The sequence below is a fragment of the Croceicoccus gelatinilyticus genome (assembly GCF_018398395.1).
Classification (GTDB): domain Bacteria; phylum Pseudomonadota; class Alphaproteobacteria; order Sphingomonadales; family Sphingomonadaceae; genus Croceicoccus; species Croceicoccus gelatinilyticus.
In genome coordinates, this window is sequence record NZ_JAHCBF010000003.1 from 172,501 (window position 1) to 228,519 (window position 56,019).

The window sequence follows — 56,019 nt, forward strand, 5'->3', positions numbered from 1 at the left end:
CGGCGCTGGCGCGTGCCTCCGGTCTCGTCGGACCGTAACATGCTCAAAAGTGGCGCTGACATTCTACGCTAACCGTCCAAACACCCGTCTTGTAGGCGACAACAGGGTCCGCCTCTGTCCGGCACAATCGCTGCGGCGTCAATCGGCTTGCCGCCCGATCAAGCCGCTTAGTGCGCCTCACCCCACGACTTGCCCGTGCCGATATCGATGCCCAGCGGCACGTCGAGCGTGACGGACGGCAGCGCGGCTTCGGCCATGACGCGTTCGATGATCGGGCTGGCGGCGGCAACGTCGCCTTCGGGCAGTTCGAAGACGAGTTCGTCGTGCACCTGCAGCAGCATCCGCACGTCCTTCAGCCCCGCATCGCGCAGCGCGGGCATCATGCGGGCCATGGCGCGCTTGATGATGTCGGCGCTGGTGCCCTGGATCGGCGCGTTGATCGCGGCGCGTTCGGCGCCCTGACGCTCGGCCTGGTTCTTGGAGTTGATGTTGCGGAAGTGTGTCTTTCGCCCGAACAGCGTTTCGGAATACCCGCACTCGCGCACTTTCTCGAGCGTGGCGACGATGTAGCGCTGGATGCCGGGAAACCGCTCGAAATAGCGGTCGATCATGCCCTGCGCCTCGTCTGCGTCGGTGCCCAGCCGTCCGGCAAGGCCCCAGCGCGAAATGCCATAGAGGATCGCGAAGTTGATCGTCTTGGCCTGCGCGCGGGTGTCGCGGGTAACCTCACCATACATTTCGAGAGCGGTGCGCGCGTGAATGTCCTCGCCGTTGGCGAATGCCTCTTTCAGCGGCGGAACATCGGCCATGTGCGCAGCCAGCCGCAGTTCGATCTGGCTGTAGTCGGCGGCGAGCAGGACATTGCCTTCCTCGGCCACGAAAGCCTCGCGGATGCGGCGGCCCGTCTCGGTGCGGATCGGGATGTTCTGCAAGTTCGGATCGGTCGACGAAAGCCGCCCCGTCTGCGCGCCGACAAGGCTGTAGCTCGTGTGCACGCGGCCCGTGCGCGGGTTGATCGCTTCCTGCAGCGCGTCGGTGTAAGTCGAACGCAGCTTCGACAGCTGGCGCCAGTCGAGCACGCGCGCGGCCATGTCCACGCCTTGCGAGGCCAGCCCTTCGAGTACCGACTGGTCGGTCGAATACTGCCCGCTCTTGCCCTTCTTGCCACCCTTGTAGCCCATCTTGTCGAACAGGATTTCGCCAAGTTGCTTGGGGCTGCCGACGGTGAACGGCTCTCCGGCCATTTCGTGAATCTGTTTTTCCAGCGCGTCGATCTGGCCGCCGAATTCAGACGAAAGCCCCGACAGGAACTCGCGGTCGACCTTGATGCCTTCGCGCTCCATCCCCGCGACGACAGGGATCAGCGGGCGGTCGACCTGTTCGTAGATACGCGTCGCGCCTTCGTCGGCGACGCGCTGGCGCAGGACCTTCCAGAGCCGCCAGGTCACGTCCGCGTCCTCGGCCGCATAGCGCGTCGCCTTGTCGAGCGTGACGGCGCTGAACGGGATCTGTTTCTTGCCGGTGCCGCAGATGTCCTTGAAGGTCAGGGTGGTGTGACCAAGGTGCGTTTCAGCCAGTGAGTCCATGCCATGCGCCTGCCCGATACCGCCCCCGCCGCGCCCTGCGTCGAGGTCGAAGGACAGGATCATCGTGTCCTCCACCGGCCCCATCGCGATGTCGTGACGGGAAAGCACGTTGATGTCGTACTTGATATTCTGCCCGACCTTCAGGACGGCATCGCTTTCTAGCAGCGGCTTCAGCTTTGCCAGCGCCACGTCCAGCGCGATCTGCTCGGGCTTTTCGGCGAACATGTCGTCGCTGCCGTGGCCGAGCGGGATATAGCAGGCGTCATTGGGGCCCAGCGCAAGACTGACACCTGCCAGTTCGGCACGCATCGCGTCGAGCGAGCTGGTCTCGGTATCGATGGCGACCGCGTGGGCCGCAAAGGCGCGTTCGATCCACGCGTCGAGCCGGTCGGCGCTCTGCACGCATTCATAGCTGTCGAGGTCGATCTTCGGCCATTCGGGCAGCGGCTGGCGCGTCGCGCCCTCGACCTTGTCGGCAGCCGCGTTCTCGGCTTTGGCTGGATTGAGGTCGGTGGGCCGCGCAGGGCTGCCAGCACCAGTGCCCAGGCGCTTCAACAGCGAGGTGAAGCCGTGCTTCGACAGGAACGCCGCCAGCGGATCGGGCGGAATGCCGTCGAGCGCGAAGTCCTCCAGCTCCATCGGAAGATCGCAATCCTCCTTCAGCTGCACGAGCTCGCGGGACAGGCGCGCCATCTCCGCATGCTCGATGAGGTTTTCCTTCATCTTGGACTTCTTCATGTCAGGCGCGGCGGTCAGCACGGCCTCAAGCGTGCCGTATTCGTTGATCAGCTTCGATGCCGTTTTCGGCCCGATACCGCGAACGCCCGGCACATTGTCGACGCTGTCGCCCATGAGCGCGAGGACGTCGCCAAGCTGTTCGGGCAGGACGCCGAACTTTTCCTGCACTTCGGGAATGTCGATCCGCGCGTTCTTCATCGTGTCGAGCATGTCGACGCAGCCGCCCTCGACCCCGTCGTCGGCATCGCCGCACTTGCCGACAAGCTGCATCAGGTCCTTGTCCGAGGACACGATCGTCACGTCCCAGCCCTTGCGCGTCGCAGCACGGGCATAGCTGGCGATAAGATCGTCGGCTTCCAGCAGGTCTTCCTCGATACAGGGCAGGCTGAAGGCGCGGGTGGCATCGCGGATCAGCGGGAACTGCGGCACCAGGTCCTCGGGCGGCGGCGGGCGGTTCGCCTTGTATTCGGGGAACAGGTCATGCCGGAACGAACGCGATGCCTTGTCCAGAATCACCGCAAGGTGTGTCGGCCCATCCGCATCGTCGAGGTCCTGCGCCAGCTTCCACAGCATCGTCGTATAGCCATAGACCGCGCCAACGGGCGTACCCTCGGGATCGGTCAGCGGCGGCAGGCGGTGATAGGCGCGGAAGATATAGGCCGACCCGTCGACGAGGTAGAGGTGCGGCTTGCGATTCGCAGCGTCGGACGGTTTTTCGGCGGAGGGTTTCGTGTCGGCATCGCTCATGGCCATGGGGATTAGCAGGGGGTCGCGGGAAGGTCAGCCGCTGATTTGGCGAAAGATGTCGGCAAATGTGCGTTCGATCAGGCGCAATCCTCGTGCGACAAAATGACGTTTGCCCCAATTCCGCCTCATTACGCCGCATTGTTGCCTAGATAAGGTGCCATACGGACAGTGGCGCGTTGTGCGAGAACGCTTGCATCCAGATTCGGAAGAGTTTATTCCTGCTCTCATGGTTCGATCTATGAGGGTCGGATCGCATGTGTCTGAGGGGTCTCGGCACATACTATTCGAAAGAAGGATGCATATTCATGCGCAAGATCATTCTCGCTGCTGCCGCTGCTGGCGCTGCTCTCTCGCTCACGGCTTGCTCGGAAGGCACCGAAGAGTCGGCTGAAGCCACCGTTGATTCGGCTGTTGCCGACACCGAAGAAAACATGGACGAAGCCGGCGCAGCCGTCGACGAAGCCATGGACGAAGCTGCTGCTGACGCTGACGAAGCTGCTGCTGAAGTCGAAGCTGAAGTCGAGAACGAATCGGTTGAAGAAGCTCAGGCTGACTAAGCCAAAGCTCTCAGCTTTTCGAAAAGGGCGTGGGAACTTCGGTTCCCGCGCCTTTTTTGTTGCCTCCGGTCCGGATGACGGAAACCGATCAGGCTCGACTTGAACAGCGCCGTCCGCAAAGGCATCTGCGACAGGTCCAACCTGCAGGAGACCGCCACCGATGGCCAGCCTTTACGACCGTTTCGCCCGCAGCTTCGCCGAATATGGCGAAAGGACCGCGATCGAAACGGATGCGAGAAACTGGACTTACGCCGATCTGGAAGAAGCGGCGGGGCGCCTTGCCAGTCGGCTGAAGGCGCGCGGCGTTCGCGCGGGCGAGCGTGTGCTGGTCCAGACCGAGAAATCGGTCGAAACGGTGGCCCTTTACCTCGCCACCTTGCGTTGCGGCGCGATCTACCTGCCGCTCAACAACGACTACACCGAAAGCGAGCTGGCCTATTTCGTGGGTGATGCGACGCCCGTGATCGCGGTCTGCCGCGAAGCCTCGCGCAAGTTGTTCGCCCGCATCGGCGGCAGCGACCTTGCCGTGACGACGCTGGAAGAGCTGTTCGACAACTTGCCGCAGGACGCGATCGACGCTGTTTCGCGCGATGACGACGATATCGCGGCGATCCTCTATACCTCGGGCACGACGGGCAAACCAAAGGGCGCGATGCTGACGCACCGCAATCTTGTCTCGAACGGAGAGATGCTGGTCGATTTCTGGCAGTTTACGGAACGGGACCGCCTGATCCACGCACTGCCGATCTTTCACGTCCACGGCCTCTTCGTGGCCCTGCACTGCGCGCTGTTCTCGGGCGCGACGGTAATCTTCCAGACTAAGTTCGACGCCAAGGCCGCCTTGGCCGCCATGCCCGATGCGACGGTGATGATGGGCGTGCCCACGTTCTACATCCGCCTGCTGGCCGAGGATGGCTTTAACGCAGACGCCGCGCGCAACATGCGGCTTTTCATCTCCGGCTCCGCGCCATTGTCCGCCGACATTCACCGCGCATTCGAAGCGCGATCGGGGCACCGCGTGCTCGAACGGTATGGCATGACCGAAACGGGCATGCTCTGCTCCAACCCCTATGAGGGCGAACGCAAGGCAGGCTTCGTCGGCCCGCCGCTTCCGGGCGTGGACTTGCGCATTGCCGATGGCGAGGGACAGGCACTGCCGCAGGGCGAGGTCGGCATCGTCGAGGTGAAAGGCCCCAACGTCTTTGCCGGATACTGGCAAATGCCCGAAAAGACCGAGTCGGAATTCCGCGCCGACGGGTTCTTCATCACGGGCGACATGGGGCTGATCGACGCGGACGGCTATGTGCAACTGGTCGGGCGCGAGAAGGATCTCATCATCACCGGCGGGCTGAACGTCTATCCGGCAGAGGTAGAGGCGCTACTGGACGACCGCGAAGACGTGGCCGAAGCCGCCGTGATCGGCGTGCCGCATCCCGATTTCGGCGAGGCGGTCGTCGCGGTTCTGCGCGCCTATGGCGAGATTGATGCCGATGCCGTGCGCGAAGAGATGAAGCGCGACCTGGCCGGCTTCAAGGTGCCCAAGGCGGTCATCGTCATCGACGAGATGCCGCGCAACACCATGGGCAAGATACAGAAAAAGGCGCTGCGCGAACGCTACGCCTCTCTCTTCGAATAATTCGGGCCCCTCTCTTCGAGAGACTAGACGTTAGCGCACCCGCGTGTTGTCGTTCGACGCACTCGCCGCAAAGCGCGGATTGGCAAAGCCTGCATAGAGCGTGCGGGTAATTTCCGCGATACGGGCGTCACGCTGCGGGCGGCCGCCCTGTCCGGTGACGTAGATCGCCATCACGACGACGCGGCCATCGGGCATTTCGACAAAGCCGACATCGCTTGCCGTATTGTTGAGCGTGCCGGTCTTGTGACCGAAATCAATTCCGCGCGGCAGGCCGGCCTTCATGCGGCGGCTGCCGGTGACGGTACGGGTCATCGCGCCGATCACGACATCGGTGCTGGAACCTGACAGCCATTCGCCCTTGTAGAGGCCCGCGATCAGGCGAACCATCTCGTTCGGCGGGGTCGAATCGCGCTGGTCCGCACCCGTGGCCGGATCGAATTCGCCATCGTCGCGCACCAGCGTCGCGATGTCGCGGTCGATGCGAAACCGTTCAAAGCCCTTGTCGCGCATCCACTTGGTGACTTCCGCCGGGCCGCCCACGGCCTTCAGCATCGCGTCTGTCGCGGTATTGTCGCTGCGCGTGATCATCAGTTCGATGAGGCTGCGTGCGGTCAGCTCCATGCCGGGCTTTACCGGGGCAATGCTGCTCGAAAACGGGCGCGATGCGACCGGGATCATCAGCGGATACTTGTCATCAAGGCGGTAACGTCCCGCGTCCACGCCTGCGAGGAAAGTCGCGGCAATCGCGATTTTCGACGTGCTGGCCATCGGGAAAGCCTGGTCGCCGAGGATCGAGACGGTCTGTCCCGTCGAAAGATCCATCGCGGCAACGCCGATGCGGCCCTTGTCGGGGCGGGCGACGGCAAAGAGGTTCTGACGAAGGCCGGTACCGACCGGATCAGCCTCGCGCCCGTCGAGCACTGCGCCGTTCGGACCGTTTATAAACTCGTCGAACGTCTGCGCAGGCGCGTTATCGGCGCTTGCCGGATTGGCGGAGAAAAGCAGCGCGGAGGCCGAAAAGGCCGCCACCGCCGCGCGGCGAAATTTGCGTGTAGCCAGTCCCATCATGTTCCCGCGTATAGCATGGATCGGATTGTTACAGAATTAACCGATTCGGCCTTGACGCAAAAGCGTTCCGCGACGGGATGTGCAAAAGCGGGGCGTGACGCGTTTTTCAGTCGTCTTGGCGTACGGTTTTATCGCCAGCCGGCTTCATCGCACGGGCCTGTGCCTTGCGCCGCTTCAGGTTCTCACGAAGCTGCCGCGCCAGCCGTTCTTCGCGGGTTTCCGCGGGTATCGCCCCTGACTTTTCCTGCTTTTCGCTCATCGGACTGCGATGGCACCGTCCCCGTCGAACCGCAAGTCGCCGCATGAGGCATACGCTGTGCTTGACAAGGCGCCATGCCCCCGCCAATAGCGCGCCCCTGCGATGCGGTCCCATCAGACCGGCGGGCACTTGCCCTGCGAATCGCCTTGCGATGGTCTTGCTGCTGTAGCTCAGTGGTAGAGCGCACCCTTGGTAAGGGTGAGGTCGGGAGTTCAATCCTCCCCAGCAGCACCATCCGCCCACCCCGCAAATCGTTACCGGAACGGCCCGCAACCTTGGTTTGCGGCCTCTTAACCTTTGCCGCCTAGTCTCCAGACCGCGCACGTGCGTGTCCGTTAAGTCGATGAAGAGTTCTGTCATGGAAATGACCAAGCTTCTTCGCCGGTCCGGGCACGCGTATCTGTAGAACATCGGGCGTTCCGTGGTGCTTCCCCCCAACCAGCACTGCGGGGCGTTCGACTAACAGGGATTACGGACGATGTTGAAGCGGTTCTGGAAAGACGAAAACGGTGGGTCGGCGGCCGAATACGCGCTGATACTGGCCGTTGTCGGCCCGGGACTTGGCGCGGCCGCGCTGGTTCTTGGTGCGAATGTCGGCGCTTCGGGAAGTTCGCTGGAAAGCGATCTGGATGCGACGAACGCTTATGCCTCGGCATCGACTTCGAACGGCAATGGCGGGGGCCAGGTCGAATCGGGTAGCACCACTGGTGGCGGATCCAACAGCGGCGGCGGCAGCACCGATACTGGCGGCGGCACCGGCACAGGTGGCGGAACGGACACAGGCGGCGGTACCACGCCGACGAACCCGGGCGGGCAGCCCTGCCGGGGCAATTCGAAGAACTGCAACTGACGTAGTTCGCAACAGCATTTCGCGCGCGTCCCCAAACACCGCGCACGAAAAGGGGCGAGGTGGCAGCGAACACCTCGCCCCGCTTTCGTTACGGCACCGCTTTGTTTCTAATGGGCGGGCCCGGAAGCCCGCCCCGTCAGATCAGCACTTGGGGTGCTGGCCGATGTCGCGGATGTCGTAGACGCGGCCATCAGCAACTGTCACTTGCAGGCACTGACGCGACGCAGGGCGTGACCAGATCGTGTAGGCCGTGTTGCCCGATTTGAAGCCATCAACGTTGCGGAAACCGCGGCTTTCCAGTTCGCTACCGAAGTTACGGGCGCGAATGCCCTGAAGGTCGGAGAATTTCGCCTTTTCGCGATAGCCGCCGCTGCCGTGGTGATAGCTGGTGTTGTGCCGGCGCTGGTCGACACCGGCCGAATAGCCTGACGAATAGGCATCGGTCTTGTCGTAGTTGTGATAGGCAACATTGTGCAGACCGTCGTTATAGCCGCGGTCGTACTGACGCTCCGCCTCGGCATCGTCGTAGTGTTCGCCATCATCGTGATGCTTCGACTTGTGCGACAGCAGCGCGCCCAGAAGGGCCGCACCCGCAACGGCGGCAACCGCCGCACCCGCGCCGGAATGACCTTTCTCGGTATGACCGCAATCCTGCGGAACCACGTCGTTGATGGTCATGACCCGGCCGTCCATCACCTCGACCGTCACGCAGTCGCGGTCACCCTTGTGCCACCAGTTGGAATAGCTGGCGCCGTAACCGCCCTTGTGCCCGTCGATATACTTGAAGCCGCGATCCTGAAGCTCGCTCTCCGCACTCGATGCGTGCATGCCGTTGATGTCGGTCAGCGTGCTTGCCTTGCGCGCCATGGCCGGCGTCGCCGCCAGACCGGCGGCCGCGACCAGCGCGAGAATCGAACCCGTATTTCGTACAAATGCCATTTACCTGTCTCCCCACATCCGGACAGTTCAAAGGCGGACCGGCGCGACTCGTCGGCCCGGTAGCCAGAAGGCTAAGGCCGGTATTCGGGACGTAAAGATGACAAATGTCAATTGTCTGGGCGGAAAAGGAAACTCCGCCATGCGCCGGTCAGGCCTCGACGTCGTCCCAGTCCGGATTGCGCCGGAACGCGGCGACGACATAACTGCACACCGGCCTGATCTTGAAACCTTCCTCGCGCGCATCGGCGACAAGGGCGTCGACCAGCTTGCCGGCAATCCCTTTGCCGCGCAGATCATTCGGCACAAAAGTGTGGTCGGCGACGAGGACCTTGCCGCCGTCGTCCTTGCGATAGGTCAGTTCGGCCTGCGTCTGCTGGCCGTCGACAGTTGCATGATAGGCGCCGCGGCCTTCGCCGTCGTTACGCGTGATCGTGACATTGCTCATGAAAACTCCTTTGCCCCTTCAACCGGCAGGGGCGGCAGGCAGTTCCCCCGCGTTGTCAGTCGCGCGCGCCGAACAGCGCGGTGCCGATGCGCACGTGCGTCGCGCCCAGCATGATCGCGGTCTCGAAATCGCCGCTCATCCCCATCGACAGCCCCGAAAGGCCGTGTTCCGCCGCCAGCTTGGCGAGCAAAGCGAAATAGGGCGCGGCCTCGACGTCGGCGGGGGGCACGCACATCAGGCCTTCGACCGGAATACCCGCCTCGCGAGCTTCGGCGAGGAGCGCAGGCAGGTCGGCAATCGCGCAGCCGCCCTTCTGGTCCTCGTCCCCGATGTTGACCTGTACGAAGCACGGCACGGTGCGCCCGGCCTTTTCGAACGCCTTGGCCAGCGCCTTCACGAGGCTCGACCGGTCGAGCGAGTGGATCGCGTCGAACAATGCGACCGCATCATCGGCCTTGTTCGACTGGAGCTGGCCGACAAGATGCAGCTTCACGTCGGGATAGCGCGCTTTCAGGTCCGGCCACTTAGCCTGCGCTTCCTGCACGCGGTTTTCGCCGAAGACGCGGTGGCATTCTTCCAAAAGAGGCTCGATCTCGTCTGCCGTTTTCGTCTTGGAAATGGCGATCAGGGTCACGTCCTCGGGCTTGCGGCGAGCAATCCGGGCGTTGCGAGCGATATCGTCTGCGATCTGGTTCAGTGCTGTTCCGGCCATGGCGCGCTGCTATAGCGAGTGCGTGCCGCCAATCCATACCCAACCTTGCCCTTCTTCATTCTGGCCTGCGATCTGGCTTATCAGCGACGCGCGCAACGACGCTTCGCTGGAGGACATTCTGATGCGCCTGCCAATGGGCAGCGGGTTCGTGTTCCGGCACTACCACCTCGACGCAGCCGCGCGGCGCAAGCGGTTCGAGCAGGTCAAACGCGTGGCGCGGCGGCGCGGGCACACCGTCGCGCTGGCCGATACGCCTGCGAAAGCGCGGCGCTGGGGCGCGGACGCAGTTTACGGAGCGCCTGCCGCCGTTGCGGGCGGGCACGGCTTGCTGCGCATCGCGACGGTCCATTCCCTGCGCGAACTGGGAGAAGCGCATCGGGCAGAGGCGGATCTGGCGATGATCTCGCCGGTCTACCCAACCCGGTCGCATCCCGGCGCGGGTGTGCTGGGCGTGGTGCGGGCAAGGTTGCTGGCGCAGCACGCCCTGGTGCCTGCCGTCATGCTCGGCGGGATGGATGCGTACCGCGCGCTTCAGGTCGAGCCGCATGGCTGGGCGGCCATCGACGGGCTTGCCTGAAATCAGGGGCTTTTGACGATACCCACAGGCTCCCTCGCGCTGATTGACCCCCTTCGCCCGCGCAGAGCATAATTCGCGGCTGTTCGAACAGGGATTTTGAGGCAATGGCGACACGAGCCGCAAGAGGCGCGCCCGACTGGCGTGCCGCGCTGAAGCGCAGTGTGAACCGCACCGGCGAACTGCTGGGCGCGGGCGCACTGCTGTTGTTCGCGCTGTTCCTCGCGCTTGCCATGGTCAGCTACGAGCAGACCGACGCCTCGTTCTCGACCGCGGCGGGCGGTGGCCCTGCCAACTGGATGGGCGCGCCCGGCGCCTATGCCGCCGATGCGCTGTTCCTGGCTTTCGGCCCCGTCGCCGTCCTGATCCTGCCGATGCTGTGGGTCTTCGCCCGCCGCTTGTGGCAGCTTGCCGACGAGGAACAGGTCGAGGCCCGCCCCCACTGGTGGCGGCCGCTTGCCTTGCTGGCTCTTGCCATGATCCTGCTGGCCACCGTCATGGCGCTGCTGGTCGAAGGGCCGGTCTGGGGCCTTCCTGCCGGTATGGGCGGGGTTGCGGGGCTTGCCGGATCGAAGCTGATCTATTCGCTGTCGAACTTTGCGCCCGCAGCCTACTCGGGCTGGGTCATCCTTGGCCTTGCCGTCGTGTTCCTGCTGGGCGGTGCCTATATCGCAGGCCGCGTCTTCGCGATCGACTGGGCAGGCCTGCTGACGCTCCCGCTTGCCCTGCGCCGCGACCGCGCAGACGAAGATGACTACGACGTGGTCGAAACCCCGCGCACCGCGAAAAAGGCGAAGAAGGCGAAGCGCGAGACGATCGTCGACGATGAGCCAGACATGGTCGAGACCGCCGCCCCGCGCCGCGCGCCGGAGATCAGCGACCCGACCGCGCCGCCCAAGCCCGCCACCAAGGCGAAGACCAAGCCCAAACAGGGCGACTTCTTCAACGCCGACTATACCCTGCCCAGCCCCGACCTGCTGGCCGAAGTGCCGGACCAGAGCGGGCAAAAGCTCGACAAGCTGGCGCTGGAACGCAACGCCCGCCTGCTCGAAAACGTGCTGGAAGATTTCAACGTGAAGGGCGAGATCACCGCCGTTCGCACCGGCCCCGTCGTCACGATGTACGAACTGGAACCCGCACCCGGCATCAAGGCCGCGCGCGTCATGGGCCTTGCCGACGACATCGCAAGGAACATGAGCGCGATTTCCGCCCGGGTTTCCGCCATTCCGGGCAAGACCGTCATGGGCATCGAACTGCCCAATGCGGACCGGCAGATGGTGTCATTCCGCGAACTGATCGAAAGTGCCGCGTTCGGCGATCACAAGGGCATGCTGCCGATCATCCTGGGCAAGGACATCGCGGGCGAGCCGATCGTCGCCGACCTTGCCGCCATGCCACACCTGCTGGTTGCCGGTACGACGGGTTCGGGCAAGTCGGTAGGTCTGAACGCGATCCTGCTGTCGCTGCTCTACCGCCTGACCCCTGCCGAGTGCCGCTTGATCCTGATCGATCCCAAGGTGCTGGAACTCAAGACTTACGACGACATCCCGCACCTGCTCTCGCCCGTGGTGACAGAGCCGCAGAAGTCGGTCCGCGCGCTGAAGTGGGCGGTCGAGGAGATGGAGCGTCGTTACCGGATGATGAGCTCGATCGGCTCGCGCAATCTTGCCGGGTTCAACGAGAAGGTGAAAGTCGCCAAGGCCAAGGGCAAGCCGCTGGGCCGCCGCGTCCAGACCGGGTTCGACCCCGAAACGGGCGAGGAGATCTTCGAGGAAGAGCAGCTCGACTACGAAGTCCTGCCCCAGATCGTGCTGATCGTGGACGAGCTTGCCGACCTCATGATCACGGTGGGCAAAGAGATCGAGGTCCTCATCCAGCGCCTGTCCCAGAAATCGCGCGCGGCGGGCATTCACCTCATCATGGCGACGCAGCGCCCGTCGGTCGACGTCATCACCGGCGTCATCAAGGCGAACATGCCGACCCGCATTTCCTTCCACGTCACCAGCCGCATCGACAGCCGCACGATCCTTGGCGAACAGGGTGCGGAACAGCTGCTGGGCAAGGGCGACATGCTCTACAAGGCAAGTTCGAAGCCCCTCACCCGTGTCCACGGGCCTTTCGTGTCGGACGAGGAAGTGGAGGAAGTGGCGAACTTCTGGCGCGGCCAGGGATCGCCCGAATATGTCGATTCGGTCACCGAGGAACCCGAGGACGGCGGCTTCTCCTTCGACGATCTCGACGGGGCGTCGGACGATCCCGAACAGCGCAAGTACATGCAGGTCTGCCAGATGGTTTTCGAGAACCAGAAGGCCTCGGCCAGCTGGATCCAGCGGCAGATGGGCGTGGGTTACAACACCGCGTCCAAGTGGATCGAACGCATGGAAAAGGACGGCCTTGTCGGCCCCGCGAACCACGTCGGGCGGCGCGAGATCTACCGCGACCGCGATGGAAATCCGCTCTGACCCTCGCCAAAGAACCAATGGCATTGCGGCATTGTACCTTTTACCCTCATGATGTGTTTACGGGGTCTGAGGTAACGTCCCCGAATTCGATTCGCGTCTTGGCCGGTCATCGGTTGGCTATGCGAACAGCATAACGGATGCCGGGCCGCTGGCCCGGGCAAGGCGCCACCATTACCCCCAATGATGGTGGAGCGGAGGGATGATGCAATTGGCTGCCGGCGGGGGCCTGCCCTTGCCGACGAGCGTTTTAGTCGTGAAGCGTGCGCTGCTGGTGCTGGTGGCGTTGTTCAGCATATTCGTGCTCGTCTTCGGATGGGGCGCGGGCATGGAACACTTTGTGCGGCTGGGCTCCGACCGCCCCGGTATCATGCCGACCACCGCTTTCGGTCTCTACGCCATTGCCACAGTCCATTTCCTCGCCGCCATGTGGCCGGTGAAGAACAACATCCTCGCGCTGAAGGTCGTATCTGGCCTTGTCGCCTTGTTCGCGCTGCTCAATTTCGTCGTTCTGGCGACGGGCGTCATGCCCAACGGCATCGATGGGGACGTCTGGCCGCGCACGCTGGGCAGGCCGCACGACGCGATGTCACTTCCCACGTCGCTTTGCTTCTTCCTGCTGGGTGTCGCAGGCCTTGTAATGGCGGGCGACATGGCGCGTTATCGCCCGTTGTTTCATGGCCTTCTCACGCTGGGCATGATCGTGGCGACCTCGGTGCTGCTGACATACCTGCTGGATCCCAACTCTTTCACCAGGGTGAAGCCGATGGCGGCAATGTCGGTGCAGACGGCGGGCGCCTTCACGCTGTTGTTCCCCGCCGTCATGCTGCGCGATGCGCACGGCGGCTGGGTCGAACTGATGCGCGGACCGCTGGGCGGCAGCCAGTCTGCGCGCATGCTGCTGCCGTTCTTCTTCTTCATGCCTCTGGTCCTCGCGCTGATCGGCCTGCTCGCATCGGATAACGGCATGATCACCCAGTCATTCCGCCTCGCACTGATGGCCAATGCGATGATCGTGCTGGGCTGTGCCGCCGTCCTGGGTGCAGCCGCGCGCCTCAACCGGGCCGAGGCGGAGCAGGCGGCGATGCTGGAACAACTGCGCCGCACCGCGGACGAGAAAGAGACGCTGCTGCGCGAGATTTATCACCGCGTGAAGAACAACCTGCAGCGTATCGACGCTTTGCTCGCGTTTGAAAAATCGCGCCTGCCCGACGGATATGCGCACCACGCGCTTGACGCCATGTCCGCCCGCGTCCGCGCATTGGCAACGGTGCACCAGATGCTGCTGGCGTCCAATTCGTTCTCGCGGATCAGCCTTTCCGACTATCTCGGCCGGTTGACCGACAATATCGCACAGGCCCACGGGCTTGAGGAAAGCGACGTCAATCTGGAATGCCGGTCGGCCACGATGGTCGTCGATTTCGAAGCGGCGAATGCCATCGGACTGCTGGTGAACGAGCTTTTGATCAACGCGATCGTCCATGCCTTCCCGATTGGTGTTTCGGGAACGATCCGCGTAGACTGCCGCGAACTGGATGAAGAGTGGTGCCGCCTGACCGTGGCCGATGACGGATCGACGGTTTCCGGCTTTGACCCTAACCGCCTGGACAAGGGCGGCGTGGGATCGCGCATCGTGAGGGCGCTTGTAAAACAGCTTAAGGGAGAGATCAGTGTCACAGACGACAACGGGACCACCGTCACCATCGACTTCCCCCGCAAATCGCTTGAAAACCCACACCTTGGATAGACCGCGCCGCATCGTCATCGTCGATGATGACGTGCTGATTTCGGAATACCTTCAGGATCTTTGTGTCTTTCACGGGTCCGATGTCGTGGGCATGGCGCACGATGCCGACAGCGCGGAAGAAACGATCCTCGCCGTCAAACCCGACTTCGTCCTGATGGACCTACGCCTTGGCGGCCCGCGCGATGGGGTGGACGTGGCCGAAGTGATCCACCGCGAACTGCCCGATACCAAGATCGTCTTCATCACCGGTTCTAACGAGCCGAAGTCGATGGACCGCATCGCCAGCGACCATCCGCATCACGTTCTGGTCAAGCCGATCTCTCCGGCCGACTTGCGCAAGGCGCTCGCCTGATCGCCCCTTTGGGTCCCTCACCCAGCATAGCGCCTGATCGCCCGCATCTTCGGGCACGCCTTCCCCCACTTCGTGTTATGAAAGAATCGGCACGCGGGCGATTGCCCCGAACCGGTTACAATTGTAACGAACCCGCGAAATCGTATGCCGGGCCATGATCCCGGTCTTCGCGCGAAGGAGCGACAATGCGCATCGGCTGTCCCAGGGAAATCAAGAACCACGAATATCGCGTCGGCCTCACGCCCGAGAGCGTGAACGAACTGGTCGCCCACGGGCACGAGGTCTGGATCGAGAGCGGTGCAGGGCTCGGCATCGATGCCAAGGACGCCGACTATGTCGAGGCGGGTGCCAAGATCGTCGGCGGCCCCGACCCGATCTTTGCCGAGTGTGAGATGGTCGTGAAGGTCAAGGAACCGCAAGCCGTCGAACGTGCGAAGCTGCGCGAGGGACAAGTGCTATACACCTATCTCCACCTCGCCCCCGATCCGGAACAGACCGCCGATCTGGTGAAGTCGGGCGTAACCGCTATCGCCTATGAAACCGTCACCGGCCCGGGCGGCACGCTGCCGCTGCTCAAGCCCATGAGCCAGGTTGCCGGCCGGATGAGCGTGCAGGCAGGCGCAACCGCGCTCGAAAAGGCGCATGGCGGGCGCGGCGTGCTGCTGGGCGGCGTGCCGGGCGTCATGCCGGGCAAAGTCACCGTCATCGGCGGCGGCGTGGTCGGCTGGAACGCGGCGCAGATGGCCGTCGGCCTTGGCGCGGACGTCACCATCCTCGACCGCAGCCCCGAACAGCTCGAACGGCTTGGCATGTACTTCGAAAGCCGCGCCAAGACGCGCTTTTCGAACAAGGCGAACCTGCACGAAGCGGTGTGCGAGGCAGACCTCGTCATCGGCGCAGTGCTGATTCCCGGCGCTGCCGCACCCAAGCTGGTCAGCCGCGAGATGCTGGGCGACATGAAGAAGGGCGCGGTCCTTGTCGACGTGGCGATCGACCAGGGCGGTTGCTTCGAAACCAGCCACCCGACCACGCACGACGACCCGACTTTCGTGGTCGACGGCATCGTCCACTACTGCGTCGCCAACATGCCCGGCGCGGTCGCGCGGACCAGCACTTACGCGCTCAACAACGTGACCCTGCCCCACGCGCTGGCCATTGCCGACAAGGGCTGGGAACAGGCGATGCGCGACAACCCGCACCTTGCCGAGGGGCTGAACGTCCACAAGGGCGAAGTGACCTATGAAGCGGTCGCGCGGGAACTGGGATACGGCTACCGTCCGGTGCCCGACGTACTGGGTATTTCCACCTAGGAAATCGTTTCACGGCCATTAACCAGACATCAAGCCATCCCTGCCATCGTGCAGGGCGATGGTGGGATGGCCTTACAGATTTCTGGCAGCCTTGATGCTGCTGGGCGCTTTGCTGGTGCCGCAAACGGCGGCGGCGGCTCCGGCCGTGCGCGCAAGCTGTTTCGCGGCCACCGGGCTGGTGCAAACCGTCGATCACCCGCGCCTTCCCGCCCGTGCAGACTGGATCTGCAATGGCCGCAATCCGCAAAATACGCCGCAAGTGAGCTGGGTGTTCTTCACGCCGGACGACTTTGCGAACAAGGGCCTGAAGCCCAGCCACTTCGTCACCGACATCGCGCGGTTCGATCGAATCAGCCTGATCGTCATGGACGCCAGCGGGCCGCTGCGGTCGCGCACTTATTCGATGGAAGACGTCGGCCATTTCGTGAACGGCCCGAAATTCGCCCTGCCCCTGCCCGACATGCAGGGGGCAACGGGGCTTGTCGTGGCGATCGAAAAGCCTTGGTCGGGCGTCATCGCCTCTCGCGCCTCGCTTCAGGTACAGCAGACGCCGACCGATGCCTTGGGGTGGAGCGACGATGCCATGCTGGCCATCGCGCTTCTGCTGGGCATGATGCTCACTCCGCTGCTGTACCACGCGGTGTTCCACCGTATCCTGCGTGAAGGGTATGTCCTGTGGCAGATCGCCTCGGCAACCAGCATCATCGCGCTGATCACCATTCACAGCGGCCTGATCCATCACCTCATCGGCATCGGCATGGAAACCACGATCCAGCTTTCCATGCTGGCCTTGATGGTGCCGATGGTCTTTTCCAGCGGATTCCTGCTCAGCTATCTTGAGGTGGAGGCCATTCCCGAAGGAATGCGCAAGCTGCTCAAGTCGGTGGTCATCGCGGCGGGGCTGACACTGACTTTCATCGCGCTGCCGTTGGCGTTCCTGCGTCCTCTCACGGCAATCGCATTCCTGCTCATCCCGATTCCGCTTGCAGCCGTTGCCATTGCCTCCGCCGCCATGGCGATCCGGTCGGGTCGCCGGATCGCATGGGCACAGCTGTGCAGCTGGGCCGCGTTGTCGCTGGCCTATCTTTTCAACGCCGTGCGCGGCTTTGGCCTGGTGATGGGTGACGGGTGGGTCGATGTCGGCTTCGTCGGCGCGATCACCCTGCATGTCGCGGTGGGCGTCTTCGCCGTGCTCTATCGTGTCGACATCATGCGCAAGGAGCGCGAGCGCGTGAACGCGCGCCTCGACGCGCTGACCAATCTTATCGACCTCGACCCGCTGACCGGCATCTTCAACCGCCGCGCTTTCGAACAGCGTTTCGTCGAACTGCGCTCGGACGGTTTCCACGCGCTGGCCGTGGTCGATCTCGATCACTTCAAGCGGATCAACGACAAGTTCGGCCACGCCACCGGCGACCGCGTGCTGCAGGAAGTCGCGGCTGTACTGGCCGGCGACAAGGATGCCATCGGCTTCCGCATGGGCGGCGAGGAATTCGTCGTGATGATGCGCGGCAGCCAGATCCAGCAGCGCGCCGAACAGCTGCGCCGGGCCATCACGATCCGCATCGCCAACGAGGTCGAGGGGATCGACGCCCCGGTCACGGCCTCTATGGGTCTGATCGAAAGTCCGCCGGGCGGCGCATCGTCCATGCGTCAGCTTTACAGCCACGCCGACCGCCTGCTTTACGAAGCCAAGTATTCGGGCCGAAACCGCCTGATCAGCGAGCGTATCCAGATCTTCGAGCCGCCTTCGCGCGAACGCCGCATGAAGGACCGCCGCAACGCCGACCGCCGCGCCGAGGGTTAGTCCCCGATATTGATAAAGGCCCGCGCCACGTCTGCGGGCACGCGGGCAAGGCGGCCCGTGTCCTTCTGGATCATCGCCCAGTTCGACCGCACCGAAACGATGGGCCTGCCCACCGGCTCACCATCTTCCTCGCGCCAGAAGTCGATCAGGCGTTCGAAGCGCGCACCAGTGGGCGGTTTCTCGATGCGGGTCTCGGCGATCACGCTCTCACCCTCGCCCACGTTGCCGCGGTAATCGATCTCGTGCCGTGTCACGACCCACAGGTACGCATCGACATGGGCGGGGTCGGCGACCTTTTCCCAATGCTCGATCGCGATGTCCTGCGCCCAATTGAGCCAATTGGCGTTGTTCACGTGGCCCATGAAGTCGATGACGTCGGCATCTGCCGTGAATGTCATGCGGTATGAAGAAACCGGATCAGGCATTGTCGAGATCGACCCCCACGAGTTTCCAGCCAAGCCCGTCGCGCCGGAATACCAGCGCGCCGCTGCCTTCTTCTGCGGCGAGGCGGAATGAATTGAAGCCCCCGCGCTCGAACCGCCATGCAACCGGCTCACGCTCGCTTTCCCGGCGCGAGATGACGAGACCCGCCGCCTGTCCGGTGCGGATCATCTGCGCCACCGTTTCGGGCGTGACCACGGTGTCGACCACGACGCCGGTGCCGGCCTTCGCCAGTTTCGAGCCGAGCGAACCCAGCGGACCGCCGCGATCGGCAGCCTCGGTCTCGATCCGGTTCTCGATCTGACTCTTCAGCGAGTCACGAAACGCCGGGAAATCGACGCGTCCTTCCAGCCGCGCGACATCGCCATCGCGCGCGGCCTGGCGCAGATCGTGCGCGGCATAGAACTGCGATCCGAAGAACCAGATGCCGAAGACGATGGCGGCCAGGAACAGCCAGCCGAAAAGCTTCTTCATGCGCGTTCAGCCATGCCCAGCTGCCACAACAGGAAGGCATATTCCTCGGCCACTTCGCGTAGGCCTTCGAACCGGCCCGACTTGCCGCCGTGGCCTGCGCCCATGTTCATCTTGAGCAGAAGCTCGTTGTCGTCGGTCTTCATCTCGCGCAAACGCGCGACCCACTTGGTCGGCTCCCAGTAAGTCACGCGCGGATCGTTCAGCCCGCCCGTCACCAGCATCGGCGGATAGTCCTTGGCCGCGACCTGGTCATAGGGACTATAGCTGCGGATCAGTTCGAACGCGGCCTTGTCCTCGATCGGGTTGCCCCATTCGGGCCATTCACCCGGCGTCAGCGGCAGCGAGGCGTCGAGCATCGTGTTCAGCACGTCGACGAACGGCACTTGCGCCACGACCGCGCCCCACAGGTCGGGATCGGAATTGACGATCGCGCCCATCAGCTCACCGCCCGCCGAACCGCCCGAGGCGGTGATGCGGCCCTTCGCGCTATAGCCCTTGGCGATCAGACCGTTGGCCACGTCCACGAAGTCGTTGAACGTATTGGTCCGCTTGGTCAGCTTGCCATCCAGATACCACTGGCGGCCCAGATCGTCGCCGCCGCGGATCTGCGCCACGGCATAGATGAAGCCGCGATCGACAAGGCTTAGCCGTCCGGTCGAGAAATAGGGCGTCATCGCGATGCCGTATGCGCCATAGGCGTAAAGGTGCAGCGGCGCGCTGCCGTCCATCGGCGTGTCGGAGCGCATCATCAGCGATACGGGAACCTCGGTCCCGTCGCGCGCAGTGATCATCACACGCTCGGTCCGGTACTGCGAGGCATCGTAGCCCGAAGGGATTTCCTGCACCTTCAGCGTTTCGAGCGTCTTTGCCTTCGGATCGTATTCGAAGACCGTGCTGGGCGTGACCATCGAGAAATACCCGAGCTGCAGAAGCTGGGTATCGTACTCGGGATTGTTGCCGAGGCTGGCGGTATAGCTCGCCTCGGGGAATGCGATCGCCTCGAACTCGGTCGGCGTGTCGTAGGACCGCAGCTGCACCTGATCGAGGCCCTGCAGGCGCCCTTCGGTGACGAAGAAGTCCTTGAACAGCTCGAATCCGGTCAGGTAAAATTCGTCCGACCCCGCGATCACCGTCTCCCAGTCACCCGGTGCGGACAGCTTTGCGCGGGCAAGGCGGAAGTTTATGTGATCGTCGTTGGCGTGGACGTAGACGTCATCGCCCGCGACATCGATGTCGTACTCAACACCCGTCTTGCGCGGTTTGACGAGGATGGGCTCTGCCAGCGGATCGGCGGCGGGCACCATGCGCACTTCGCTGGTTTCGTGGTCCGACGTGCCGATCAGCAGCCACTTTTCGTCCGAAGACAGGCTGGACCCGACGCGGAAGCCCTCGTCATCCTCGTGGAACAGTTCGACATCGTCCGACAGCGGCTTGCCCAGCCAGTGGAGCCGCGCATTGTCGGTGCGCCAGTTCTCGTTCGCCAGCGAATAGACAACGCCGGTATCGCCCGCGACCCAGACCAGCGAGCCCAGCGTGCCGGGGATCGTGTCGGGCAGAATTTCGCCGGTGGCGAGGTCCTTGAACTTCGCCTCGAACCGTTCGGACCCGTTGGTGTCGACCGAATAGGCCAGCTTCGTCCCGTCCTGGCTGACCGAGAACGAGCCCAGCTTGAAGTATTCGTGCCCCTCGGCCAGCACGCTCTCGTCCAGCATGAGCTGCTTGCCTTCAGTCCCGTCGCGGCCACCCGCGGCAGGCTTGCGCCACCACTGCTTGTACTGCGCGCCCGCTTCGTATTCGACCCAGTAATACCAGTCGCCGTCCTTCGTCGGGACCGAGCTGTCGTCTTCCTTGATGCGCCCGCGCATTTCGGCAAACAGCGTGTCGATCAGCCCTTCGAACGGCTTCATCCGCGTTTCGAACCACGCGTTCTCGGCCTTCAGGTGATCGAGGATTTCCTGGTCCGCCACGTTCGGATAGCCGGCATCGCGCAGCCACGCATAAGGATCCTCCACGGTAATGCCGTGGTGGCTGAAGCTGTGGGCGCGTTTTTCGGCGATCGGCGGAGCGATGGGGGCGGTTGCTGGCAAGCTGTCGTTCAAGGGTATCTGGTCCTCGGCATCACAAGTCGAAAGGTCGGGGGAACCTGAAATGGGGATGCGGCCCGCAATGGCAAAGGGGAACTTCGCTGGAAAGGCCGCCCCATGGGGCCTATGTTGCGCGCACGAGCCTTACAAGAGCCTTCGCATGAGCCATCTCAGGCGAGGGCCGGGCACACCAAATTCGAATACGAAAGACCACACGATGCTGATGCAGACCCACGAAGCCCGCCTCCACGCCCTGAGGGAGGAACTGAAGCGCCGCGATCTCACCGGATTCGTCATCCCGATCAGCGACGAACACATGAGCGAATATGTCGGCGAATATGCCCAGCGCCTTGCGTGGCTGACCGGGTTCGGCGGCTCGGCAGGCATCGCGCTCGTCACGCTGGACCGCGCCGTGATGTTCGTCGACGGCCGCTACACCCTGCAGGTGCGCGATCAGGTCGACGGCAAGTTCTGGGACTATGAAAGCATCCCCGACACCAGCCCTGCCGACTGGCTGCGCAAAAATGCCACCGAAAACGCGCGCATCGGGTTCGACCCGTGGCTCCATTCGCGCGGCTGGGCCAACGGCATGGCGGCGGCTCTGGCGAAGAAGGGCGGCACGCTGGTCGGCGTGGAAACTAACCCGATCGATTCGGTCTGGGAGGACCAGCCCGAACGCAGCAGCGCGCCCGCACGCCCGCATGACGAGGTCTATACGGGCCGTTCCAGCGCCGACAAGCGCGGCGCGATCGCTGAATGGCTGAAGGAAAACGAATACGACGCGACCGTGATCACCGCGCTCGATTCGATCGCGTGGCTGTTCAACATTCGCGGCTCTGACGTATCGCGCACGCCGGTCGCCTTGTCCTTTGCCGTCGTGCGCAGCGACGGAACGGCGGACCTGTTCATCGCGCCCGACAAGGTGACGCCCGAACTCATCGCCCACCTCGGCAATGCCGTCTCGGTGCGTGACCGCGATGCGTTCGAGGATGAACTGGCCGCGATGGGCGGCAAGACCGTGGCCGTCGATCCCGACCGTTCGGTCGCCGCGATCTTCCGCGCGCTCGAGGATGCAGGCGCCACCGTCAAGGAAGAGCGTGATCCCGTCGTCCTGCCCAAGGCGATCAAGACCGATGCCGAACAGGCCGGCCACCGCGCCGCCCAGGCCCGCGACGGCGCGGCCATCGCCAAGTTCCTGCACTTCGTCGAAACCGAAGGCCCCAAGGGTGAGCTGACCGAACTTGCCGCCTCGGACAAGCTGGAGGCATTTCGCGCCGAAAGCGACAAGCTGACCGACCTGTCGTTCGACACGATCTCGGGCGCAGGCCCCAACGGCGCGGTCGTCCACTACCGCGTGAGCGAGGAGACCAACCGCACGCTTGAACCCAACAGCGTCTATCTCGTCGATTCGGGCGGCCAGTATCATGACGGCACGACCGACATCACCCGCACCGTCTGGGTCGGCCCCGACGCTCCGGGCGCCGAAGTGAAGGACCGCTTCACCCGCGTCCTCAAAGGCCACATCGCGCTCGCCATGGCGATCTTCCCCAAGGGCACTGTCGGCAGCCAATTGGACACGCTGGCGCGCCAGTTCCTGTGGCAGGCGGGGATCGACTATGCCCACGGCACCGGCCACGGCGTCGGCGCCTATCTTGGCGTCCACGAAGGCCCGCAGAACGTGGGCAAGAGCCGCGGCGCCAAGGAACAGGCTCTGCTTCCGGGCATGATCCTCTCGAACGAGCCGGGTTACTACAAGGCCGGCGAATACGGCATCCGGATCGAGAACCTCGTGCTGGTCCACAATGTCGAGATCGCGGGCGCGGAACTGGAACCGATGGGTTTCGAGACCCTGACTTTCGCCCCGATCGACCGCCGCCTGACCGATGTCGCGATGCTTTCGGAGGCGGAGCTGGAATGGCTAAACGCCTACCATGCCAAGGTTCTCGAAGTCGTCGGCCCGCAGCTTGAGGGCGAGCGTCTGGAGTGGCTGAAGGCCCAGTGCGCACCGCTTTCGGCCTGAATCCGGCCCATCAGCTTGAGGGGGCATTAACGGCCCCCTCACCCTGATACATATTGCGACAATTCTCCTCTCACCGGGCATAAACCTGCGACACGGGACCTGTAGAACGATCCTCAGAAGTCGCGGGGCGACGATCTCGGGTTTCCCCTGATGTCCCCTCCCCCAAGCCCCTGGCGGCGCCTCCGCGGCTTCACCCATTCACTCAGGATCGTTGAGAGAGGACGATACTCATGATGAAGAAGACTATTTTCGCCGCCGGTGCAGCAGTTCTTGCGATGGGCACCGTTGCCTACGCCGCCCCCGGCATGATGTCCGAAAAGGGCCCGGTCACCCTGGCCGAAGCGCAGACCAAGTCGGCTGCCATGTTCGACAAGATGGACGTCAATTCCGACGGCCAGATCAACGCCGCCGACCGCGAAGCTCGCATGGAACAGCGCTTTGCCAAGCTCGACACCGACGGCAACGGTTCGCTTAGCCTTGCCGAATACACCGCAGCCCATGAAATGCGCGGCAAGCGCGGTGACGGCGAAGGCAAGGGTATGCGCGGCCATCACGGCAAGCGTGGCCACGGCATGCGCATGATGGGCAAGATGGCCGACACCAACAATGACGGCACGATCACTCGCGCCGAATTCGATGCCGGTGTGCAGGCGCACTTCGCCAAGATGGACGCCAACGGCGACGGCACCGTGACCGTCGAAGAACGTCAGGCCGCCCGCGAACAGATGCGCGAGGCCCGCCAGGAACGCCGCGAGGCACGTCAGGCGAATTGACGGATCGATTGATCCGGGCGTCATAGACGGCAATATCCGAGGCGCACCGGCACTTGCTGGTGCGCCTCGAACCCATTGAAAGGCATGTTGATGGCCGACAGTCAGGTTCCCGACCGCATCCTTCTCGTCGATGACGAGGAAGCGCTGCGCGACCCGCTTGCTTCGTACCTTGCGAAGCAGGGCTTTGCCGTGCGGCAGGCCGAAAGCGCGGCGATTGCACGCACGATGCTGCGCGACGAACCGGCGGACCTCGTGCTGCTCGACATCATGATGCCGGGCGAGGACGGGCTGTCGTTGTGCCGCCACCTCGTAGAAACGCAGAAGACCCCGGTGATACTCCTCACCGCGAGGGGCGAGGCGACCGACCGGATCGTCGGGCTGGAAATCGGGGCCGACGACTATGTCGTCAAACCGTTCGAGCCGCGCGAACTGGTCGCACGCATCCGCTCCGTCCTGCGCCGCGCCACGCGGGCAGAGGCGGTGCCCTCGCTTGAACAGGACTACATGTTCGAAGGCTGGCGGCTCGACCCGCTGAAGCGCCGCCTGTCGGACCCCGAAGGTGCGGTCGTTGCCATTTCCTCGGCAGAATTCCGCCTGCTGCGTGCTTTCCTCGATCATCCGCGCCAGGTGCTGGACCGTGACCGCCTGCTCGACATGGTGCAGGGCCGCGAGGCGCACCTGTTCGACCGCAGCGTCGACAACGCGATCAGCCGCCTGCGCCGCAAGGTCGAGGAAGATCGCACCGATCCGCAGTTGATCCTGACCGTGCGCGGCGGCGGCTACATGCTGGCCGCAGACGTTTCCCGGGTCGATTCGGTCGCTGCATGAGGCGGTTCCTGCCGAAATCCCTTCAGGGTCAGATGCTGCTGGCCGTCGCGCTGGCATTGCTGGTCGCGCAAGGGATCGGTGCGGGCATCGCCTATCGCGCCCAGCTTGAGCGCGAGGACAACGGCATCATCCATTCGCTCGCCTTCCGCATGATTGGCGGACGCATCCTGCGCGAAGCCAATGGCCGCGAAATGCGCCCGCCGCCCGGCCGCCCACCGCGCATGGGCCGGTTGATGAGGATGGAGTCGACTCCGCTTCAGGACAATGACGAGCGCAAGCGCAAGTTCGAGATGAAGCTCGACGACATCCTGTCATCGCAAGGCTTCGAGGCCGCCGAGATCCAAGTCTTCGAACGCGACGCCGATGATACCGCGATTGGCCGCTTCCTCGAACGCCGCCGCGAATTTCGCGGGCGCAACGACAGGCCGGACCCCAAGTCCGTCGTCATCGCCGCGGTGCGCGAACAGGGCAGCGACGACTGGCTGGTCGCCCGCACCATCCGCGACCAGCGTGAGCCGCGTTTCCTGCGCAATCTCATCCTGCAGACGCTGCTGATCTACGTCGTTCTGATCGGCGTGATCGCGCTGATCCTGCGCCAGATCACCAAGCCGCTGGCCGCGCTGACCCGGCGGGTGGAGGATTTCGCCGCCAATCCCACGCTGTCGCCCGATGGCCGGGTGGAACCGCAAGGCCCGGTCGACACGCGCAGCCTGATCGCCGCGCATAACGCGATGGAAGCACGGATCGGCGCGCTGCTTGATGAAAAGGACGTGATGCTGGGCGCGATCGGGCACGACCTGAAAACGCCGCTGGCCGCACTTCGCGTGCGGATCGAATCCGTCGACGACGATGACGAACGCGCCAAGATGGCCGGCACGATCGAGGACATTACCCGCACACTCGACGACATCCTCTCGCTCGCCCGCGTGGGCCGCCCGTCGGACCCTGTCGAGCCGACCGAGATCTCCGCCCTCACCGCATCGGTGGTCGAGGAGTTCGAGGACATGGGACAGGCGGTCGAACTGGGCGATACGACGCGCATTGTCCTGCCCGTGCGCGCGACATGGCTGCGCCGCGCGATCCGCAACCTTGCCTCCAACGCGCTGCGCTATGCGGGCGGGGCCTGCGTGACGGTGGAGAAACGCGGCAAGCTGGCGGTCATCAGCGTCGCCGACAACGGCCCCGGCATCCCCGAGGACGAGCTGGACCGTATGATGGAGCCGTTCGAACGCGGCGACCCCAGCCGCAACCGCGGCACTGGCGGTGCTGGTATCGGCCTCGCGCTCGCCCGCGCCATCGCCGAACAGCACGGCGGCTCACTAGTATTGCAGAACCGCACAGAAGGCGGGTTGAGCGCGGAGATTAGGTTGCCTTTTTGATGGGCCTCAAGCGCCGGCGGGGCCATCCGGCCCCTTGGCTAGCCTCGCATAAGCTCGGGCGCGCGTTCGCGCTTGCCGGTGTCGCCTTCGGCGCCCGGAATTTCGCCAGACCTAAAGGTAAGAACTGGATCGGGGCGCCGAAGGCGACTCCCGCAAGGCCGAACGGCCGCCGCCGCTTATGCGGCGAAGCCAAGGGGTGCGGATGCACCCCGCCCGGCGTTTGAGGCCAAAACAAATAACTCCGGAGCCACCAACCTCCACAATCACCTCATCAAACCACCCACGATATTCCGCACAAACGCGTTCAATCCTGTGCGCAGCGGGTCGGCTCTCGACTTCTTGCCCAGCGCGGCGGCCACGCCGATTGACACGGCAGAGCCAGCCGCGGCCTTGATCGCGCTCTTGCCGGCCTTGCCGATGTCCATGCCCCACAGGCTCGTCGACTTGCGTTCGCGCTTGCCGACTTCCTCGCGGCCCTTTTCAGCCACTTCTGCAGCAGTCGCGGCGGCGTCGGCGGCTTTTTGCGCGAGCACTTCCTCCGCGCTCTCGCGGTCGACGGTCGTGTCGTACTTGCCCTCCACCGGACTGACCGAGCGGATGATCGCGCGTTCCTTTGGAGAAACCGGACCAAGGCGCGAGCGCGGCGGCTTGATCAGCGTGCGCTGGACGATCGACGGCGCGCCGTCCTCCATCAGCGTGGAGACCAGAGCCTCACCCGTTTTCAGCTGGGTAATCGCCTCTGCCACGTCGAGTTCGGGGTTGATGCGGAAGGTATCCGCCGCCGCCTTGATTGCCTTCTGGTCGCGCGGGGTGAAGGCGCGCAGAGCGTGCTGGACGCGGTTGCCGAGCTGTCCGGCGACGTCTTCGGGAATATCGATCGGGTTCTGCGTCACGAAGAACACACCCACGCCCTTGGAACGGATCAGGCGCACGACCTGCTCGATCTTTTCCTCCAGCGCCTTAGGCGCGTCGTCGAACAGCAGGTGCGCCTCGTCAAAGAAGAACACCAGCTTCGGCTTTTCGGGGTCGCCTACTTCGGGCAGCGTTTCGAACAGTTCGGACAGCAGCCAGAGCAGAAACGTCGCGTAAAGCTTGGGGCTGCGCATCAGCTTGTCGGCGGCAAGCACGTTGATGAAACCGCGCCCGTTCTCGTCGCACTTGATGAAGTCGTCGATCTCCAGCGCAGGTTCGCCGAAGAACTGGTCGCCACCTTGCGAGCGCAGCGACAGCAGCGAGCGCTGGATCGCGCCGACGCTGGCCTTCGTCACGTTGCCGTACGTGGTCGACAGTTCCTTCGCGTTTTCGGCCGTGTGCGCCAGCATGGATTGAAGATCGTCGAGGTCGAGCAGCAGCAATCCCTGCTCGTCCGCCCAGTGGAACGCGATGTTGAGCACGCCTTCCTGCGTTTCGTTGAGGTCCATCAGGCGCGAAAGCAGCAGCGGCCCCATTTCGGAGACCGTCGTGCGGATCGGGTGGCCCTGTTCGCCGTAAAGGTCCCAGAAAACCGCCGGATTGTCGGAATAGGCATAGTCGTCCATGCCCAGTTCCTTGGCGCGGCCCTCCAGCTTGTCGGCGTGCTTGAACGTGGGCGAACCCGGCATCGAGATACCCGACAGGTCGCCTTTCACGTCGGCGACGAAGACCGGCACGCCGTTCGCCGAAAAACTCTCGGCCAGACCCTGCAGCGTCACCGTCTTGCCGGTGCCGGTCGCGCCCGCGATCAGCCCGTGGCGGTTCGCGCGCGACAGTTCGAGGTACTGGCGCTCTCCATTCGCGGCGAGACCGAGAAAAATCGCGTTATCCGACATGCCTTGCGCCCATTCCTTCGTCCGGCCCCATTGATGCGCCGATCTGGCCCCGCCTGTGGGGCGCGGTCAAGTACGGCTTGCCGCACCCCACAAGGAACGCCATCTAGGCGCGGCAATGCGCAAGCCCTTCATCCTGCTGGACGATGCCCGCGAAACGTCCGGCGCGGCCCCCGCCCGCCTCTACCGCGATCCCGTGGCGATTTTCCGTGCGGACAGCGCGGATGAAGTCGCGCCCGTGCTGGCCGAGGCGGAGGAAGCGCGGCAAGGCGGGCTGCACCTTGCAGGCTATCTCGCCTACGAAGCAGGACTCGCGTTGGAAGAACGCCTGACCCCGCGCCTTGCGGGCAAGGACACCGGCCCGCTCGTCTGGCTCTGCGCGTTCGAGGGTTACGAGACCATTCCCGCCGATGCAGTCGCGGGCTGGATCGCGGCGCAAGTCCACGACGAACACGGCCCGCCCCACCTCTCGCCCGCGCGCCCCGCGATCGAGCGCGAGGAATACGACGCCGCCTTCGAACGCGTGCAGCAGGCGATCCGCGCGGGCGACGTCTATCAGGCGAACCTCACCTTCCGGCTCCACGCCGCATGGGCAGGCGATCCGCTGGCGATCTATGCGAAGCTGCGCACGCGCGCGGCGGCGGGCTACGGGGCTTTCGTGTTCGACGGGGAGCGGCACCATCTCAGCCTCTCGCCCGAACTGTTCTTCGCGCTGAAGGACGGGGCCGCGATGCTCAAGCCCATGAAAGGCACCCGCCCGCGCGGCGCGGATGCCGAGGCGGACGCGGCGATGGTGGCCGAACTGGGCGCGAGCGAGAAGGACCGCGCCGAGAACCTGATGATCACCGATCTCATGCGCAACGACGTTTCGCGCCTTGCCGTGCCGGGGTCGGTGCAAGTGCGCGATGCCTTTGCGGTCGAGACCTACCCCACGCTCCACCAAATGACCTCGACCGTGCGGGCGCGGTTGCGCGACGGCGAAGGCGCGGTGGACCTGCTGCGCACCGTATTTCCCTGCGGCTCGATCACCGGCGCGCCCAAGATCCGCGCGATGGAGATCATCGACGAGATCGAGCAGTCCGAGCGAAAGTTATACTGCGGTGCGGTCGGACGGGTTGACGCGGGCGGCGATGCCGCTTTCAATGTCGCCATCCGCACCCTGTCGCTGGAGGGCTGCGGAAACGGACAGGCCCACATGGGCGTCGGTTCGGGCATCGTCGTGGACTCGCGGCTGGACGATGAATGGGCCGAGTGTCTGGTAAAGGGAGAATTCGTGGCTGCTGCGAGCCGTGACGTGCACCTGATCGAGACCATGGCCTTCGATCCGAAGATCGGGGTCCCCTTGATCGAGTTTCACCTTCAGCGATTGAAGGACAGCGCGCTGGCGCTGGGCTTCGATCTCGACCGTCATGCGCTGCGCAACCACATCCAGGCCTTCTGCTTCCTCAATACCGAGCCGAAGAAGCTGCGCGTGCTCGTCGCGCAGAACGGGACGTGGGAAATCGACGGCAGCGACATGCCCGATGCGATGGACGGGCCGGTTCCGGTGTCGCTCACTCCGCTTCCCGTGCCACAGGGCGACTGGCGCCTGCGCCACAAGACGACCGACCGCGCATTCTACGACGATGCCCGCGAGGCCGCCGAGGCAGGCGGCGCGCGCGAAGTCGTATTCGTGCGCGAGGACGGACTTCTGACCGAGGGCAGCTTCACCAGCGTGTTCGTCGAACGGGACGGCAAGTACCTGACTCCCGCGCTTTCCGCTGGCCTGTTGCCGGGCGTATTGCGCGCCTCGCTGATCGAGGATGGGAAAGCGCAAGAAGCCGAGCTGACCGCCGATGATCTTGCAGACGGCTTCTTTATCGGCAATGCGCTGCGCGGGCTGATGCCGGCCCGGCTTATCTGACGGGCCATTGCCATGACCGAACCCCGCCTGTCCGCCGCCCTGCAGCGGATAGCCCCTTCGCAGACCACCGCGATGACCGACCGCGCGACCGAATTGCGCGCGCAAGGCCGCGACATCATCTCGCTCTCGGTGGGCGAGCCGGACTTTGACACCCCCGCCCACGTGGTCGAGGCGATGAAGGCGGCGCTGGACGCCGGGCAGACCCGCTATACCTCCGTCGGTGGCACCGCCGCGATGAAGCGGGCCGCGGCGCTCCATTTCGAACGCGACCTCGGCATTGCGACCGACACCGCGCACGTCACGATCAGCGCTGGTGGCAAGCAGGCGATCTTCCACGCGCTTATGGCGACGATCGACCCGGGCGACGAAGTCGTGATCCCCGCGCCGTGGTGGGTGTCCTATCCCGAAATCGTGCGCTTTGCGGGCGGGACCGTGGTTACCCTGCCGACGCAGCCCGAAAACGGCTTCCGCTTTTCCGCCGCAGAGCTTGAGGCTGTCATCACGCTCAAGACGCGCTGGCTCCTGATGAACAGCCCCGGCAACCCGACCGGCGCGGTGTTCACCGCAGAAGACCTGACCGCGATTGCCGAAGTGCTGGACCGCCACCCGCAGGTGCTGGTGATGAGCGACGATATCTATGCGCCGCTCACCTACACCGGCGCGCCTCATGCGACACTCACCGCGCTGCGCCCCGATCTGGCGGACCGCGTTCTGACCGTCTCGGGCGTATCGAAAAGCCATGCGATGACCGGCCTGCGCATCGGTGTCGCAACCGGCCCCCAATGGCTGATCCGCGCGATGGAAAAGCTGCAATCACATTCGAGCGGCAACCCCTGCTCGATCAGCCAGGCGGGCGCGGTTGCCGCGTTCGAAGGGCCGCAGGACTTCCTTGCCGACTGGCGAGAGACATTCCGCCGCCGCCGCGAGCTTGTCGTCGCGCGCGTCAACGCCATTCCCGGCCTGTCGACGCCGGTACCGCAAGGCGCGTTTTACTGCTTCATCGACGCCGCGCCGCTGATCGGCGATAAAGTCGCCGACGATGGCGCATTGGCGCTGCACCTGCTCGAACACGGGGTCGCGGTCGTCGCCGCCTCGGCCTTCGGGGGCACGCATTGTGGTCTCGCGGGTTTCCGTATCAGCTTCGCCGCCAGCGAAGCGCAATTGACCGAAGCGATGGACCGCATCGAGAAAGCCGTAGCCGCCCTATGACTATCCCCATTCTCTACGAAGACGGCGAAGCGCTCGTCATCGACAAGCCTGCCGGCCTGCCGATCGAACGGCCCCGCGCTGGCGGACGCAGCCTTGAAGATCATCTCGAGGAGCTGAAGCTCGGCTTCCAGCGCCCGCCCGTGCCGGTCCACCGGCTCGACACAGATACCTCGGGCTGCCTGCTGCTGGCGCGCAATCCGAAGGCCCTTAAGCGCTTCAACAAGGCGTTCGAGGACCGGCAGGTCGAGAAGGTCTATCTCGGCGTATTGGCCGGAACCGTGGCCGAGGATGAGGGCGAGATCGCGCTGTCGCTATCGAAGATCAGCAGCAAGGACGCTGGCTGGCGCATGATCGCTGCGAAGAAGGGCAAGCCCTCGCTGACCCACTGGCGCAAGCTGGACGAGAAGGACGGGACGACGCTGATCGAGTTCCGGCCCGAGACCGGCCGCACGCACCAGATCCGCATTCACGCGCTGGCGGGCCTTGGCGCTTCGCTGCTCGGCGATCCGATCTACGGCACCGGAAAGGGAGCGCCGCGCACGATGCTCCATGCCAGCGGGCTGGTCGTTCACCGCGAAGGCAAGCCGCCGATCGAGGCAAGCGCACCGCTGCCCGCCGATTTCGCGCGGCTCGGCTTTGCCATTCCCGACGCGACAGGTGCCTGAAGAACAGGACGCACTGGTGGCGCGGGCCCATGCCCTCGCCGAAGAACGGTTCGTCGCCGCGTCCGGACCGGGCGGGCAGAACGTCAACAAGGTGGCGACGGCAGTGCAGCTGCGCGTCAACATCTACAAGCTGGGCCTGACGCCGAAAGTGTTTCACCGGCTGAAGGCTCTGGCGGGAAGCAAGGTTTCGGCCAGCGGCGATCTTATCATCGATGCACGCCGTTTCCGCACGCAGGAACAGAACCGCTCCGACGCGCGGGACCGGCTGGCCGAACTGCTGAGAGAAGCGCAGATCGAACCGAAGAAGCGCGCCAAGAGCCGCGTGAACCGCGTCGGCAAAGTGCAGCGTCTGAAACAGAAAAAATCGCGCGGCGAGGTGAAGGCCGGACGCGGGCGCGTAACCCGCTGGGACTAGTCGGGAGCGGTCTCGCTCTCCGTTGCTACCGGCGTTTCGGCGGGCAGCATTTCCGCCGCTTCGGACAGGACCTGTTCCTCGTCCGCGGCTGGCGCAGCCGCAGGTTCCGGCTCCCCGCCGCAGGCCGCAAGACACAGCAGGCCCACGGCGGGAAGCACGAAACGCATCGCTCTTACTCGGCCATCGCCGCTTCGAGATCGGCCGCAGCATCAGCCGCCGCATCGGCAGCGTCGTCAGCCGGAGCGGTCGTTTCCTCGACCACCGGAGCATCGCCCATTTCGTCGGCCATTTTGGCATCGACGGCGGGATCTTCGTCCATGCCGGGCTGCGTCATCACTTCGTCGGCGGGCATTTCGACGGTATCGGCTTCTGCCGGTGCGTCCGGATCGTCGGTCGAGCCGCAAGCGGACAGGGCAAAGGCCAGCGAGGCCGCGACGAGTGCAATCTTCTTCATGGGTTCCCTCCATGTGGCGGAAATAAGGCGACCTTCCTAGGCGAAGCCCGCCCCGCCCGCAATCGCAACCGGACGGAGACGAGAGGCATTCCGTCGCACCGTTGCAAACATATAAAGCTTTCTTTATATGCCCTCTCCACGATGACCGTGCACGACCTCATCAGCGCTCTCGACGATCCCACGCGCCTGCGGCTTTTGCGCCTGCTTGCGCGCATGGAACTGGCCGTGGGCGAACTGGCCGACGTGCTGGAACAGAGCCAGCCGCGCATTTCGCGCCACGTCCGTATCCTGACCGAAGCGGGCCTCATTGAAAAGCGCAAGGAGGGCAGCTGGGTCTTCCTGCGTGCCACCGGTCACGACGATGACGGCATGGCCGCGCGCGCCGAAGACCTGCTTGCCGCGGCAGAGGACGAGGACGCGGCCTTTGCGCAAGTTTGCGCCGCCGACCGCGCCCGCCTTGCCGCGATCCGTTCTGCGCGCGAGGAAACGGCAGAGAAATACTTCGCCCGCCATGCCGATGAGTGGGACCGGCTACGCTCACTGCACAGCCCCGATGGCGCGGTGGAGGCTGAGCTGACCCGCCTGCTCGGTGTTGCCGACGCGCATGACGATCCGGCGCCCTTGGGCCGGTTGCTCGATATCGGCACCGGCACGGGCCGCATGGCCGAGCTTTACGCGCCGAGCGCGCAGCACGTCGCGGCCATCGACAAGAGCCCGGAAATGCTGCGCATCGCCCGCGCACGGCTTCAGCACCTGCCGCCTGCGCGCCTGTCGCTGCTACAGGGCGATTTCCTCGAACTGCCTTTCGAGGCGGAGAGTTTCGACACGGTCCTGTTCCACCAGGTCCTGCACTATGCGCAGGCGCCCGAGCGCGTGCTGGCCGAAGCCGCGCGCGTCACGAAGCCGGGTGGCCGCATCGCCATCGTCGATTTCGCCGCCCATGCGCGCGAAGATCTGCGCACCGAACAGGCCCATGCCCGCCTCGGTTTCACCGACACGCAGATGCAGACGCTGCTCGAGGGTGCAGGATTTGCACCCATCGAGGACAGCGCCCTTTCCGGTTCCGAGTTGACCGTCCGCATCTGGACGGGCAGGCGGACCTCGTCGCTCCACCGCCTTTCCGCGCGCACCGACACCAGAAGAAAAGCCAGCAAATGACCCAGTCTCAGTCCACTGCAACAGGCCTTCCGGGCCTGCCCCTGTTCGCCGACCTTCCCGGCGACGTGAATGTCAGCTTCGAATTCTTCCCGCCCAAGACCGAGAAGATGGAAGCGCAGCTGTGGGACGCGGTCGAGAAGCTGGCCCCGCTGAACCCCGCGTTCGTGTCGGTCACCTATGGCGCAGGCGGGTCGACCCGCGAACGCACGCACGCCACCGTGTCGCGGATCATCAAGGAAGCGAAACTGCCTGCCGCCGCCCACCTCACCTGTGTCGAGGCGAGCAAGGCCGACATTCGCGCCGTGGCCGAACAGTACTGGGAAGAAGGCGTGCGCCACATCGTCGCGCTGCGCGGTGATCCGACAACACCGGGCGGCAAGTTCGAGCCGCACCCCGACGGCTATGCCAGCGCCGCCGAACTGGTCGCAGGGCTGAAGGAAATCGCGCCGTTCGAAATCAGCGTCGCGGCCTATCCCGAGACCCACCCCGAGGCGACCTGCCCGCAGGCGGACATCGACAACCTGAAGCGCAAGATCGACGCAGGCGCGGACCGGGCGATCACGCAGTTCTTCTTCGCGCCCGAATGCTTCCTCGAATTCAGGGAAAAGCTTGTCGCAAACGGCATCACGGCGCCGGTCCTTCCCGGTATCCTGCCGGTGTCGAACGTCGCGCAGACGCGCAAGATGGCGGCGATGTGCGGAGCGGCGATCCCCGACTGGATGGACCGCCTGTTCGAAGGGCTGGACGAACGCCCCGGCGCGCGCAAGCTGGTCGCGGCGACGATCGCGGCGGAGTTCTGCCGCGCGCTCTATGCAGGCGGCGTGCGCGACTTTCACTTCTACACGCTGAACCGCGCGGACCTGTCCTACGCGATCTGCCACCTGCTGGGCATGCGCCCGACTGGAGAGCATGCATGACCCTCATTCCATCCAAGGCCCGCGCCCTTTTCGAAGCGGAAGCGGCAAAGCGCATCCTCATCACCGACGGCGCATTCGGCACGCAGATCCAGACGAAAGGTCTGGTCGAAGCCGACTACGCAGGTGATCTGGGCCTCTCTCACGAGCAGAAGGGCAACAACGACATCCTCGCGCTCACGCGTCCGGACGTGCCGGAATCGATCCACCGCGCCTATTTCGAGGCCGGTGCCGACATTGCCGAGACCAACACCTTCAGCGCGAACAAGATCAGTCAGGCCGACTACGGCGCGGAAGCGCTGGTCGGCGACATCAACCGGCAGAGCGCGGCGCTCGCACGCCGCGTCGCTGACGAGTTCGAGGCAAAGGACGGGCGCCCGCGCTTCGTCGCCGGCGCCATCGGGCCGACGAACAAGACGCTCTCGCTCTCGCCCGACGTGAATGATCCCGGCTACCGCGAGATCGATTTCGACTACCTGACCGAGGTTTATCGCGAACAGGCCGCCGCGCTGGTCGAGGGCGGTGCCGACTTCATCCTGATCGAGACCGTGTTCGACACGCTGAACGCCAAGGCGGGAATCATGGCCGTGAAGCAGCTTGAGAAAGAGCTGGGCCGCGAAGTGCCGATCATGCTTTCGATGACGCTGACCGACCTTTCGGGCCGCAACCTGTCGGGCCACACGGTCGAGGCGTTCTGGTACGCGGTGCGCCATGCGAAACCGCTGACCGTCGGCCTCAACTGCAGCTTCGGCGCGACGCAGCTTCGCCCGCACGTGAAGTCGCTTTCGCAGATCGCCGATACCTACATCATGATCTATCCCAATGCGGGCCTGCCCAACGAACTGGGCGAATATGACGAAATGCCCGACACGACGGCGGGCTTCGTCCACGAATGGGCGATCGCGGGGCAGGTCAACGTGCTGGGCGGCTGCTGCGGCTCTTCGCCAGCACACATAGCCGCGATGGCGAAAGCGGTGGCGGACGTGCCGCCGCGCAAGCTGCCGACGCTTGAAACCAAGACCCGCCTTGCGGGCCTCGAACCCTTTATCATGGCCGCCTGATGACTGATTCCGCTTCCTCCTCCCGCTTCGTCAACATTGGCGAGCGCACCAACGTCACCGGCTCTGCGAAGTTCAAGAAGCTGATCATGGCGGGCGACTATCCCGCCGCCGTCGAAGTCGCGCGCCAGCAGGTCGAGAACGGCGCGCAGGTGATCGACGTCAACATGGACGAAGGCCTGCTCGACGCGGTCGAGGCGATGACCACGTTCCTGAAGCTGATAGCCGCCGAACCCGACATCGCGCGGGTGCCGGTGATGATCGACAGCTCGAAATGGGAAGTCATCGAGGCGGGCCTGAAGTGCGTTTCGGGCAAGCCCATCGTGAACTCGATCTCGATGAAGGAAGGCGAAGAGCCGTTCCTTGAACATGCGCGCAAATGCATGGACTACGGCGCGGCGGTCGTCGTCATGGCTTTCGACGAAACCGGTCAGGCCGACACGAAACAGCGCAAGGTCGAGATCTGCAAGCGCGCCTATGACCTCCTGACGGGCATCGGCTTTCCGGCAGAGGACATCATCTTCGACCCCAACGTCTTCGCCGTGGCTACGGGGATCGAGGAGCATGACCGCTACGCCCTCGACTTCATCGAGGCGGTGGCCGAACTGCGCGAGCTTTGCCCGCACGCGCACTATTCGGGCGGGCTTTCCAACCTCTCGTTCAGCTTCCGCGGAAACGAGACGGTGCGCCGCGCGATGCACTCGGTCTTTCTCTATCACGCGATTCCGGCGGGCCTCGACATGGCCATCGTCAACGCGGGCCAGCTCGACGTCTACGACCAGATCGAGCCGAAACTGCGCGAGGCCTGCGAGGACGTCATCCTCATGCGCCGCCCTGATGCAACCGAACGCCTGATCGAACTTGCCGAAAGCTACAAGGGGAAGTCGGTCGAGGCCGAGAAGCAGGCGGCCGAATGGCGGTCCTATCCAGTTGAGAAACGGCTGGAGCATGCGCTGGTCAAGGGCATCGACGCGCATATCGTCGACGATACCGAGGAAATGCGCGCTGCGATTTCGGATGCCGGTGGCCGCCCGATCGAGGTGATCGAAGGCCCGCTGATGGACGGCATGAACGTCGTCGGCGACCTCTTCGGCAGCGGCAAGATGTTCCTGCCGCAAGTCGTCAAATCCGCCCGCGTCATGAAAAAGGCCGTCGCGCACCTCATCCCCTTCATCGAGGCGGAGAAGGAAGCCGGCGCCAAGGCCAAGGGCCGCATCATCATGGCGACCGTGAAGGGCGACGTTCACGACATCGGCAAGAACATCGTCGGCGTGGTCCTGCAGTGCAACGGCTACGAAGTGATCGATCTTGGCGTCATGGTGCCGTGGTCGACCATCCTCGAAGCCGCGAACGAGAACGATGCCGACATCATCGGCCTCTCGGGCCTCATCACCCCCTCGCTGGACGAGATGGTGACCGTGTCGGAGGAAATGCAGCGCGCCGGAATGACCATTCCGCTGCTGATCGGCGGCGCGACGACGAGCAAGGTGCACACCGCGCTGAAGATCGATCCGGCCTACGAAGGTCCGGTGATCCACGTCCTCGACGCCAGCCGCGCGGTCGGCGTCGCCTCGCAGCTCCTCTCCGACACGCAGCGCGACGGGTTCGTCGGCTCCACTGCGGACGAGTACGAAAAGGTCCGCGAAGCCCGCGCCAACAAGGGGCAGAGCGCCTTGCTCCCCCTTTCCGAAGCGCGCGAAAACGGGTTCGAGGCGGACATGGCGCTGAAGGCCCCTGCCCCCGCGCAGCCCGGTGTCCACGTTTTCGAGGACTGGGACCTTGCCGATCTGGTCGAGACGTTCGACTGGACCCCGTTTTTCCGCGCCTGGGAACTGGCAGGCAATTATCCGGCCATCCTCGACGACGAAATCGTGGGCGAATCCGCGCGCAATCTCTTTGCCGATGCAAAGGCGATGCTGGACAAGATCGTCAGCGAGAAATGGCTGACGGCCAAGGGCGTCGCAGGCTTCTGGCCCTGCAAGCGCGATGGCGACGATGTTCTCCTGGACGACGGCACGCGCCTACCCTTCCTCCGCCAGCAAGTGAAGAAATCGCGCGACCGCGCCAATTTCTGCCTTTCCGACTTCATCGACCCGGCAGGCGACTGGATCGGCGGCTTCGCGGTCTCGATCCACGGCATCGAGCCGCACATCGAACGCTTCAAGGCCGCGCACGACGACTATTCGGACATCCTGCTGAAGGCGCTGGCCGACCGTTTCGCCGAGGCTTTTGCCGAACGCCTGCACCAGCATGTCCGAACGAACCTGTGGGGTTATGCAGACGGCGAACAGCTAACCAACGAAGCCCTGATCAAGGAAGAGTATCGCGGCATCCGCCCTGCCCCCGGCTATCCGGCCTGCCCCGACCACTCGCTGAAGCCCGTGCTCTTCGACCTGCTGTCCGCGCAGGACAACACCGGCATCACCCTGACCGAGAGCCACGCCATGCTGCCCACCGCGGCGGTCAGCGGGTTCTACTTCGCGCATCCGGACAGTCAGTATTTCGGCGTTGCCCGCATCGGGCGCGACCAGCTTGAGGACTATGCCGCCCGGCGCGGTGTCGACGTGGCGGTGGCCGAACGCTGGCTCAGGCCCAATCTAGACTGATGTTGCCCAACGCCGCGCCCTCGGTGTAAGGGCGCGGCAAAGCACGAACACCTGAACAATCGAGGATCAGCGGCAATGGCCGGCCATTCCAAATTCAAGAACATCATGCATCGCAAGGGCGCGCAGGACAAAAAGCGCTCTGCCATGTTCTCCAAGCTTTCGCGCGAGATCACCGTGGCCGCCAAGATGGGCGCGCCCGATCCCGACATGAACCCGCGCCTGCGCCTGGCCGTGAACAACGCCAAGGCCCAGTCGATGCCCAAGGACAACATCCAGCGCGCGATTGACAAGGCATCGGCCAACGAAGGCGATGACTACGAAGAAGTCCGCTACGAAGGTTACGGCCCGGGCGGCGTCGCGCTGATCGTCGAGGCGCTGACCGACAACCGCAACCGCACCGCCACCAACGTGCGCACCGCGTTTTCCAAGAACGGCGGCAACCTTGGCGCATCGGGCGCGGTTGCCCACGGCTTCGAACGGCTCGGCATGATCGAGTATCCGGCCAGCGTCGGCGACGAGGAAAAGGTCCTTGAAGCCGCGATCGAAGCCGGGGCGGACGACGTTGAATCGAGCGATGACGGACACGTCATCTGGACCCAGATGGAAGCTCTTCACGAAGTCTCGACCGAGCTGGAAAAGGCACTGGGCGAGGCGGAGAACGTCAAGCTGGCGTGGAAGCCCAACATCACTGTCGATTGCGACGAAGGCACTGCGCAGACCCTGCTGAAGCTGGTCGACGCGCTTGACGACGACGACGATGTCCAGACCGTCTGGGGCAACTACGAGATCTCCGACGAAGTCATGGAAAAGCTCGACGCCTGAGCGTTCGGGCGTGCTGGTCCTCGGCCTCGATCCTTCGCTCACCTGCACCGGCTGGGGCGTGATCCGGGTCGACGGACCGCGCCTGTCGCACATCGCCAACGGCCAGATCGCGACCGACAACAAGGCGCATCTGGCCGCGCGGCTGCACCACCTGCACGATGCCGTCTATGCCGTGATCGGGGCCTATTCCCCCGATGTCGCCGCGGTCGAGGAAGTCTTCGTCAACAAGAACCCGCACTCGACGCTGAAGCTGGCGCAGGCCCGCGGCAGCGTGCTGGCCGCCTGCGGGCGCGGGTCGATCCCCGTTTTCGAACACGCCGCGACACTGGTGAAAAAGTCGGTCGTCGGCACCGGCGCTGCCGACAAGACGCAGGTCCAGGCGATGCTGCGTGTCCTGCTGCCCACCGCCAAAGTGCAGGGCGCGGACGCCGCCGATGCGCTCGCCGTCGCCATCGCGCACGCCCATCTGGGCAAGCATTAAGCCGAACGGCTGAAACACTTGGGCGCTCTCGCGCGTTGGAAGTTCATCCTTCCATCCGTGTCGCGAAAAGAGAGTCCCCCAATGCGCAAAGCACCCGTCGTCACCGCAGCCCTTGCCACCGCCGTCCTGGTGTCCGGTTGCACCGCCAGCCGCTACCAGATTTCCGACGCGCTGCAGCGCTATGGCCTGTCGTCGAGCGAGGCGGGATGTGCATCCGAATTCCTGCGCGGCGAACTTAGCACGGGCCAAGTCAATCGGCTCAGCGACGCCGCGCGTTACTACAACGCCGACGGTCCGCTGACCTTCGGCTCCCTCTTTGCCGTCGCGACCAGCCTTGATGATCCCGAAGTCGCGCTGAAAGTCGCCGGGGCCGCTGCCGCGTGCGGCCTTGTTGCCGACGTTCCGATCCCGGGGCTCTGATGGCTGAACCCGACGACAAGGCATGGATGACCAAAGCCATCGAACTCGCGGTCGAGGCCAAGGGGACAAACCCCGCCGACACCCCGATCGCCGCGCTCGTCGTCATGGACGGCAAGCTGGTGGCAAGCGGGGTGAACCGGACGGCAGAGTGCTGTGACGCGACCGCCCATGCCGAAATCGTCGCCCTGCGCGCCGCAGGTCAGGCCGCGGGCGAGATGCGGGTCGAGGGCGCGACGCTCTATTCCACGCTGCAGCCTTGCGGGATGTGCACGATGGCCTCGATCTGGGCGGGCGTGTCGCGGGTGGTGTTCGGCGCCGGCCGCGATGACGTCCACGAGATGTATTTCGAGGACCGGCACCTCTCGACGCTCGACTTCATTGCCGATGCCTACAAGGACGACCTGACTCTGACCGGCGGCGTGCGGGCCGACGAATGCGCCCCGCTATATTTCCGCCCGTGGGACGACGTGCCCGAAGAGCTTCAGGGCAACGACTGATCATATCGGATTGATCTCAGGGGATAGGCGGGGGCCGTCGGTTTGCGCGCCTGCGCCCATGCGCTAGCGTCCCCACATGATCGCGAAACTATCGGGAAGGCTGGACGAAACCGGGCTCGACTGGGCCGTGATCGATGTCGGCGGCGTCGGCTACCTCGTCCATTGCAGCGCCCGCACGCTCACCGCGCTTGGCGAAAAGGGTGAGGCCTGCACTGTCTATACCGACTTGCAGGTCAGCGAGAACGACATGCGCCTCATTGGCTTTGCCAGCGGAGGAGAGCGTGACTGGTTCCGTATGCTGACGCTGGTGCAGGGCGTCGGCAGCAAGGTCGCGCTTGCCATCCTCTCGGCCCTCAGCACCGAGGAACTGCAGCGCGCCTGCGCCAATGGCGATGCCAAACAGGTCGCCCGCGCCAACGGGGTCGGCCCGAAACTGGCGGCGCGTATCGTCAACGAATTGAAGGACAAGGCCGGCGGCCTGCCCAGCGCACCTTCGGCAGGCGGCGGCATGGTCAGTCCCGCTGGCGGGTCGAGCGCGGACGCGGTCTCGGCGCTCGAAAACCTTGGCTTCAAGCCAGCGCTGGCGGCAGAAGCGGTCGCCCATGCCCAGGCTGAACTTGGCGCTGAGGCGGGCCTGAACGATCTGGTCCGCGTGGCGCTGAAGAAAGCGGCGGGATAGCTTCATGGTGCGCAAGATTGTCGTTGCGGTTCTGTTGCTGCTCGCCATCGCCGGTGTCTTGGTAATGGACGCGAAGCAGAAGAAAGATTGCGCCAATGACGGCGGCACCTGGGTCGGCGGATCGCAGCGCGGGGCCGGCTGCATCGGCGACGACAAGGGATTGCTATGAGGATTTTCGCTCCGCTAACCGCTCTGGCCATTGCGATCACCGCAACGCCCGCCATGTCGCAGGACATGAGCAAGTTCGAAAAAGGCCCCGTCTTCACCGAATACGGCCCCCACGCCGCCGTTGAAAGCGACGTGACGATCCCGCAGGGCAGCTTCTTCAAGGTCGCCTTCGACGCATCGGACGCCGCCGAGGAAGGCAAGATCAACCGCAAGTTCGAAAGCCTGGCCCGCTTCATCAACATGCACGTCGCAAACGGCGTGCCCGAAAAGAACATCCACCTCGCCATCGTGCTTCACGGCGGGGCGGTGCAGGATGTCCTTTCGGACGAAGCCTATGGCAAGCGCCACGACGGCGCGGCAAATGTCAATGCCGACCTCGTCCGCCAGCTTCTCGCCCATAACGTGCGCTTCATCGTCTGCGGCCAGTCGGCAACAGCCAGCGGCATCGACAAGTCTGAATTGATGGAGGGCGTGGAAATGGCGCTTTCGGCGATGACCGCCCATGCCCTGCTGCAGCACGAAGGCTTCACCACCAACCCGTTCTGACGCCTGCCGAATGCCATCGCCAGCGTAGGCATTTGTTGAGGAATCGCCGCTACATCGGTCCCCGTGATGGTTATCAAAGGGTAGCGGACCGGCCGCGATGGACCTTGGCGACAAACTCTTCGGGCGGCTGAAGCCCGGGTACTACCTGCTGCTGTCCGTCATCGTGCTGACGGTCCTGTGGGCCGCGCGCCAGTCGGGGACGCCGGTGCTCGACATCGTGCCGAACCTCTGGGCCGATCCGCGTTTCCTCTTCTTCCTGAGCTTTCCGATCTACGGCTGGCTGTTCGTCGTGCTCTTCCGCCTGATGCGCAAGGGTTCGAAGCATCCCGCCGCCACTATCAGGCGCCTGCTGCGCCGCGACAAGTGGTGGCTGGTCCGCATGGTCGTGCTGCTGGTCTTCGTGCTGATGGCGGGCAAATGCTTCTCGCTTTTGAAGAACACGATCCCGCTGACGCTGAACTTCTATGCCGATCCGGCGCTGGTCGACCTCGAACGCACGCTGCTGGGTGGCAACGATGCCTGGGTCTATACCCACGCGGCCTTCGGCTCGGCCTTCGCGACCGAAGTGATCGACCGGATCTACACGCTGTTCTTCCCGATCTCCGCTGCGTTCTACATCTGGATGATCGCGTCGTGGGATACGCGCCTGCAACTGCGCGGCCTCTTGGGCTGCGTGTTCGTGTGGATCGTGCTGGGGTACATGCTGGCGACGCTGCTCTCGTCCTCCGGCCCCGTGTTCTATGAATACCACTATGGCCGCACCGACTTCGTGCCCCTGCTCGACCGGCTGAATGCCATTTCCGCCGAGCGGCACCTGATGGCCCCCGAAATCGCGAGCTGGCTGATCGAGAGCATGGGCAAGGGCGAGTTCGGCTCGGGCGTGTCGGCCATGCCGTCGATCCACGTCGGACAGGCGTTCCTGCTCTATCTCGTCCTGCGATATCGCATGGGGTGGAAGCACTGGATCAGCTGGTGCGCGCTGGCCTTCGTGACGGTGACGTGGATCGGGTCGGTCCACCTAGCCTGGCACTACATGCTCGACGGGTTCGTCTCGATCGTGCTGATTAGCATCGCGTGGCACTTCATCGGGCGGTTCGTGGATTACCTGTGGGCAAGGGACGACTTGCGCGCCCAAGCCGACTATACCCCGGTACTGGTTCCTCAATAGCCCGCGCGCCACTCGCGCGGCCAGCACAGGTGGACACGCGCGAGACATGGCGGAGCCTTCGCCCCTTCTGACCCCCGACCGCCAGCCGGAGGATCCGGACGCCGCGTTGCGTCCGAAATCGCTGCGCGAATTCGTCGGGCAGGAAGCGGCGCGGGAAAACCTGCGCGTCTTTATCGAGGCTGCGCGGGGCCGGTCCGAAGCGATGGACCATGTCCTGTTCTTCGGCCCTCCCGGCCTTGGCAAGACGACGCTGGCGCAGATCGTGGCCAAGGAACTGGGCGTGGGTTTCCGCGCCACCTCCGGCCCCGTCATCGCCAAGGCGGGCGACCTTGCCGCGCTTTTGACAAACCTCGAATCGGGCGATGTCCTGTTCATCGACGAGATTCACCGGCTGAACCCCGTGGTCGAGGAAGTGCTCTACCCCGCGATGGAAGACCGCGCGCTCGACCTCATCATCGGTGAGGGCCCCGCGGCGCGTTCGGTGCGGATCGACCTGCCGCCCTTTACGCTGGTCGGCGCGACGACGCGGCAGGGGTTGCTGACGACGCCGCTGCGCGACCGTTTCGGCATTCCGGTCCGGCTCAACTTCTACACGGTCGAGGAACTGGAAAAGGTCGTGACCCGCGCGGCGACGCTGCTCGGCCTCAAGATCGAACCCGACGGCGCGAGGGAAATCGCCCGCCGCGCGCGCGGTACGCCGCGTGTCGCAGGCCGCCTGCTGCGCCGCGTGCGCGATTTCGCCGATGTGGCGCGCAGCGATACGGTGACCCGCAAGATCGCCGACGATGCACTGACTAGGCTGGAAGTCGACAGCCTCGGCCTCGACGCGATGGACCGGCGCTATCTCCACATGATCGCCGACATCTACAAGGGCGGCCCCGTGGGCGTCGAAACGCTGGCGGCGGGCCTGTCCGAACCGCGCGACACGATCGAGGAAGTGATCGAGCCCTACCTGATCCAGCTCGGCCTCGTCGCCCGAACCGCGCGTGGCCGCTGCCTCAACGATCGCGGCTGGGCCCACCTCGGCCTGACCCCGCCCCGCTCGGCCATGCCGCAGGGCGGACTTTTCGAGGACTGATCACCCCCGAACGGGTGCCATCGGTCGCTCGTCGGATCGTCACGCCGGTTGTCGATAGCCCTGCCGCCGCCGTCGATGCGCATGCGACGATTGCCCTGAACTTTTGCTCTTCTTGTCATGCCGGGTGCCGCACCGCCCCGGCGCAACGCAAGGAGAAGCCACATGAAAACAATCAACTGTGCCCTTGCAGCCCTTTCGATGATGCTGGCATCGGGGTCTGCCATGGCGGCCGAGCCCAACGGGCGGACCGTCGAGATCGATATTGCCGGCGTGGACCTGACCGATCCGGAGCAATTTGAGCGCGTGAAGAAGTCGATCCGTTCGGCGATGCGCAAGGTCTGTTTCAGCCGCCACAACAACGTGCCCGCCGTGCTCGACGAAGAGGATGGTTGCCGCAAGCAAGCGCTGGATAACGCGATGCGACAGCTTGAGAAGAAACAAAGCGAGCAGGCCCGTGTCCTCCACGGGGGATAGCCGTGTTCCGGCGCTTCCAGCCACGCCCCCGGACAGGGTATCTCCGGAGGCGTGAATGCCGAAATCGTCATTGGCGAGGAGGCGGGTCGCCCCGTCCAGATCGACATGGAAGAGCTGCTTGCCACGCGCCTTTTGGTGCAGGGCAATTCCGGCTCCGGCAAGTCGCACCTGCTGCGCAGGCTGCTCGAAGAGAGCGCGGGCATGGTTCAGCAGATCGTCATCGACCCCGAAGGCGACTTCGTCAGCCTTGCCGACGAGTTCAGCCACGTCGTCGTCGATGCTGCATCCTATTCGCAAGGGGAGCTTGAGGCACTTGGCTCGCGCGTGCGCGAACACCGCGCCTCGGTCGTCCTCGCGCTCGAAGGGCTTGAGGTCGAGCAGCAGATCAAGGCCTGCGCGATCTTCCTCAACGCCCTGTTCGATGCCCCGCGCGAACACTGGTATCCCGCACTGGTCGTGGTGGACGAGGCGCAGATGTTCGCCCCTGCCGCCGCGGGCGAGATGGCCGAAGATACGCGCCGTCTGACACTTTCGGCGATGACCAACCTCATGTGCCGCGGGCGCAAGCGTGGTCTGGCTGGCATCGTCGCGACCCAGCGTCTGGCAAAACTGGCCAAGAACGTCGCGGCAGAGGCCTCGAACTTCCTGATGGGCCGCACGTTTCTCGACATCGACATGGTCCGCGCCGCCGATCTGCTAGGCATGGAACGCCGTCAGGCAGAGCGTATCCGCGACTTGCAGCGCGGCAGTTTCGTCGGCCTCGGCCCTGCCGTCAGCCGCCGTCCGGTCACGGTGAAGATCGGCCCTGTCCGCACCGGCAACAAGGCTGCGGTCTCGGGCCTGATGCCGCTTCCCGAAGCGCCGAAAGCCGACATGGCCGCGCTTTTGACCGACTCGCTGGTCGAGGAAGCCGCCGCCAAGGCCCCGCCGCCCCCGCCTGTCCGCACCGCGCCTCCGGCCAAGGACCTTGCCGAAACGATGGCGGACATGTCGCAAAGCCCTGCGCGTCAGGCCGCAGAACCGGTCGACCGGACCGAGGCGGTGTCTCTGATCCTTGCCGCGCTAGCGTCCGATCCGAAAAGCCCGTTCCAGCCTGCCAGCGCGCTTTACCAGGCATTCCTTGCCGGTTGCCGGTCCAAGGGCATCCACATCCCGCCGCTCGACCTCATCGGCTTCCGCCGCGAATTCGCCTGCGCGCTTGCGGGGCTGGACCGCGTTGACGAGGAGGGGCGCACGCGCCTGCTCTCGATCGCCAGCGACATTCCCGACGATGTCCTCTCCCCCTTCCTCGTCATCGCCCGCAGCGCGATGGAAGGCCGCGACGCGCCGGACGAGGAAGAACTCGCCCGCGCCTATGGCACCAGCTCGCCGGGCCGCGTACGGCGCTTGCTCGATCATTTCGAAAGGGAAGGCCTGATCGCGGTGCGCGAGATCTTCGGCGGCGCGCGCAAGATCACCGTCCCCGCGCTGGAAGCGGCAGCCTAGGCCGGTTCGGGGCGCATCGATCGCGCCATGTCCTTCAGCGTCTGACGGTCGAGCACGTCGAGAAACGCCTGCTTTGCCTGGTCCAGCGGATCGATCAGTGCGCAATCGCGGTTGATCGCGCAATTGGGACAGTCGGCAAGCTGCATCGACGGCTCCATCCGCCGCACGACGGCCCCGATCGTCACCTCCTCAGGGTCCCTCGCCAGCAACATCCCGCCGCCCCGCCCGCGCTGCGACTTGAGGTAGTCCGCCTGCACCAGCGCCTGCGCCACCTTGGCGACGTGGTTGTAGGAGACGCGGTGCAGTTCCGAAAACGCGGGAAGCGAGACCGGCGTATCCCCGCTGCGCGTCGCAGCGATGAGAAGGCGCAGGGCAAGGTCGGTGTGAAGCGTGAGCTGCATGGCCCGCGTGATAATGGGCTTGCACGAATCCTGCAACCATAATACCGGTATTATAGATACCACTTATGGGGGCTCATCATGCGTACCGTTTCGCAGCAGACTATCGAGATCGTCAAAAGCACCGCACCCGCGCTCGAACAGCACGGCGTTGCCATCACCACGCGTATGTACGAGCGCCTGTTCGAGAATGCTGAGGTGAAGGCCATGTTCGACGAGGCCGCACAGCGCAGCGGCGAACAGCCGAAGCGGCTTGCAGGTGCGATCCTTGCCTATGCGAAGAACATCGACAAGCTCGAGGTGCTTGGCCCGGCGGTTCAGCGCATGGTCGCTCGCCATGTCGAAACAGGGGTGCAGGCCGAACATTACCCGCTAGTCGCCGAAGCCCTGCTGCCCGCGATCCGCGATGTTCTGGGCGATGCGGCGACGGACGAAGTGCTGGGTGCCTGGGGCGAGGCATACTGGATGCTTGCCGATATCCTGATCGCTGCCGAAGCACAGACCTATGCGGACAACGCTGCGGCCTGATCGCGCCTACCGTTTCGGGTAAAAGGGGCCCCGCAAAGAAAAAAGGGCCCGGTCCTTCGCTGGACCGGGCCCCTTTTCGTATCGCCTGAGGCGCCGATCAGTCGGCGGCGAGCTTGCGCAGCACGTAGTGCAGGATGCCGCCGTTGTTGTAGTATTCGAGTTCGTTGGCCGTATCGATGCGGCAGAGAACTTCGAACGAGAACGTCGAGCCGTCCTTGCGAGTGACTTCCACGGTCACGTCCTGCTGCGGCTTGATGCCCGCAACGCCCTTGATCGTGAAGGAATCGTCACCCGTCAGGCCGAGGCTCTGGCGCGTGTCGCCGTTCTTGAACTGCAGCGGAAGCACGCCCATGCCGACGAGGTTCGAACGGTGGATACGCTCGAAGCTTTCGACGAGGACCGCGCGCACGCCCAGCAGGATCGTGCCCTTCGCCGCCCAGTCGCGCGACGAACCGGTGCCGTATTCCTTGCCGGCGACGACGATCAGCGGCGTGCCGTCTTCCTTGTGCTTCATGGCGGCGTCGTAGATCGCCATCTGCTCGCCGTTGTAGACGGTTTCGCCGCCTTCGACGCCCGGGACCATCTCGTTCTTGATGCGGATGTTGGCGAAGGTGCCGCGCATCATGACTTCGTGGTTGCCACGGCGCGAGCCGTAGGAGTTGAAGTCCGCCTTCGCGACCTGATGGTCACGCAGGTAACGGCCCGCGGGGCTGTCTTCCTTGATCGAACCGGCGGGCGAGATGTGGTCGGTCGTGACCGAGTCGCCCAGGATCGCCAGCGGCTTGGCCTCGATGATGTCGGAGACAGGCTCCGGCGTCATCGTCATGCCGTCGAAGTACGGCGGGTTGGCGACGTAAGTCGAGGTCGGGTTCCAGCTATAGGTTTCCGAACCTTCGACGTTGATCGCCTGCCAGTGCTCGTCGCCCTTGTAGACGTCGGCATAGCGGGCCTGGAACATCTCGCGGCTGATCGAACCGGCCATGAGGTCGGAGACCTCCTGGTTCGTCGGCCAGATGTCCTTCAGGTACACGTCGGTGCCGTCGCTGCCGGTGCCGATCGGGGTCTCGGTGATGTCCTCGGTCACGGTGCCCTTCAGCGCATAGGCGACGACGAGCGGCGGCGATGCGAGGAAGTTGGCGCGAACGTCGGGCGAGACGCGGCCTTCGAAGTTGCGGTTACCCGAAAGGACCGATGCGGCGACGATGTCGTTGCCGTTGATCGCCTTCGAGATCGGCTCTGCCAGCGGGCCCGAGTTGCCGATGCAGGTGGTGCAGCCATAGCCGACGAGATCGAAACCGATCGCGTCGAGGTGGTCCTGCAGACCAGCCTTTTCGAGGTAGTCGGTCACGACCTGCGAGCCCGGTGCCAGCGAGGTCTTGACCCACGGCTTGGGCGTCAGGCCCTTTTCGTGGGCCTTCTTGGCGACGAGACCGGCGGCAACCAGAACGCTGGGGTTCGAGGTGTTGGTGCAGCTGGTGATCGCGGCGATGACGACGTCGCCGTCACCGATGTCGTGATCCTTGCCGTCGACGCCGACGCGCTGGGCCGATGCCTTCTTGTAGATCTTTTCGAGATCGGTGTTGAACAGTTCGTCCACGCGGTCGAGCGCGACCTTGTCCTGCGGGCGCTTCGGGCCGGCAAGCGAGGGGACGACGCTGCCCATGTCGAGTTCGAGCGTGTCGGTGAAGACCGGTTCCGGGTTCGAGGGCGAGAACCAGAGGCCCTGTTCCTTCGAGTAGGCCTCGACCAGTGCGATTTCCTCTTCCGGACGACCGGTGAGGCGCATGTATTCCAGCGTCTTGTCGTCGACGCCGAAGAAGCCGCAGGTCGCGCCGTATTCGGGTGCCATGTTGGCAATCGTCGCACGGTCGGCGAGCGACAGCTTGGCAGTGCCTTCGCCGTAGAATTCGACGAAGCGGCCAACGACGCCCTTTTCGCGCAGCATCTGCACGCAGGTCAGCACGAGGTCGGTTGCGGTGATGCCTTCGGCCATTTCGCCGGTCAGCTTGAAGCCGACGACTTCGGGGATGAGCATCGAGACCGGCTGGCCGAGCATCGCGGCTTCCGCCTCGATGCCGCCGACGCCCCAGCCCAGAACGCCCAGGCCGTTGATCATCGTGGTGTGCGAGTCGGTGCCGACGCAAGTGTCAGGGTATGCCACGGCGGCGCCCGACGGGTCGTTCGACGTCCAGACGCCCTTGCCGATGTGTTCGAGGTTCACCTGGTGGCAGATGCCGGTGCCCGGGGGCACGGCGTAGAAGTTGTCGAGGCTCTTCGCGCCCCACTTGAGGAAGTCGTAACGCTCTGCGTTGCGCTGGTACTCAAGCTCCACGTTCTTTTCGAACGCCTTGGGGTGGCCGAATTCGTCGACCATGACCGAGTGGTCGATCACGAGGTTCACGGGAACCTGCGGGTTGATCTTCTGCGTGTCGCCGCCAAGCTTGGCGATCGCGTCGCGCATGGCTGCAAGGTCGACGACGCAGGGAACGCCGGTGAAGTCCTGAAGCAGGACGCGGGCGGGGCGATACTGGATTTCCGGGTGCGGGCCGGTGGGGTCGTTCATCCAGTCGACGATCGCCTTGGCGTCGCCTTCGCTGACGGTGAAGCCGTCATCCTCGAAACGCAGCATGTTTTCGAGGAGGACCTTGAGCGAGAACGGCAGGCGGCTGACGTCACCGAGTTTCTCACCGGCCTTCTTGAGCGAGTAGTAGGCGTATTCCTTGCCCCCGACGGTCATCGTCGAACGGGTGCCGAGCGTGTCCTTGCCGACTGCGGTCATGCGGTGCTTCCCCTTGGCTTACCGGTCGCGGGCGTACGGCAGGAGTGCCGATTCGGCCGCGTATCCGTGTTGCAATTGCTAACGTGCGAGGGCGCGATGCGCGCAGAACGGCGCTACGTCAAGGCAGCCTATTGTCGAATGAGCGCCGATTCCGCCCGATCCGCGGCTTTCGACTGTTCCGTCAGGCGTTTGCACCCCGGATGACTATCGATAGTTATAGCAACCTTGCATATTATAAGCACTGCTAATATCTGCGATGCCATGGACAGAAACATCGGCTATCTCGCCAACGATATCGGACGACTCTTCAGGAAGCGGCTGGATGTTTTCAGCCGCCCGGCAGGTGCCACGGGCGCGCAGGTGCGCGTTTTGCTCAGCATCAGGCGCAACCCCGGCCTCAACCAGTCGACTTTGGCCAACCTGCTGGAAGTCGAACCGATCACTGCAGGCCGGATGATCGACCGCATGGTCGCCGCCGACCTTGTCGAACGCCGCGCCGATCCGAACGATCGCCGCGCCTGGCGCATTCACATGACGGAGGAAGGCGAACGCCTGCTCAACCAGTTCGACGCGCCGATCACCGACATGCTGAATACGGCGCTTGAAGGACTGGACGCGGACGAACGCGTGACGCTGGAAGGCCTGTTGGGCCGCGTTCGCGACAACCTCGTTTCGGATGGCGACCGGAAAGCCGCCGTCAGCGACTGAGCCGGGCCGGCTGCCCGTCAGTCGATCGCGACAGAGGAGTGATAGGCGCCGCGGTGGAACAGCAGCGGCGTATCGCCGCCACAGATGTCGAGCGCTTCGACCCGGCCAACCACCAGCCAGTGATCGCCGATATCCTCGGTCCGCTCGATCGTGCAGTCGATCCACGCCAGCGCCTCGTCGAAAACGGGCTGGCCCGACGGGCTTTCGCCATGGGCGAGATCGAGGAACTTGTCCGGCGCGCGCGATGCAAACCGCTGGCACAAGGCCAACTGGTCCGAACCGAGGACATTGACGCAGAAACGCCCGGCCTTGGCGATGCCCTTGTAGCTGCTCGACCCCTTGTCCGGAAAGAACCCGACGAGCGGCGGATCGAGCGAGATCGAGGTGAAAGAACCGACGACCATGCCGGTCCGTTCGCCATCCGCGTCCACTGCGGTGATAAGGCAGACGCCCGTGGGATAGGCACCAAGGACATTTCGGAAATGGGTTGCATCGATCATGTCCGGCCTTTTGCCGAGGGCGGCGCGCAAGGTCAAACGCCCTGTCGGCCCAGTTCAGAATACCGAAAGCGGCGCTGGCGCATGGCGATGGAAACCCCTATGCGCTTCGGCGCGTTATTCCGGTGAAACGCGCGCCTTTTTTGGCGCTCAACCGCCGGCAGGAGCATTTGCACCCGTGTTGCCCCATATCCGCCTGACGACTACCAGCCTCGCCGCGATCGCGCTCGTCGCCTCGCCCGCCATTGCCCAGCAGGACATCCCGTCTGCGCAGCCGCAGAACGGCACCGTCTATGTCGGCGAAGGCCAGCTGCCCCAGCCCGCCCCGACGGCTCCTGCCCAGACCGCGCCCGCCCCGACCAGCACGCCCGGCGGAACGGTGTTCCAGTCGAGCCCGACGGTACAGACCGTGCCGACAGACTATTTCGCCACTGCCCCCGCATGGACGCAGGGACAGGCCGAAGCGCTGCTTGGCTATATCGCGAACCTCGGCAACGAGGGGCTGTTTCCCGCCGACTACACGCCTGCCGAACTGGAGGCCGCGATTTCGGCTGGTGATGGCGAGCAGCTGAACGAGGTCGCCACCCGCATCTTCACGATGGTCGCACTCGACTTGCGCGATGGCCGTACCGAAATGGACTCGCGCCGCCAGTGGTTCGTGCGCGATCCCGATGCCGAACGGCTGCCGATCAAGCCTCTGCTGGAAGAAGCACTGACCACCGGCGACATCATTGCCGCGCTGGATTCGCTGAACCCCGTTCACCCCGACTACGCGGTTCTGAAGCAGATGTTGATGGAAACGCCCGAGAGCGAGACCGAGAAGCGCGACAAGATCCGCATCAACATGGATCGCTGGCGCTGGCTCGCCCGCGATCTGGGCCGCAGCTATCTTCTCACCAACGTGCCCGAATATCAGCTGCGCCTGACGGTGAACGACAAGATCGTGCGGTCCTATCGCACCATCGTCGGCAAGCCCGGACGCACCAGCACGCCGCAGCTTGCCGAAACGGTCGAAGGCGTGATCTTCAACCCGACGTGGACTGTGCCGCAGTCGATCGTGGTCGGCGAAGGGCTTGGCGCGAAAGTGCTGAACAACCCGTCCTACGCCAAGGCGAAGAACTATAAGGCGTGGAAGAACGAGAGCGGGATGACCGTCGTCGTGCAGCAGCCGGGCCCGACCAATTCGCTGGGCATGATGAAGCTCGACATGCCGAACCCGCATGCGATCTTCCTGCATGACACGCCGGCCAAGAACCTGTTCGACACCGACAACCGCGCCTATTCGCACGGCTGCATCCGCACCGACCGCGCGCTGGAACTGGCGCTGACACTGGCGATGGTGCTGGGCGAAGTGCCCAAGGAAGAGGCGGTCGAGATTTCCAAGTCGGGCAAGTACACCAAGGTCCCGCTGAAAAAGGAAATCCCGGTATACATCACCTATTTCACGATGGCGCAGGACATCGACGGCGAGATGCGCAGCTTTGCCGACATCTACGGCCGTGACGAACCCGTGCTGGCAAGCTTCAAGGCCCCGCGCGTTGCCAAGGACGGCCGCCGCGTCACGGACGAGGAAGTCGTCGCGATCGAGAACCCCGGCCTTTGATCAACTTGCGCCCCGAACGTGAAAGCGAGAGGGGCGCGATTGCCGCCGTGATCACTGCCGCCTTTGCAGGGGCAGAGCATTCGGGCGGCAACGAAGCGCAAATCGTCGACGACTTGCGCGCCGCTGGCGATCTTTGCGTCTCGATCGTGGCGGTCGAAGGTGATGAGCTTGTCGGGCATGTCGCCATGTCGCCTGTCGTCATCGACGGGAACGACCACTGGTTCGGGCTTGGTCCTGTCAGTGTCCTGCCCATGCGGCAGGGCGAAGGGATCGGCGCGATGCTGATCGACCTCGCGCTCGAAACGGTGGCCGCCCAAGGCGCCTATGGCTGCGTCGTTCTGGGCGATCCGGAATACTACCGGCGCTTCGGGTTCAAGGCAGGGCTTGGCCCCACTTTCCCCGGCGCGCCGGAAGATGCGTTCATGGCCCTGCCGATGACAGGCCGCGTACCCAAGGGCGAGGCACGCTATGCGCCTGCCTTTTATCGTGATTAATTGACCGACGACCCCAGCCGCAGGCTGCGCGGTGCGGACAGCGACATGCGGAAGCCCTCTTCGGGATAGTCGACTTCGACCTTGGCATCGAAGGCAGAGGCCAGCCCTGCGTGAATGGTCCGCTGGCCAAAGCCCTGCCGCGTCGGCGCCACGACTTGCGGGCCGCCGCTTTCCACCCAGTCAAACCGGAAATCGCCTTCGGCTTCGGGATCATAAGCCCAGGTGACATCGATCCGGCCACCGGAACGCGAAAGCGATCCATATTTCACGGCATTCGTCGCCAGCTCGTGGGTCGCAAGGCAAAAGGCAACCGCCGACTGTTCGGACAAAAGCAGTTTCGGCCCTTCGAAGTTCAGCTGGTGATCGATCGAATAAGGCGCGAGCGTATCGACCAGCAATTGCCGCAGATCGGTATTCCCCGGCGACAGGGCCAGCGAATGCGCGCGTGCCATGGCCGAAAGGCGCCCGTCGAGCACTTTGCGGAACCGCTCCATGTCGGGGTTCGCTTTCAGCGTCGAATAGACCAGCGCGCCAATCGTGTTGATCAGGTTGCGCGTGCGATGCTGCAATTCGCCAACGATCAGTTCCTGCCCATCCTCGCGGCGGCGATAGGCAAGGATGAAGCCGCAAAGCTGCGCGTATTTTTCGGCGAGGCGGCGGGTCTGGTAATCGAGCGGGGATTGCGGGTCGTAGACGACAACGAACGTGCCCAGCACCGTCCCGTCACGCTGGGGGGCGGGGAAAGAGGTCATCGCGGTTATTCCGAACTTCACGCACATGTCGCGCCAGGCCTGCGCAAAGCGTTCGTCGGACGGCACGTGGGGGACATCGATGATTTCGCCATCGGCAACCGCGCGCGCGCAGCTTCCCGGCTTGTCCGCCACCTTGATACCGGCCAACGCGTCACCGAACGCAGGGCTGAGCGTGGGAAAGATGCCCGGCTCGAACGCCAGCGTCGTCCGGTCGATCGCGGTGACACCCGCGGTCGTGTGCGGGAAACGGTCCATGAAGTGATTGGCGATATCGGCGAGTATCTCGCTCGACGGATCGCCGTGAGCAACGCGGCTCAGGGCGTCGCTGCGCAGGCCTTCGAAAATTTCCATTTCATAACGGCTCCATCGTGGCGAAAGCCTGTCGAGCCTCCAGAATCCGCTGGCCAAAATTCGACGCGGACGATGCAACCAACTTAACACGGCGCTAATCGCCTTGATAGCGAAGTCTCAAGTCGCCTTTCCGGCGCTAACGGGCTGAAAACGCTGTCCTACACAGGCGCGGCCCGTCATGGTCGCTGCCGTTCTTTCAGATTGTCGGTATCGCCAGCACACCTGTCACCCTGACCGGAGGCGCAAAAACGTCCGAGTCGTGCGGGGTTGGGCCTGTTGGATGTGGGTTACAGGGTGTCACCTTTGTCACCCTGCTGGAGACGGGCTTCAGCCGAGGCCGAGCTTGTCCGCGTAAAGCAGACGCCCGCCGGACAAGTGCCAGAGCGCCTGGTTGAAGTCTTCCGGGCTCATCGCGAAACAGCCGTTCGACCGGCCCAGCTTGCCCCACTTGTCGATGTGCGAAGCGCGCGCATATTCGGCGGCGTGCATCACGATATAGCGCGGCAGGGCGTTGGAATTGGAATTGTCGAGCCCGCCGAGGCGGACCGACGTGCCGTACTTGCCCTTGTACCACTCGTACGTGACGTAGGACCCCTTGCTCGTCGCGTTGGAGCCCGGCGTGTTCGAAAACTCGTTGAGCCAGCCGTCGTGTTCAGGGTCCGAACCCTGGCCGTGGCTGACGAGGAAGCTCTGCACTTTGCCGGTTTCGACATTGGCGAAGTGGAAGCGGGGAATGGCCGAATGGACGCCGAAGTCGGCAATACCGGCAATGTCCTTGCGCCAGATCGCGTCGCCGGCGCGGTCCATCTCGCGCTTTGCAATGTCGAGGATGGCACGGTCACGCGGGGTCAGCGGGCTTGCAGCAGCAAAAACGCGGGTAGGCAGCGCGAGTCCCGCGCCCGCCGCAATCGCGCCTTTGAGAAGTGTCCGCCTGCTAGTCGTGTCCGTCATATGAAATGACATTTACCACAAATCAGCTTGCCATGCACTTAATCAAAAGACGCATCTGTCGCGGTTAATAGTCGGACAGGCTCATTCTCTCGTCCGCGATGGCCACGTTGGGGATGCGCGACAGGAAGCTCTGGCCCAGAAGCGTGATGTGCAAACCTTCGGGAATCACAACGGCATCAACATCGCGAACGTCGAAACCGCCCAGTTCCACGCGGTCGAGATGGACGGCAACGCCCACGACGTCCCCGCTCGCCCCGCGGCCGATGACCGACAGTTCGGAAGGGTGCCACGTAATGCCGATGGCGTCGGCATCGTCGGCCGTCAGCGCAATGACGCTGGCGCCGGTATCGACGAGGGAATTGACCTGCACGCCGTTGATCGACGGGGTCGCATAGAAATGCCCGTCGGACTGCCGTTGCAGCACCATTTCGCCCGACAAATAGTCGGACGCACCGGGCTGGGACGTCTGCATCTGGCTGGAAAGCGCGGCCTTTTCAGCGTCTTGCGGATTGGGAGAGCCACCGAAATTGTCCGGCATCATCGCGCCAAGGGCACACATGGAAGCGCCGAGTGCAAGGATGCCGCCGATCTTCATGCCCTCCACACTGGTGCGAAGGGCTGAAGATAGGGTAAATTTTCGGTGCTTTTCGGCCTACTCGGCAGGTTCGGGCCTATTCAGCAGGTTCGGGGCTGGGATCGGCCTGTCCCGCGTCACTCATGTCCGCCTCGATCTCGGCGGCTTTCGTTTCGACGAGGTTGACGATGTGATCGAGCATGTCGCCCGACTGGACATGGTGGTCGGTCACGCCCGACAGGTAGACCATGTGCTTTCCGTTGCCGCCGCCGGTAATGCCGATGTCGGTCTCGCGCGCTTCGCCGGGACCGTTGACCACGCAGCCAAGGACGGAGAGCGAAAGCGGCACCTTGATGTGCTGAAGCCGCTCTTCCAGCGTCTGGACGGTGCGTATCACGTCGAAGCCCTGACGCGCGCAGGACGGGCATGACACGACACGCACGCCGCGGGTGCGCAGGCCCAGCGATTTCAGGATCTCGAACCCGACGCGCACTTCCTGTTCGGGCTCTGCCGAAAGCGAGACGCGGATCGTGTCGCCGATACCGGCCCAGAGCAGGTTGCCGATGCCGATCGAGCTTTTGACCGTGCCGCCGA

Annotated in this window: 56 protein-coding genes and 1 tRNA gene (2 of these 57 cut by a window edge); 37 read left to right on the forward strand and 20 right to left on the reverse strand. The window is 64.3% G+C overall.

The features are described 5' to 3' along the window. Window positions 1-41, reverse strand: partial view of a sensor histidine kinase gene (locus KIH45_RS08210; protein WP_213175526.1) — the 5' portion only. Its footprint begins 1,270 nt before the window's first position; the window shows 41 of its 1,311 coding nt (coding positions 1-41); the start codon lies at window positions 39-41; its stop codon lies off the left edge, out of view. A gap of 126 nt (window positions 42-167) precedes the next feature. Next, window positions 168-3,071 (reverse strand): DNA polymerase I, encoded by a 2,904-nt coding sequence (gene polA / locus KIH45_RS08215; protein ID WP_213175527.1) that lies wholly within the window; start codon window positions 3,069-3,071, stop codon window positions 168-170. 305 nt (window positions 3,072-3,376) lie between these two features. Here polA and KIH45_RS08220 point away from each other — a divergent pair, with 305 nt between their 5' ends. Both KIH45_RS08220 and KIH45_RS08225 read left to right on the forward strand, forming a co-directional pair. Next, window positions 3,377-3,628, forward strand: coding sequence for a hypothetical protein (locus KIH45_RS08220; RefSeq protein WP_213175528.1), 252 nt, complete (start codon window positions 3,377-3,379; stop codon window positions 3,626-3,628). 160 nt (window positions 3,629-3,788) lie between these two features. Next, a complete protein-coding gene (locus KIH45_RS08225) occupies window positions 3,789-5,264 on the forward strand; it encodes an AMP-binding protein (RefSeq protein ID WP_213175529.1) in 1,476 nt (491 codons plus the stop codon). 30 nt (window positions 5,265-5,294) lie between these two features. Here KIH45_RS08225 and KIH45_RS08230 read toward each other — a convergent pair whose 3' ends face one another. Together KIH45_RS08230 and KIH45_RS08235 are read right to left on the reverse strand one after the other, a co-directional pair. Then, complete coding sequence (locus KIH45_RS08230) at window positions 5,295-6,332, reverse strand: serine hydrolase (RefSeq protein ID WP_225899765.1); 1,038 nt, start codon at window positions 6,330-6,332, stop codon at window positions 5,295-5,297. A gap of 106 nt (window positions 6,333-6,438) precedes the next feature. Continuing rightward, window positions 6,439-6,591 carry a hypothetical protein gene (locus KIH45_RS08235; protein ID WP_213175530.1) on the reverse strand — a complete coding sequence of 51 codons (153 nt, stop codon included), beginning with the start codon at window positions 6,589-6,591 and terminating at the stop codon, window positions 6,439-6,441. A gap of 159 nt (window positions 6,592-6,750) precedes the next feature. Between KIH45_RS08235 and KIH45_RS08240 the strand changes: the two genes are divergently transcribed. Continuing rightward, window positions 6,751-6,825 (forward strand) — tRNA-Thr (locus KIH45_RS08240). 244 nt (window positions 6,826-7,069) lie between these two features. Then, window positions 7,070-7,441 (forward strand): Flp family type IVb pilin, encoded by a 372-nt coding sequence (locus KIH45_RS08245; RefSeq protein WP_213175531.1) that lies wholly within the window; start codon window positions 7,070-7,072, stop codon window positions 7,439-7,441. Between the two features lie 141 nt (window positions 7,442-7,582). Here KIH45_RS08245 and KIH45_RS08250 read toward each other — a convergent pair whose 3' ends face one another. The 3 genes from KIH45_RS08250 to KIH45_RS08260 form a co-directional block, all read right to left on the reverse strand. After that, window positions 7,583-8,380 carry a hypothetical protein gene (locus tag KIH45_RS08250; protein WP_213175532.1) on the reverse strand — a complete coding sequence of 266 codons (798 nt, stop codon included), beginning with the start codon at window positions 8,378-8,380 and terminating at the stop codon, window positions 7,583-7,585. Between the two features lie 148 nt (window positions 8,381-8,528). Then, a complete protein-coding gene (locus KIH45_RS08255; protein ID WP_213175533.1) occupies window positions 8,529-8,825 on the reverse strand; it encodes a GNAT family N-acetyltransferase in 297 nt (98 codons plus the stop codon). A gap of 55 nt (window positions 8,826-8,880) precedes the next feature. Further along, window positions 8,881-9,537 (reverse strand): YggS family pyridoxal phosphate-dependent enzyme, encoded by a 657-nt coding sequence (locus tag KIH45_RS08260; protein WP_213175534.1) that lies wholly within the window; start codon window positions 9,535-9,537, stop codon window positions 8,881-8,883. On the opposite strand from KIH45_RS08260, the gene KIH45_RS08265 reads away from it, so the two are divergent. The 6 genes from KIH45_RS08265 (at window position 9,536) to KIH45_RS08290 (ending at window position 17,786) form a co-directional block, all read left to right on the forward strand. Then, on the forward strand, window positions 9,536-10,114 hold the full coding sequence (locus tag KIH45_RS08265; RefSeq protein WP_213175535.1) for a thiamine phosphate synthase: 579 nt from the start codon (window positions 9,536-9,538) through the stop codon (window positions 10,112-10,114). The genes KIH45_RS08260 and KIH45_RS08265 overlap by 2 nt on opposite strands. A 104-nt stretch (window positions 10,115-10,218) precedes the next feature. Next, window positions 10,219-12,573, forward strand: coding sequence for an FtsK/SpoIIIE family DNA translocase (locus KIH45_RS08270; protein WP_213175536.1), 2,355 nt, complete (start codon window positions 10,219-10,221; stop codon window positions 12,571-12,573). A gap of 253 nt (window positions 12,574-12,826) precedes the next feature. Continuing rightward, window positions 12,827-14,317: a sensor histidine kinase gene (locus KIH45_RS19455; RefSeq protein ID WP_213175537.1), complete on the forward strand. Its 1,491-nt coding sequence runs from the start codon at window positions 12,827-12,829 to the stop codon at window positions 14,315-14,317. Then, window positions 14,310-14,669: a response regulator gene (locus KIH45_RS08280; RefSeq protein ID WP_213175538.1), complete on the forward strand. Its 360-nt coding sequence runs from the start codon at window positions 14,310-14,312 to the stop codon at window positions 14,667-14,669. The genes KIH45_RS19455 and KIH45_RS08280 overlap by 8 nt, the downstream gene beginning before the upstream one ends. Window positions 14,670-14,854: 185 nt before the next feature. Beyond that, a complete protein-coding gene (gene ald / locus KIH45_RS08285) occupies window positions 14,855-15,979 on the forward strand; it encodes an alanine dehydrogenase (RefSeq protein ID WP_213175539.1) in 1,125 nt (374 codons plus the stop codon). A 58-nt stretch (window positions 15,980-16,037) separates the two neighbouring features. After that, on the forward strand, window positions 16,038-17,786 hold the full coding sequence (locus tag KIH45_RS08290; RefSeq protein ID WP_213175540.1) for a sensor domain-containing diguanylate cyclase: 1,749 nt from the start codon (window positions 16,038-16,040) through the stop codon (window positions 17,784-17,786). Here the strand turns inward: KIH45_RS08290 and KIH45_RS08295 are convergent. The 3 genes from KIH45_RS08295 to KIH45_RS08305 are packed head-to-tail and all read right to left on the reverse strand — an operon-like array spanning window position 17,783 to window position 20,788. Continuing rightward, entirely contained in the window at window positions 17,783-18,184 is a 402-nt protein-coding gene (locus KIH45_RS08295; protein WP_237688758.1) for an acyl-CoA thioesterase, read from the reverse strand. The two genes, KIH45_RS08290 and KIH45_RS08295, sit on opposite strands and share 4 nt — an antisense overlap. A 19-nt stretch (window positions 18,185-18,203) precedes the next feature. Beyond that, a complete protein-coding gene (locus tag KIH45_RS08300) occupies window positions 18,204-18,701 on the reverse strand; it encodes a DUF2939 domain-containing protein (protein WP_213175542.1) in 498 nt (165 codons plus the stop codon). Then, the gene (locus KIH45_RS08305; protein WP_225899767.1) at window positions 18,698-20,788 is read right to left on the reverse strand and encodes a S9 family peptidase; all 2,091 of its coding nucleotides are present in this window, start codon (window positions 20,786-20,788) and stop codon (window positions 18,698-18,700) included. Before KIH45_RS08305 ends, KIH45_RS08300 begins: the two co-directional genes overlap by 4 nt. A gap of 220 nt (window positions 20,789-21,008) precedes the next feature. On the opposite strand from KIH45_RS08305, the gene KIH45_RS08310 reads away from it, so the two are divergent. From KIH45_RS08310 to KIH45_RS08325, 4 genes are all read left to right on the forward strand, one after another. Further along, entirely contained in the window at window positions 21,009-22,805 is a 1,797-nt protein-coding gene (locus KIH45_RS08310; RefSeq protein WP_213175732.1) for an aminopeptidase P family protein, read from the forward strand. A gap of 230 nt (window positions 22,806-23,035) precedes the next feature. Continuing rightward, window positions 23,036-23,578, forward strand: coding sequence for an EF-hand domain-containing protein (locus KIH45_RS08315; protein ID WP_225899768.1), 543 nt, complete (start codon window positions 23,036-23,038; stop codon window positions 23,576-23,578). A gap of 90 nt (window positions 23,579-23,668) precedes the next feature. Continuing rightward, window positions 23,669-24,406: a response regulator gene (locus KIH45_RS08320; protein WP_225899769.1), complete on the forward strand. Its 738-nt coding sequence runs from the start codon at window positions 23,669-23,671 to the stop codon at window positions 24,404-24,406. Beyond that, the gene (locus KIH45_RS08325; RefSeq protein WP_213175543.1) at window positions 24,403-25,785 is read left to right on the forward strand and encodes a sensor histidine kinase; all 1,383 of its coding nucleotides are present in this window, start codon (window positions 24,403-24,405) and stop codon (window positions 25,783-25,785) included. Before KIH45_RS08320 ends, KIH45_RS08325 begins: the two co-directional genes overlap by 4 nt. Window positions 25,786-26,048: 263 nt before the next feature. On the opposite strand, the gene KIH45_RS08330 is transcribed toward KIH45_RS08325, so the two are convergent. Then, window positions 26,049-27,593, reverse strand: coding sequence for a helicase HerA-like domain-containing protein (locus KIH45_RS08330; protein ID WP_213175544.1), 1,545 nt, complete (start codon window positions 27,591-27,593; stop codon window positions 26,049-26,051). Between the two features lie 115 nt (window positions 27,594-27,708). Here KIH45_RS08330 and pabB point away from each other — a divergent pair, with 115 nt between their 5' ends. The 4 genes from pabB to arfB are packed head-to-tail and all read left to right on the forward strand — an operon-like array spanning window position 27,709 to window position 31,782. Further along, a complete protein-coding gene (gene pabB, locus KIH45_RS08335; protein WP_213175545.1) occupies window positions 27,709-29,493 on the forward strand; it encodes an aminodeoxychorismate synthase component I in 1,785 nt (594 codons plus the stop codon). Window positions 29,494-29,505: 12 nt separating this feature from the next. Continuing rightward, entirely contained in the window at window positions 29,506-30,702 is a 1,197-nt protein-coding gene (locus KIH45_RS08340) for a pyridoxal phosphate-dependent aminotransferase (RefSeq protein ID WP_225899770.1), read from the forward strand. Continuing rightward, the gene (locus KIH45_RS08345) at window positions 30,699-31,367 is read left to right on the forward strand and encodes an RluA family pseudouridine synthase (RefSeq protein WP_213175546.1); all 669 of its coding nucleotides are present in this window, start codon (window positions 30,699-30,701) and stop codon (window positions 31,365-31,367) included. Before KIH45_RS08340 ends, KIH45_RS08345 begins: the two co-directional genes overlap by 4 nt. Beyond that, window positions 31,360-31,782 carry an alternative ribosome rescue aminoacyl-tRNA hydrolase ArfB gene (gene arfB, locus KIH45_RS08350; RefSeq protein WP_337925431.1) on the forward strand — a complete coding sequence of 141 codons (423 nt, stop codon included), beginning with the start codon at window positions 31,360-31,362 and terminating at the stop codon, window positions 31,780-31,782. Before KIH45_RS08345 ends, arfB begins: the two co-directional genes overlap by 8 nt. Here the strand turns inward: arfB and KIH45_RS08355 are convergent. Together KIH45_RS08355 and KIH45_RS08360 are read right to left on the reverse strand one after the other, a co-directional pair. After that, entirely contained in the window at window positions 31,779-31,949 is a 171-nt protein-coding gene (locus KIH45_RS08355; RefSeq protein WP_213175548.1) for a hypothetical protein, read from the reverse strand. The two genes, arfB and KIH45_RS08355, sit on opposite strands and share 4 nt — an antisense overlap. Window positions 31,950-31,954: 5 nt before the next feature. Next, entirely contained in the window at window positions 31,955-32,236 is a 282-nt protein-coding gene (locus tag KIH45_RS08360; RefSeq protein WP_213175549.1) for a hypothetical protein, read from the reverse strand. A gap of 141 nt (window positions 32,237-32,377) precedes the next feature. Between KIH45_RS08360 and KIH45_RS08365 the strand changes: the two genes are divergently transcribed. The 15 genes from KIH45_RS08365 to KIH45_RS08435 all read left to right on the forward strand — a co-directional run bounded on the left by KIH45_RS08365 (window position 32,378) and on the right by KIH45_RS08435 (window position 45,790). Next, the gene (locus KIH45_RS08365; protein ID WP_213175550.1) at window positions 32,378-33,394 is read left to right on the forward strand and encodes an ArsR/SmtB family transcription factor; all 1,017 of its coding nucleotides are present in this window, start codon (window positions 32,378-32,380) and stop codon (window positions 33,392-33,394) included. Further along, window positions 33,391-34,311 carry a methylenetetrahydrofolate reductase [NAD(P)H] gene (gene metF / locus KIH45_RS08370; RefSeq protein WP_213175551.1) on the forward strand — a complete coding sequence of 307 codons (921 nt, stop codon included), beginning with the start codon at window positions 33,391-33,393 and terminating at the stop codon, window positions 34,309-34,311. Before KIH45_RS08365 ends, metF begins: the two co-directional genes overlap by 4 nt. After that, window positions 34,308-35,369 (forward strand): homocysteine S-methyltransferase family protein, encoded by a 1,062-nt coding sequence (locus KIH45_RS08375; protein WP_213175552.1) that lies wholly within the window; start codon window positions 34,308-34,310, stop codon window positions 35,367-35,369. Before metF ends, KIH45_RS08375 begins: the two co-directional genes overlap by 4 nt. After that, window positions 35,369-37,972 (forward strand): methionine synthase, encoded by a 2,604-nt coding sequence (gene metH / locus KIH45_RS08380; RefSeq protein WP_213175553.1) that lies wholly within the window; start codon window positions 35,369-35,371, stop codon window positions 37,970-37,972. Before KIH45_RS08375 ends, metH begins: the two co-directional genes overlap by 1 nt. A gap of 75 nt (window positions 37,973-38,047) precedes the next feature. Further along, the gene (locus KIH45_RS08385) at window positions 38,048-38,794 is read left to right on the forward strand and encodes a YebC/PmpR family DNA-binding transcriptional regulator (protein ID WP_213175554.1); all 747 of its coding nucleotides are present in this window, start codon (window positions 38,048-38,050) and stop codon (window positions 38,792-38,794) included. Between the two features lie 10 nt (window positions 38,795-38,804). Then, window positions 38,805-39,275: a crossover junction endodeoxyribonuclease RuvC gene (ruvC, locus tag KIH45_RS08390; RefSeq protein WP_213175555.1), complete on the forward strand. Its 471-nt coding sequence runs from the start codon at window positions 38,805-38,807 to the stop codon at window positions 39,273-39,275. A gap of 81 nt (window positions 39,276-39,356) precedes the next feature. Beyond that, entirely contained in the window at window positions 39,357-39,695 is a 339-nt protein-coding gene (locus tag KIH45_RS08395) for a hypothetical protein (protein WP_213175556.1), read from the forward strand. After that, window positions 39,695-40,192: a nucleoside deaminase gene (locus KIH45_RS08400; RefSeq protein ID WP_213175557.1), complete on the forward strand. Its 498-nt coding sequence runs from the start codon at window positions 39,695-39,697 to the stop codon at window positions 40,190-40,192. The genes KIH45_RS08395 and KIH45_RS08400 overlap by 1 nt, the downstream gene beginning before the upstream one ends. A 76-nt stretch (window positions 40,193-40,268) precedes the next feature. Then, window positions 40,269-40,871, forward strand: coding sequence for a Holliday junction branch migration protein RuvA (gene ruvA / locus KIH45_RS08405; protein ID WP_213175558.1), 603 nt, complete (start codon window positions 40,269-40,271; stop codon window positions 40,869-40,871). A 4-nt stretch (window positions 40,872-40,875) separates the two neighbouring features. Further along, a complete protein-coding gene (locus tag KIH45_RS08410; protein WP_213175559.1) occupies window positions 40,876-41,040 on the forward strand; it encodes a hypothetical protein in 165 nt (54 codons plus the stop codon). Then, window positions 41,037-41,585 (forward strand): DsrE family protein, encoded by a 549-nt coding sequence (locus KIH45_RS08415; protein ID WP_213175560.1) that lies wholly within the window; start codon window positions 41,037-41,039, stop codon window positions 41,583-41,585. Before KIH45_RS08410 ends, KIH45_RS08415 begins: the two co-directional genes overlap by 4 nt. Before the next feature lie 97 nt (window positions 41,586-41,682). Then, complete coding sequence (locus KIH45_RS08420; protein ID WP_213175561.1) at window positions 41,683-42,753, forward strand: phosphatase PAP2 family protein; 1,071 nt, start codon at window positions 41,683-41,685, stop codon at window positions 42,751-42,753. Window positions 42,754-42,799: 46 nt separating this feature from the next. Further along, a complete protein-coding gene (gene ruvB / locus KIH45_RS08425) occupies window positions 42,800-43,831 on the forward strand; it encodes a Holliday junction branch migration DNA helicase RuvB (RefSeq protein WP_213175562.1) in 1,032 nt (343 codons plus the stop codon). Window positions 43,832-43,993: 162 nt separating this feature from the next. Further along, complete coding sequence (locus tag KIH45_RS08430) at window positions 43,994-44,305, forward strand: UrcA family protein (protein ID WP_213175563.1); 312 nt, start codon at window positions 43,994-43,996, stop codon at window positions 44,303-44,305. A 51-nt stretch (window positions 44,306-44,356) separates the two neighbouring features. Continuing rightward, on the forward strand, window positions 44,357-45,790 hold the full coding sequence (locus KIH45_RS08435; protein ID WP_213175564.1) for a helicase HerA domain-containing protein: 1,434 nt from the start codon (window positions 44,357-44,359) through the stop codon (window positions 45,788-45,790). Here the strand turns inward: KIH45_RS08435 and KIH45_RS08440 are convergent. After that, complete coding sequence (locus KIH45_RS08440; RefSeq protein ID WP_213175565.1) at window positions 45,787-46,191, reverse strand: RrF2 family transcriptional regulator; 405 nt, start codon at window positions 46,189-46,191, stop codon at window positions 45,787-45,789. The genes KIH45_RS08435 and KIH45_RS08440 overlap by 4 nt on opposite strands. Window positions 46,192-46,269: 78 nt before the next feature. Between KIH45_RS08440 and KIH45_RS08445 the strand changes: the two genes are divergently transcribed. Beyond that, a complete protein-coding gene (locus KIH45_RS08445) occupies window positions 46,270-46,716 on the forward strand; it encodes a globin domain-containing protein (RefSeq protein ID WP_213175566.1) in 447 nt (148 codons plus the stop codon). A gap of 97 nt (window positions 46,717-46,813) precedes the next feature. Here KIH45_RS08445 and acnA read toward each other — a convergent pair whose 3' ends face one another. Further along, window positions 46,814-49,495: an aconitate hydratase AcnA gene (gene acnA / locus KIH45_RS08450; RefSeq protein WP_213175567.1), complete on the reverse strand. Its 2,682-nt coding sequence runs from the start codon at window positions 49,493-49,495 to the stop codon at window positions 46,814-46,816. 261 nt (window positions 49,496-49,756) lie between these two features. On the opposite strand from acnA, the gene KIH45_RS08455 reads away from it, so the two are divergent. After that, window positions 49,757-50,203, forward strand: a complete 447-nt coding sequence (locus KIH45_RS08455; protein ID WP_213175568.1) for a MarR family winged helix-turn-helix transcriptional regulator — start codon at window positions 49,757-49,759, stop codon at window positions 50,201-50,203. 17 nt (window positions 50,204-50,220) lie between these two features. On the opposite strand, the gene KIH45_RS08460 is transcribed toward KIH45_RS08455, so the two are convergent. Further along, entirely contained in the window at window positions 50,221-50,703 is a 483-nt protein-coding gene (locus KIH45_RS08460; RefSeq protein WP_213175569.1) for a flavin reductase family protein, read from the reverse strand. A 175-nt stretch (window positions 50,704-50,878) separates the two neighbouring features. Between KIH45_RS08460 and KIH45_RS08465 the strand changes: the two genes are divergently transcribed. Together KIH45_RS08465 and KIH45_RS08470 are read left to right on the forward strand one after the other, a co-directional pair. Next, complete coding sequence (locus KIH45_RS08465; protein ID WP_420481928.1) at window positions 50,879-52,303, forward strand: L,D-transpeptidase family protein; 1,425 nt, start codon at window positions 50,879-50,881, stop codon at window positions 52,301-52,303. Continuing rightward, complete coding sequence (locus KIH45_RS08470) at window positions 52,300-52,797, forward strand: GNAT family N-acetyltransferase (protein WP_213175571.1); 498 nt, start codon at window positions 52,300-52,302, stop codon at window positions 52,795-52,797. Before KIH45_RS08465 ends, KIH45_RS08470 begins: the two co-directional genes overlap by 4 nt. Here KIH45_RS08470 and KIH45_RS08475 read toward each other — a convergent pair. The 4 genes from KIH45_RS08475 to ispG form a co-directional block, all read right to left on the reverse strand. Next, window positions 52,794-53,900, reverse strand: coding sequence for an HWE histidine kinase domain-containing protein (locus KIH45_RS08475; RefSeq protein ID WP_213175572.1), 1,107 nt, complete (start codon window positions 53,898-53,900; stop codon window positions 52,794-52,796). The genes KIH45_RS08470 and KIH45_RS08475 overlap by 4 nt on opposite strands. A gap of 327 nt (window positions 53,901-54,227) precedes the next feature. Beyond that, a complete protein-coding gene (locus KIH45_RS08480; protein WP_213175573.1) occupies window positions 54,228-54,851 on the reverse strand; it encodes a murein L,D-transpeptidase catalytic domain-containing protein in 624 nt (207 codons plus the stop codon). 64 nt (window positions 54,852-54,915) lie between these two features. Next, window positions 54,916-55,446, reverse strand: a complete 531-nt coding sequence (locus KIH45_RS08485) for a retropepsin-like aspartic protease family protein (protein ID WP_213175574.1) — start codon at window positions 55,444-55,446, stop codon at window positions 54,916-54,918. Between the two features lie 76 nt (window positions 55,447-55,522). Beyond that, window positions 55,523-56,019, reverse strand: partial view of a flavodoxin-dependent (E)-4-hydroxy-3-methylbut-2-enyl-diphosphate synthase gene (gene ispG / locus KIH45_RS08490; protein ID WP_213175575.1) — the final stretch only. 649 nt of this gene lie beyond the right edge of the window; the window shows 497 of its 1,146 coding nt (coding positions 650-1,146); its start codon lies beyond the right edge, outside the window; its stop codon occupies window positions 55,523-55,525.

Coding starts and splice junctions, on each gene's coding strand:
- KIH45_RS08400 (WP_213175557.1), top strand. CDS start 39,695: ATGGCTGAACCCGACGACAAGGCATGGATGACCAAAGCCATCGAACTC.
- KIH45_RS08445 (WP_213175566.1), top strand. CDS start 46,270: ATGCGTACCGTTTCGCAGCAGACTATCGAGATCGTCAAAAGCACCGCA.
- KIH45_RS08355 (WP_213175548.1), bottom strand. CDS start 31,949: ATGCGTTTCGTGCTTCCCGCCGTGGGCCTGCTGTGTCTTGCGGCCTGC.
- KIH45_RS08480 (WP_213175573.1), bottom strand. CDS start 54,851: ATGACGGACACGACTAGCAGGCGGACACTTCTCAAAGGCGCGATTGCG.
- polA (WP_213175527.1), bottom strand. CDS start 3,071: ATGAGCGATGCCGACACGAAACCCTCCGCCGAAAAACCGTCCGACGCT.
- ruvB (WP_213175562.1), top strand. CDS start 42,800: ATGGCGGAGCCTTCGCCCCTTCTGACCCCCGACCGCCAGCCGGAGGAT.
- KIH45_RS08485 (WP_213175574.1), bottom strand. CDS start 55,446: ATGAAGATCGGCGGCATCCTTGCACTCGGCGCTTCCATGTGTGCCCTT.
- KIH45_RS08375 (WP_213175552.1), top strand. CDS start 34,308: ATGACCCTCATTCCATCCAAGGCCCGCGCCCTTTTCGAAGCGGAAGCG.
- KIH45_RS08255 (WP_213175533.1), bottom strand. CDS start 8,825: ATGAGCAATGTCACGATCACGCGTAACGACGGCGAAGGCCGCGGCGCC.
- KIH45_RS08440 (WP_213175565.1), bottom strand. CDS start 46,191: ATGCAGCTCACGCTTCACACCGACCTTGCCCTGCGCCTTCTCATCGCT.
- metF (WP_213175551.1), top strand. CDS start 33,391: ATGACCCAGTCTCAGTCCACTGCAACAGGCCTTCCGGGCCTGCCCCTG.
- KIH45_RS08455 (WP_213175568.1), top strand. CDS start 49,757: ATGGACAGAAACATCGGCTATCTCGCCAACGATATCGGACGACTCTTC.
- KIH45_RS08230 (WP_225899765.1), bottom strand. CDS start 6,332: ATGATGGGACTGGCTACACGCAAATTTCGCCGCGCGGCGGTGGCGGCC.
- KIH45_RS08475 (WP_213175572.1), bottom strand. CDS start 53,900: ATGGAAATTTTCGAAGGCCTGCGCAGCGACGCCCTGAGCCGCGTTGCT.
- KIH45_RS08250 (WP_213175532.1), bottom strand. CDS start 8,380: ATGGCATTTGTACGAAATACGGGTTCGATTCTCGCGCTGGTCGCGGCC.
- KIH45_RS08290 (WP_213175540.1), top strand. CDS start 16,038: ATGGTGGGATGGCCTTACAGATTTCTGGCAGCCTTGATGCTGCTGGGC.
- KIH45_RS08235 (WP_213175530.1), bottom strand. CDS start 6,591: ATGAGCGAAAAGCAGGAAAAGTCAGGGGCGATACCCGCGGAAACCCGC.
- KIH45_RS08310 (WP_213175732.1), top strand. CDS start 21,009: ATGCAGACCCACGAAGCCCGCCTCCACGCCCTGAGGGAGGAACTGAAG.
- KIH45_RS08460 (WP_213175569.1), bottom strand. CDS start 50,703: ATGATCGATGCAACCCATTTCCGAAATGTCCTTGGTGCCTATCCCACG.
- KIH45_RS08340 (WP_225899770.1), top strand. CDS start 29,506: ATGACCGAACCCCGCCTGTCCGCCGCCCTGCAGCGGATAGCCCCTTCG.
- KIH45_RS08220 (WP_213175528.1), top strand. CDS start 3,377: ATGCGCAAGATCATTCTCGCTGCTGCCGCTGCTGGCGCTGCTCTCTCG.
- KIH45_RS08410 (WP_213175559.1), top strand. CDS start 40,876: ATGGTGCGCAAGATTGTCGTTGCGGTTCTGTTGCTGCTCGCCATCGCC.
- KIH45_RS08385 (WP_213175554.1), top strand. CDS start 38,048: ATGGCCGGCCATTCCAAATTCAAGAACATCATGCATCGCAAGGGCGCG.
- KIH45_RS08260 (WP_213175534.1), bottom strand. CDS start 9,537: ATGGCCGGAACAGCACTGAACCAGATCGCAGACGATATCGCTCGCAAC.
- KIH45_RS08265 (WP_213175535.1), top strand. CDS start 9,536: ATGGCGCGCTGCTATAGCGAGTGCGTGCCGCCAATCCATACCCAACCT.
- acnA (WP_213175567.1), bottom strand. CDS start 49,495: ATGACCGCAGTCGGCAAGGACACGCTCGGCACCCGTTCGACGATGACC.
- KIH45_RS08330 (WP_213175544.1), bottom strand. CDS start 27,593: ATGTCGGATAACGCGATTTTTCTCGGTCTCGCCGCGAATGGAGAGCGC.
- KIH45_RS08430 (WP_213175563.1), top strand. CDS start 43,994: ATGAAAACAATCAACTGTGCCCTTGCAGCCCTTTCGATGATGCTGGCA.
- KIH45_RS08320 (WP_225899769.1), top strand. CDS start 23,669: ATGGCCGACAGTCAGGTTCCCGACCGCATCCTTCTCGTCGATGACGAG.
- KIH45_RS08415 (WP_213175560.1), top strand. CDS start 41,037: ATGAGGATTTTCGCTCCGCTAACCGCTCTGGCCATTGCGATCACCGCA.
- KIH45_RS08315 (WP_225899768.1), top strand. CDS start 23,036: ATGATGAAGAAGACTATTTTCGCCGCCGGTGCAGCAGTTCTTGCGATG.
- KIH45_RS08345 (WP_213175546.1), top strand. CDS start 30,699: ATGACTATCCCCATTCTCTACGAAGACGGCGAAGCGCTCGTCATCGAC.
- KIH45_RS08420 (WP_213175561.1), top strand. CDS start 41,683: ATGGACCTTGGCGACAAACTCTTCGGGCGGCTGAAGCCCGGGTACTAC.
- ald (WP_213175539.1), top strand. CDS start 14,855: ATGCGCATCGGCTGTCCCAGGGAAATCAAGAACCACGAATATCGCGTC.
- KIH45_RS08295 (WP_237688758.1), bottom strand. CDS start 18,184: ATGACATTCACGGCAGATGCCGACGTCATCGACTTCATGGGCCACGTG.
- KIH45_RS08270 (WP_213175536.1), top strand. CDS start 10,219: ATGGCGACACGAGCCGCAAGAGGCGCGCCCGACTGGCGTGCCGCGCTG.
- KIH45_RS08365 (WP_213175550.1), top strand. CDS start 32,378: ATGACCGTGCACGACCTCATCAGCGCTCTCGACGATCCCACGCGCCTG.
- KIH45_RS08395 (WP_213175556.1), top strand. CDS start 39,357: ATGCGCAAAGCACCCGTCGTCACCGCAGCCCTTGCCACCGCCGTCCTG.
- KIH45_RS08300 (WP_213175542.1), bottom strand. CDS start 18,701: ATGAAGAAGCTTTTCGGCTGGCTGTTCCTGGCCGCCATCGTCTTCGGC.
- KIH45_RS08245 (WP_213175531.1), top strand. CDS start 7,070: ATGTTGAAGCGGTTCTGGAAAGACGAAAACGGTGGGTCGGCGGCCGAA.
- KIH45_RS08225 (WP_213175529.1), top strand. CDS start 3,789: ATGGCCAGCCTTTACGACCGTTTCGCCCGCAGCTTCGCCGAATATGGC.
- metH (WP_213175553.1), top strand. CDS start 35,369: ATGACTGATTCCGCTTCCTCCTCCCGCTTCGTCAACATTGGCGAGCGC.
- KIH45_RS08325 (WP_213175543.1), top strand. CDS start 24,403: ATGAGGCGGTTCCTGCCGAAATCCCTTCAGGGTCAGATGCTGCTGGCC.
- KIH45_RS08360 (WP_213175549.1), bottom strand. CDS start 32,236: ATGAAGAAGATTGCACTCGTCGCGGCCTCGCTGGCCTTTGCCCTGTCC.
- pabB (WP_213175545.1), top strand. CDS start 27,709: ATGCGCAAGCCCTTCATCCTGCTGGACGATGCCCGCGAAACGTCCGGC.
- ruvA (WP_213175558.1), top strand. CDS start 40,269: ATGATCGCGAAACTATCGGGAAGGCTGGACGAAACCGGGCTCGACTGG.